The organism is Planomonospora parontospora, assembly GCA_014647935.1.
GTDB lineage: Bacteria > Actinomycetota > Actinomycetes > Streptosporangiales > Streptosporangiaceae > Planomonospora > Planomonospora parontospora.
Genome location: BMQD01000029.1, coordinates 1 through 53151, shown reverse-complemented (window position 1 = coordinate 53151; position 53151 = coordinate 1). Strand labels below are relative to the sequence as shown.

The window sequence follows — 53151 nt, the reverse complement described above, 5'->3', positions numbered from 1 at the left end:
CCCGTAGGCCTCCGCCGGCCGGGTGCGCCGTCGCCGGTGTCCGGGCCGCCGGTGACGATCACTTCGCCGGTGGCATGGTCGGCGGCCGCGGTGTAGCCGACGCCGGTCAAGATGGCCATCAGCGCCAGGTTCACCGCGGCGCGCACCTGGTGGTGGGCGGCCCGGTTCTTGACGATCACCTCGGCGGCGGTGGTCCAGCAGACCACCACGCCCCGGTCCGCCTCGTGGCGGACGGTCAAGCCGCCCTCGATGTCCGAGGCGGGGGCGTCGACGAATCCGGCCCGGCGCAGCTCGGCGCGCACCCGCGCAACGAGTGCGCGGCCGGCAGGGGTCTCGGCAGACTTCTCGGCAAGGTCAGGGTCATGCATGGGGGCGTTCCTTGTCCTCGCACTGACGAGCGGAACCTCGCGCCCGGTCCTGCCGGTGGGCAGTTCGCGCAGTGTATCGAACGCCTGTCCGACGCCCGTCGCCCGATCATGGGCGCACCATCCGGCTCAGCGGGCCCTCGGGAGGCCCTGGTGCGCCGCAAGGGGGGAAACACTCCGCCGCCCGGCACGCGCGGGATGGGCCGTACGGAGCCCGCCCGGCCGGCGGCCGGTGCGGCGGGCCGTTCGGGGGCAGGAACCGTAGCCAGGGGGATCGGAAAGGGGTGAGGGGACATGCCGGTCACGCTGGTCGTCGAAGACGATGCCGATCACCGGAATCTGCTGGTCCTGCTGCTGGAGCGGGCCGGCTGCCGGGTGCACGCCGTGGCCGACGGCGCCGATGCCCTGCCGCTCGCCCAGCGGGTGCGCCCGGACCTGGTGGTGCTGGACTGGCGGCTGCCCAACCTGCCCGGCCCCGAGGTCTGCCGGCGGCTGCGCGCCACCCCAAAGACGGCGGAGGTGGCGGTGCTGATGGTGACCGCCTGGGGAGGCGACAGCGTCGAGAACGCCCGCCAGGAGGCCTGCCGGGCGGGGGCCGACGACTTCATCCTCAAGCCGATCCACCCGCAGGAGTTCCTCGCCCGGGTCCTGACCCTGCTGAAGCGCTTCCCGCCCGCCCGGGACCGACCCTGATCCACCTCCCAGGAAGAGGGATCTTCTCGCGAAGCGAGCCACCCGAAACCGGGTATAACCGACAGGACCGGCGGACGGCTGTCGCCACCACGCACCCGGCACACTTCCGGGGCCGCCCGCCGGCAACCCGACCACGGCCAGGGGATAGAGCCGGGAAGACAAGGGCGCGACGCGATGCCACCCCGGCCTGCGAGCCCCAGGATCATGGATGACAAGACGATGAGCAAGACACCCACCCCGGACGCCTGCCTGCATCCGGGCAGAGGAGAACAGGAGCGCATCCTGGGCTCCGGGACGGAGGACTACTACTGCCGCGGTTGCCGGGAGGCGATGCCGATCATCCCGAAACCCGAGCGGTGCACACTGTGCGGCTCGACGACAGGCCACATCAGGCCAGAACCGGAGCACGGAATGTCCTGGCACTGCCCGGACTGCGACAGAAACTGGGGGTGGGTGAAGTAGCCCCCACAAGGTTCGGCTCCGCGCGCGGCCCGTCCCTGACCGTCTCGTTGGTCCAGCACAGCCGCGTGATGGTCGTCCACCTGGCCGGGGACCTGGAAGCGAGCACCGTGCCGCTCCTGCGCCAGAGCGTGCAGCCGCTGTGGGGGCGGGCCGATCTGGCCGCGGTGGTGCTGGACGCGACCGGTCTGGGCTTTTGCGATTCGACGGGGATCAGCGCCCTCATCGCCTCCCTGCGCACCTGCCAGGCCGCAGGCAAGCGGTTCCTGCTCAGCGGCGTGCACGGCACCCTGGCACGGTTCCTGGCCACCACCGGCCTGCACCGGGCGTTCGAGATCTGCGACAGCGCCGATGCGGCGGTGCGGGCCGCCTCCCCGGGCGCCGGCAGGGCGTAGGCCGGCCGCCGCCCACCGGCCAGGGGTTCCGCCGCTGGCCGGCCGGTGTGGTGCGGGCGCAGGCGGGTACGCGTGCTGGAGTGAGACAGGTGCGACGCGAAAGCTGGTCGCTTCGGTGCCGGGCCCGCAGGCGCCGCCTTCGGGCGGTACCCGCTGACGTCCTGCGGGCCCGCTCCCGGCCGTCGGGGCGGCGGCCGTGACCGAACCCGCAGCCGGTGCCGGTGCCGCCCGGCAGATCGGCGAGGTCGTCATCGGGCCGGAAGGCGTGCTGACCCAGGAGCTCGGCACCGTGACCGGCTCGATGCACCTGGCCACCCAGTTGGCCGCAGGCCGGCTGCGGGCGTTCGTGCAGCGCGCCGGCGACGAGCGCTGGCACGAGGTGGCCGGCAGCCCGCTGCCGGTCCCCGAGCCGGTCGAGCAGTCCGAGCAGGCCCTGCTGCACCTGCACCTGGCCGTCCACGAGGCGGTCATCCGCCACGCCAGGCTCGGGGGCCTGCCCGACGGACTGGTCCCCGAGATGCTCGACGAGGTCGGGCTGGGCTGAGCCAACGATCGGCGCGCAGCCATCACGGCCTCGGGAAACGCCGCCCTCGCCCGGCACCGCCGGACTACCCGACGGGTTCCGGGAACTTCCAGTCCCGCTACCTGGCGGCGTTTGAACCTGCAGCCCGTTGACCCCCAGTCAGGTGCGCTACCAAACCGCCGGTTGCTCTGATCAAGGAAAACGCCGGACAGCGAACATGGGTCAACCCTCGCGGGGAAGGCTGCGGCTGGGAGCGGGATGGTTCCTTGCGCGGCCGGGGCTGTTTCGGGCAGCCCCGGCCGCACTACCGCCCGGTCTTCTCAACTCGGGGCGATCCATACGTTTGCCCAGCTCACCGCAGGCCATACGGCTTGTCACCGGGAAGGGAACTTCCCGACGATCAGCCTCGCTCCTGCGGTCTCCGCCTGAGTGCGGCGGCGTGGTTATGACGGCGGGATCCGACCCCGGCCCGTTCCCGGACCGGCCTGCGCCAGAGCACGTCGGCAAGCGAGCATGGGCGCCATGACCTCCGAGGATGACCCGCCGCCGGCGTGGCTGCACGAGTGCGTCATGGCCTCCATCCGCCGCAAGCTTCAGCAGCGGCGCCGGGAGATCGCCGAGCTGGAGCGGATGTGGGAAGCCGACTCCGGCGAGTAGCCGAGGCCCGGGCCCGGGCCTCGGCTACTGCGGGCCGATCGTCCCCGCGGCACGGCAGGCGGATCACGCGCCGGGCTGCGGGGCGGGGGTGGGCCGGGTGCGGTAGTGGCGGTCCAGGGCGGCCAGGGCGTCGGCCTGGCGCGCGTGCGAGCCGCCGACGGCGTCCACCTCGACCCGCTCGTGGTCGAGGGTGCGGGCGGTCCAGCGGGTGCCGTCGGTCTCGGCGTAGCCGATCGGCACCTCGCTGCCGGGCGGCAGGAGGTAGCGGCGCCCGTCGCCGGACCGCCGCGCCACCCGGTAGCCGTCGGCCAGCCGGCGCGGGGCCGGACGCACCCGCTCCCAGTCCCGGACGGCCGGACCGGCCCCAGAGGCGGGTGCAGGCGCGGTGGTGAGGCCGTCGCCGACGGGCCGGGCAGCGACCTCCTGGCGCTGGACGACGACAAGCGGGTCGTCACCCTCGAACGCCCGATACAGCGTGGAGCGCCCGACGCCGAGGGCCTTGGCGATCGCGGGGATGGTCTGGCCGCGGGCTCGGCGGGCGCGGGCGGCGGCGAGCGTGTCGGCGTCGATCGCCGGGGGCCGGCCGCCCTTGCGGCCTTGGGCGGCGGCGGCCGCCAGGCCGTCCATGGTGCGCTCGCGGATCAGGTCGCGTTCCATCTCCGCGGCCATCGCCGCGACCAGGAACAGCATCTTGTCCGCGATCGACTGGCCGCCGGGGCGGTGCAGCCCGGCGCAGACGCCGGACAGGATGTGCAGGTTGATGCCTCGCGGCGCGAGCTCGTCTTCGAGGAAGACGAGCAGTTCCTTCACCGAGCGGGCGATGCGGTCGGGCTTGTAGATGACCAGGGTGTCGCCGGGCTGCATCCGGGCGATGGTGGCGGCCAGCTTGGGGCGCTCGCGGCGGGTGGAGACGGTCTCCTCAACGACCTCGCGGCAGTGCGCGGCCGCCAGGGCGTCCATCTGGAGCTGGTGGTCCTGGGCGCGGGTGGAGACGCGAGCGTAGCCGATGCGGATCGCGTTGGCCGGGCCGGCCGGGGTGGTCGACGGCGGCTCGGCGGGCGCCGGGGCGGAGGCGGCGGGGAGAGTCATGCCTCCATCGTCCCGGAAACGATCCCGGAAGGCTATTTCATCGGGCGAGGTTCCGGGATGAGTTTCGGGACGATCGGACGGGATCGCTCCTGCGGAAACACCACCCTGCGAATGATCTTCGCTGGCCGTCCCGGAAACGATGGAATGCTCTGTGATCTTGTTTTCGCCTCGTAGGCGAGACACGCCCGAACGGCCGAGATACGGGTCTTCCTGCTACCGCACCCTGTTTTCCTGAAGGCCGATTGAACGGGTAAGGCGTGACATCGGTCCTGTGATCGACGTCATTGCGCCCGCAGGTGGTGGACGAGCACGATGACGTGATGACGACGGCAGAGCGGTACCGGGCGTTCGCGGTGCGCGAGGCGCGAGGACAGTCCCCCGCATACGAGGCGCTGGCCTTGACGGTCAGCGCCGATCAGCGACTGCTGGGGTTGCTGGACGAGCTGCCGAAGGAGAAACGGCAGCCGAACCTGCTGTTCGCGGCGGCTCAATACCTGGCCGCGCCGGTGACCGCGCCGGACGAGTTCCGGGCGTGGATGGTACGGCATTGGCCGAAGTTGTCCGCCACGATGCTGCGGCGCCGGACGCAGACCAACGAACCGGCCCGCTGCGCCGCCATGCTGCCGGTGCTGGCGCGGCTGCCGCAGCCTCTCGCTCTGCTGGAAGTCGGCGCCTCCGCCGGGTTGTGCCTGTATCCGGATGCCTACCGGTACCGCTACGGCGACGGCGCCGCGGTGCTGGGCCCTGCGGACAGCGAGGTACGGCTGACCTGTGCGGTCAGCGGTGACGTGCCGCTGCCGGAGTCGACGCCCGCCGTGGTGTGGCGCGCCGGTCTGGATCTCGACCCGCTCGACGTCGCCGATGACGACGATGTGCGCTGGCTGGACGCACTGATCTGGCCGGAGCAGCAGCAGCGGCGTGACCGGCTGCATGCCGCGGTTCGCGTCGCCCGCGCCGACCCGCCCCACCTCGTCAGGGGCGATCTGCTCACCGATCTGCCGGCCCTGGCCGCGCGAGCTCCGGCCGACGCCACGCTGGTCGTCTTCCACAGCGCTGTGCTGGCCTACGTTCCGCCGGACACCCGGACCGCTTTCGTCGAGCTCGTCCGCACCCTGCCGGGGCACTGGATCTCCAACGAAGGGACGGGCGTCCTGCCCGGCCTGATGCCGGCCGCCGTGGTCGACGCCGATGGCCCGGCGATGTTCGTGCTCGCCCTCGACGGCCGGCCCGTCGCACTCACCGGACCCCACGGCCAGGAGATCCGGTGGCTCATCCCGCACACGGTGTCCGTTTGAGGAACGTCCGTTATCCACATGATGGGATCCTTCGTCGTTGCCGAGCGGGTCCAGGAAGACCTTCACGGAGGACGGGACAGCGTGACCGCCCGCGCCGATCCCGGGACAGGACTGGCTCTTGCACCGCGAAGGTCGACGGGAAGACCGCTGCTTTCGCAGGCGGGAGCCGGATGTCGTTCACGGACCGCGAAAGCCGGCGGCCGGCACGCGTTTCCCGCACTGATCCGCAGGATGAGGGCACCGCTATGCCGAGGCGGTGCGCAGCATCGCGGCGACGGCCGCCGCGTGATCACGGTCGGCCATGACCTGGCCCTCGTGGACCAGCGCGAAGTGGGTGCTGTAGGCGGCCCTCCTGGCATCGGGAGACAAGGCATGGCGTACGGATATCGCCGCCTGCCAGCGAGGCCGGACCGCCTCCCGCTCTTCTTCGTCCGGGCGGCGGTGCCACGTGCAACTCGGACAGGCCGACATGCCGGTCGCGGTATCGACGGAGAAGATGGTGCGCTGACCGTCCGGGGAGCGGGGCGGATCCACCGACGGGTTCGCCGTCCATTCGCCGGTGGCGCTGTCGATCGGATGACCGGTCAACTCCGATTCATAGCCGCGGATGAGCTCGGTGAGCGGGGAGTCATGCCCGACCGGGGGCGTCTCACCCCGCTCGGCGGAGGCGAGTGCCTCGGCGAGCACCGGGTGGTCGGCCACACCGGCACGCTCGCACTGGCGACGGGCTTCGGCGATCGCGGCCCGCCGCTGCAGGTCGGGGGAGGCGCCGTCGATGGCCTCGGCGAGCCTGCGGTCGAAGGCCCGCAGGGCGTGCCTGGCGAGCGGGTCGCCTTCCGGGGCGTCAGCGGGAACCGGGTCGGTGATGACCCCGCCCAGCAGCGGCCCGTCCAGCAGCGCGGGAGTGAACAGCACCCCGGAGATACGGCTGGCCAGCGCGAGGGCCGCGGGAACGGAACCAGGCAGGTACTGGAACTCCTCGTCCGGCTCGGGCTCCAGGCCCAGCTCGCGCATGTCCTCATTGAGCGCGTCGGGGTGGCTGCCCCAGCGCTCCTGGGGCGTCTGCGGACGGAAGGCCGTCCGGATCCTGCCGTCCGCAGCGTGGCGGAAGGCGTGGGAGGCCGCGTAGTCGTGGCGCATGACGGCCCAGCACTCCCGAAACTACGGCGAGCCGCCAAGTAGGAAGCCAGACCAGGTCAAAGGCTTGATTCTGAGCGCTTCTCCGACCCTCGGGACACCGCTCCCCACAGCTCGAGCCCTCCGAGAATCCGGCAACGTGGGGATGAGACGCCTGCCCCGGAACTGCGGGGTCTACCGTGCGGTCCGGCGAAACTTCGGGAGAACTGGGCCATCAGTCACTGAGCATGACCCCAGTGATCAGTACTCTGACCAGGCATTACCAGAATCTGAGCAGCATCCGGTAAGATCAATAGTGCGCATCGCATGGCATGCCTACTCGTAGGCGATTCGGACTCTGCGCGAGCTGACATGAGGCTCCGCGACTTGGACGCGATGAGCGTTTTCCACGTTCATGGAGACCAAGTCGTGTCTGTTGCCACCCTGGGAGCCCTCGTCGCTCTCCTCGTTCTCTTCCCCCTTCCTGTCGCCACCCTGGTGGCTGTCTTCTCGCGCCGTAAGCACCGCCAGGCCATGAAGGTCCTGCATCTGCTTGTCTTCGCCTTCATCGAGATCATCCGCCGCAAGAAGATGTAGGCCCCATGACTCCCGTGGGGAGGTAAGCCGCTTCGAGTCCCGAACCACGGGTCATCGAGATCTGATCGGCTGATGGCCGCGAGCGCTGGCGGCGCGGGCAGGGACCGGCCGCCAGGGCCGCACGCCCAGCCCTGGCGGCCGCCACCACTACGGCGGCGCCTCGGGCGCGGCCGCTTGATCCCTTGGGCATAATTCGGCAGTTGATGGCAGACCCGCTGGGTACCGTCGCTGTTATGACGACCCCACCTCCCAGAACCGGCAGGCTGACCTACGACAACGACGTCATGGCGTGTCCCTTGTGCGGTGACCCTGATGGCACCCATGTCGATCACGTCTACGTCGCGGCGCGCCAAGAGGACCAGGAGTTCACGTACCTCAGCATCAACGCCACCACCGGCGAGATGGACAAGGTGCTCGACCGCAAAGAGATCCCGCCGGTCGGCAAGCTGGGTGAAGCTCGGCGCCACCGGATCGCGCTGATGGGGTGGTGCGAGATGTGCGGTGAGGAGTTCTCCATCATCTTCACCCAGCAAAAGGGCCAGACCCTGGTAGAGACCGTTCCCGTGAACGAGGGGCCGATCTACCGGACGGGTCGCCGCTGACGAGAGACACGAGAGCTGTGTGCTCGCCGCAGCTGTGGTTCTTTCGGCAACCGGTCCACGGCCGCCGTGACGGTCGCCTTAAGACGCAGCATCCGGGGGCCGGTGGCACGGTGACCACCGGCCCCTCCAGGCCCTAGAGCCCAGGTCAGATGGCCGATGGGTCTCTAGGGTGCCCTCTAGACCTAGAGGGGCCGGCCTCTAGACCTAGAGGAGCCGGATGCTGACTAGACGATGATCGAGTTGGCGAGGGGCAGCGCCCCGCCGAAAGCAGCCCCGGCCCGCCGAGAGCCCTCCGACCGGTCCTGCCCCGATCCGGGACAGCCCTCCCCGGGGAACGAGGCTCGTGAGGGGCATCGAGCTCGTTCTGTTGTTCTTCACGGGCTGGAGAGTTTTCGATCTTCCTGCGGTGCCTTCCGCCCGGCGGCCCCGATTCCGCGTCGGCGTGCGGCCTCACGCGGTCAGAACGGTGGCGGCTCCTCGAAGGCCGGCGGACCGGAGGCGATCGAGAACAGGTAGTAGGCGAGTACCTCCCCGACGGTGACCGCGGCGCCGTGGGGATCACCCGCCGGATTCGGGTAGGCGTGCGCGGCGGCGCAGGCGACCAGCAGCGCGGCCCGCCCGTCCCCGGTCGCCTCCTGCACGGCCCGGCCGACGCGCTGCATCCCGTCCACGGCCAGGCGCAGGGAGTCCGGCGTGCCCGCCTGGCCGGGCAGAGCGGCCAGCAGGTCCGCGTAGCCGTCCTGGAACGCGGTCAGCACCGCGTCGGCGTCGACCTCGTCGGCCCGGGCATCCAGCGCGCGCAGGAGGTCGATGAGCATCGAGTCGCCGTCGGTCTCGTCCGGGCCGCTGTCATCCTCAGCGGGGCCGCTTGTCTCACGCGGCGGCGGCAGCATCGCCTCGATGTCGGATCGGCTGGTCCGGAGGGGTTCGGCGCCCAGCAGCCCGAGGAAGACCAGGCGTGTCAGCGCCGACAGCGGCAACCGGCTGTCTTCGTTCCATTCGCTCAGGCGCCAGTTCGGGTCGGCGCTCGCGCGCCGGCATTTCTCCTCGAACTGGTTGACCCCGTGGGTGGTCATGTTGCCCTTGGGGGCGCGGGGGTGCTTTTGCGCGCCGACGGCGGCGTCGCGCGCCGCCTGCCACGCCAGGAAGTATGTCTGGCCCAGGCAGCGGTGCCGGGCCACCTGCATGGCCGCCTCGACCAGGCGCGGCCGGTGGTTGTCGAGCACCGGCGGCAGGTTGTGCTCGGCGATGAGGAAGTCGAAGTAGCGGATCGTCTCCTCGCCGATCAGCCGCTCGGCCAGGGACAGCAGGTCGGCCTGCCGGGCCTGCGTCATGACGGCCGGGTCCAGCCGCGCGAGCAGGTGCGTGTCCAGCTGCTGGGGGGCCGTGCCGATGCTGGATCCGTAGGGGACGTACCAGTTCACCCGCGGCAGGTAGAAGCTGTTGACGACCGGCGGTGTCCAGGTGTCCATCACGGCCTCCCAGGACGAGCGGTCGGTCGCCGATTCCACCGCCTCGTCGAGCGTCGGCGTCACGAAGGCGTCCAGGTCGCTGTCGGGATGCACATTGAAGAGCCGGGCCTGGTACCACCCGCGCGCCAGCGCGAGCGTCCAGTCCGGTGACGGGCTCAGCGGCCGGGGCCACTGGTCCAGCGCCGGGATCGGTGCCGTTGCCAGCGCATAGCGCAGGCACGCGAGCGCCGCGGCCTCCACTTCGACCGAGGCCTGCCGCTCGCTCAGGGTGGAGGCCGGATGCAGCACCAGCGGGTGCGCCTCCTGGGCGGCGACCTGGCAGGCGGCCCGCCATACGGCCCGGGCTCGGGACTGCCCGGCGTGCTGGGCGGCCTGCTGCCGGGTCGCTGCCCGCCGCGCCTGAGCCGCCGGATCGATCTGCCGGGCCATGGCGATCTGCAGGTCCTCGTCACAGGCCACGCAGCGTCCGGCGGGGGCGATCCCCCGGCACAGTTCCTCCAGCGCGGTCCTCGAGCGCGGCTGCCAGGGCGTCAGCCCGCAGTCGGCGCACGCCTGCCCGGCGACCTCCACGACCACGCCGGCGGCGGCGGTGATGTGCGGCTGGGAGATCGCCGGGTCGATCCGCCGGGCCCCCTGCTTCCAGGCGATCCGGCCGTCGTCGTTGACGCCGAGCAGGTCCCAGTACCGCTCGCCGAACGCCACCAGCTCCGGCTGCGCGCCGGGGCGCGGGGTGACGGTCATTTCGTGGGGCAGCGGCCGCAGCTCCGGCGCTGGCGGATCGGTCGGGGGAGTATCCGTAGCCATGCCGCATAGTCTGATCCACGCCGCAAACCGTCCGCGACCGGATCACTCCGTTTCGTGATCAGTCCGTAGATAAGCGCCCCGGGTCACCTGCCGCCGTGATCGCGGCCGATGCGGTCGTCTCGAGCGGGTGATCGGCCGCGGCAGGTCTAGGAGCCGGAAATCGGCGACGGCGTGGTGTCCAACATCGTATGGGAGTTCGATCGACACCGTGTTCGATTATTGATCTTGTCTCTGCTCCATGCTCGGCAAGGCCGGGGAACGAGATGTCCATGAAGGCGACTACGCGGACAGAGCGATTCCGGCGGGTGATCGAGAAAGAAGCGAACCTCGTCATCCTGCTCGTCGACTACGCCTTCCAGCCGACATTTCCGGCCTCCTGGCCGGCTGGTCATCCCGCGCCCTACACGACGATTCACCCCCACGGGTGGCCTTAACGGTCCGCCGTTCCACGGTGGCCGCACATCCTCAGAGCAGACCGCAACGACATCCGGGAGAAGCCGCCACCCGCGAACTTCCATGACGAGGTTCACCACCTCGCAGACACCAAGCCACGTATTTTCGCAGGCCGTTCATGTCCTGCGTCGGAGAGTTCCATCTGCCATCCATCCGCCGGAGTGATCCACGAGCGGTAGACCAGGTCCTGTCGATAGCCCCAGCGTGAACCGCATCAAGGAGAGCCTGGGCAGGGTGATGCCGTACACCCGCCGGGCACAAGACGGCGGACCTTCTGGCGGGCGGAGTTCCGTGTCTTCTCCTTGGCACCGCACTTCCTCACACCGGAGATTCCGCTTCTGTGCAGCTCAGGAGGCTGGAGCGAGGCAGCACGGGAAATGTGAACCGCGCGAAGAACTGAACAGAAATCGCTCATATCGGTGCAAATACGTCGGGCGGCGAGAGTTCTCGCGAGGCGTGGATTCGCGGGGTGCCCTATACGATGCTCTTACACCTCGAAGGCCCGATCTCGGTGGCACGAGATCGAGCCTGCGTTTCGAGGTCGCACCGGGCCGAAGGCCAGACGCTAAATGGATGTGACGCACCCGCAGCCTACCCAGTGTCAATCACCTTCCGCAATTTTCTGCAGGCCCGGTGGTTCCTCCGCATCGACGACCAAGGAGGCCACATGGCTGAATCCGCACGAATCGAACTGAGCATGCCCGAGAGCTGGGGCAGGCACGTCCGCACCATCATCATCGCGATCGTGATCGTGGTGGCCCTCGCGTACGGGGTTGACCTGGGCGCCTTCCCCTACTTCCCGCGGATGTGAACCGTCCTTAGCGGTTCCGTCCAGACCTGACTGACGGCACGCCTCCGGGCCGGCTGTCAGACCACATCCTGATGCCCCGCCCTCGGCGCGAGCCGTGCGGCGGGGCATCACCTCGTCTGCTCCCGACTGATCACGGCCATGCCATTTACTTTGTAAAGAAGATTTCCTGCTGATCATGTGCTCGTGATCCATCGGGAGCGGCGGGCCTGCTTGGCGGCGTGCTTGGCCAGGGCGGTCTCTCCGGCCCCGGTGGCGGCCAGCGCGACCCGTACGGCGGCCAGGCCCACCGGCGCGTCTGCGGGGTGCTCAGGGCCCTCTGTGGCGTCTGTGACTCCGGTGGTGTCGGCGGTCGCTAGGGCGGGTGCGGCGGGCAGGGCGCGCTCGCGGGCCCGGAGGTAGGCGGCGCGGAAGGCGGCCTGCTCGGCGCGCTGCGCGGCCGCCAGGCGCGCGGAGCGCTGCGAGGGCAGCTCGGCGACCAGGGCGCGCTCGTCGGTCAGCCACTTGCCGATCCGGTGGCGGATCCAGCCGCGCAGCGAGTGCACGGTGCTGCCGGTGCCGGCCACGGTCAGGACGGCGAACCAGCGGCTGCCGTCGGGCAGGTGGTTGAGCACGTGCTGGACGTCGCGGACGGTGGCTCCGGCCGTCCACAGCGGCCGCAGCAGCGAGCGCAGGTCCCGCGCCGACAGCCGGGACATCAGGGCGTCGTCGCGGCGCAGCCGCTCGCACGCTCGGAGCATCTCGCCCTTGGTGCCCGGCGTGACGGTGGCCGGCCACGGCTCCTGCGGTCCCGTGGAATCGGACATAACCGGCGAATTCCGCGCGCGTGTGTGGGGGATAGTTCCTCCCCCAAGGTCAACCCCAACGGCGGGCGTGCAAGATATTTCCACAGGGGGGCTGACCTGCGGTGATGCGGAGGCCTCGGCGAGGGCTGGGACGGCGGGCGCGGGAGGCTCATCGGGGGCGGGAGGGGCGGCCGGCGGGCGGGGGCGCTCGCGCACCGTCTCCACCGGCCAGGGGAGCTCGTCGTCGACCACGACCGCGTCGGCCGGGATCGCGTCGTCCAGGGCCTCGGGGTCCTCCGACAGGATCTCCCGCGGGATCGTCAGGATGTACTCGGCGGCCCGGTTGCCCAGGCCGTCGTCGATCCGGCCGTACAGGGTGCCGGTCCGGTGGCGGGGAGTGGAGCCGGACTCCAGGGTGACCAGCAGCCCGACGTCGTGCATCCACTCCAGCGCATACGCCAGGGTGCGGCGGGCGATCCCGGCCTCGGTGCCCATCACCGCCCAGGTGGCGCCCTTCTTCGGCATGGTGACCATGTCGCGGTTGGAGCGCGAGGCCAGCTGCCAGCCGACCCGGCCGGTGTTGCGCCGCCAGTCGGCACGCCGGTCGGCCGCGTCGATCAGGTAGGCCAGCGCGTCCAGCCACAGGCTCAGGCTGGGCGCGACGATCAGGTGCTCGGGCACGATGAGCGTGCCCAGATCACGCAGGTCAGCGCGTCGGGACGCCGCCGGCGGACGTGCCGGGGCGGCGGGTGCGGGGGAGCCGGTCAGCGGGGCGTTCGACGCGCCGATACGCGGGCATGCGGAGCTGACCGACTGGGTGGGTGCTATTGTCAGCTCCAGTCGTACACATACGAAGAAGCACGAACGGCACTCAGCTTTTCCGGGCCGCCAAACCAAGAAGAAGCTGAACGTCGATCGCGTGCGTTGCTGGTGAGGCGCCCCGCTCTGCGGGGCGTTTCCTTTTGTCCTGGGTCTCTCCTGCGCTGGTCAGTGATCGAGCGGCTAACGGCAAAGCATCCCAGAGATCGGCTCGCTCCGCGTGCATCCACGCCGGACTCTGCGTCACCCGTTGAGAAACCAGCGGCTCGACCGTCCGCTGACTCTGGTCTTGACGGTAGCAGCCATCCGTGCCATTTGCGGTGCGACACGATCACGTATGAATCGTCATTTTCTCCGTCGTACCCGGACGTGACCGGCGTAGGGGAGGAGAACTCACCCTCCCGTCGTGATCTCCCTGATTTGACAAACGACCTTGACTCGGCGGAGAAAACCCGGGAGCTGTCGAAGCCCCGTGCAGCACCGGGGGTCGTCGCGGTGCCCGGCGTGCGGGCGGGCGGAGCAGGGCGGTGCGAGGAGATCGCGGGCAGGGTCAACGTAGATCCTTGCTGGTCGCAGCGGTGGGGGAGTGGGACGCGGACGGGCGAAGCCGTACCGGCCCGCGTGCTGGGGCGGTACGGCCACGGCCGCCGACGGCCAGGGGAAAGACGGTCTTGACCGCAAGCACGTCCTGACAGCCGCGGCAGGCCCCCGCCTGTTTCTTGACAGGCGGGGGCGGAACCGGTGAACACGAGGTGGAGCATCAGGAGGCCAGCCCCCACCCGCCGCTGCAGGGCCGGCAGGCTCCCCACCGGCGCGGCAGGCAGTACGGCTGCTCGACGCCGCACTCCGGGCAGATCCGGCGGGCCCGCAGCGCCTTGGCGAGCGCGGCCAGTTGCTTGGGTGACGGGGTCCGGCGCGGCAGCGCCTTGGCGATCTCGTACAGGTAGGCGACCCGCACGCCGGGCCCGGTGGGGGTGCGCAGCGAGCGCCACATGATCTGCGCGACCGGGGCCTGGCCACCGGGCCGCAGCCCCAGGGCACGCAACTGCCGGACGGTGGCCAAACCCTCGGGGGCGAGCTTCCACGGGTAGGTCGGCAGGCCCCACTTGCGGCCGGTGGGGTCCAGGTAGACGCGTCGGCGGCTCACGCGGCCTCACCCGGGACCGCAGAACCGGTCACGCCCAGGTGGGCGGCGAGCGTGGCCAGCACCTGACAGGGGGCGCCGATGGTGCACTCGGCTCGGTAGGCGCCTTCGCGTGCCGCGGCCCATTGGCCGGCCTGCAGGCTGCACGCCGGGCACGCCGCGGTGGTGACGCAGGCCCCGGCCGGGTGATCGCACTCGCCCGCCGTGCAGGGCCAGTCGCGCAGCAGGACGGGGGCGTGCGCGCTGGCGTGGGCCAGCAGCTCGACGGCGGCCTCGTCGGCCTGGCCGTCCTCGCCGACCGGAGGGGTGGTGGCCAGGATCGCCTCGCACAGGCGGCGCACCAGCAGCGCGTCCCCGCCCAACCGCTCCAGCGCCACGCGGTCCTGCCCGCTCGGGGTGAGCAGGTCGAGCTCGGCGGCGACGGCGGCCGGGCCGGTCTCCAGGGCGACCGTCCAGGCGCAGGTGGGGCAGACCTCGGCCCAGGGCGGCAGGTCCGCGCGGACAAAGGTGCTGGGGCGGGGGCTGATGCGGATGCTGCGCAGGCACAGCGCGCCGGTGTGCTCCCGGCCCTCGGCCAGGGCGCGGGCGACGTAGTCGCGGGGCAGGGCGTGGACGCCGGTGGCCAGGTCGTGGCCGGCCAGGAACGCCGCCTCCGGCAGCTCAGGCAGATCGGCCGGGGCGGTGGTGGCGGTGGGGGTGCTCATCGGGCGATCGCCTCCTGGGCGCTGATACCGAGCATGTCGATCAGCTCGGCGGTCTCGTCGGGGGTGGAGCCGTAGCGGGTGCACAGGCGCCGGACGGCGGCGGCCTCGGTCTCGGTGACCGGGTGGATGGTGAAGGTCCAGCCGCGGTCGCCGATGGTGTCGGCGCTCAGGCCGCTGGCGTTGCCGCTGCGGCGTGCGGCCGGGCCGGTGGCCGTACGGGTGCGGGGCTTGCGAGGTGCGCTGGGGGCGCTGCGGCGGCGTCTGCGGGCCGGTGCGGGCCGCACCGGCAGCGGGGCTTCCCCGACTTCCTCCCTGCTTGCGTGCGTGCCTGCCGGTTCGCCAGCGTTTCCGCTGGCCGTAATGCTGGCTTTATCGCTGTCATTGACGCCTGCTGGCTCGCCAGCGTTTCCGGCAGCATTTCCGACGACGTTTCCGACAGCGCTTCCGCTGGCGTTGCCGCCTGCCGCCTTGACCCTCTGGGTGGGCTGCGGCCCCGCCGACTCGACGGACGCGACGTCGGCCTCGGCCTGGCGGCAGGCCTCGGCCACCACGGCGGCCAGCTGCTCGCGCAGCCGGTGCAGCGCCGTGGTGATCCGCCGGGCGCCGGTGCGGACACCGGGGACCGGGCAGGTGCGCGCCAGCTCCAGGACCTCCTCAGCGGTGGCGGTGGCCAGGCGGGCGTGCAGAGCGGCGATCGCCGCGGCGTCGTCCCCGACGGCCGGGGTGAGCGGGGCGCTCATGCTCCCGCCCCCAGCGGCAGCGCGGCGGCCAGGACGGCCAGAGCAGCCAGCAGCAGGTCCACCGCGATGCGCAGGCGGGCGTACTTGGTGCGGGCCAGGCCGGACAGGCGGATGACCTCGGTGGCCAGCCGGTCGACCGGGTCGGCCGTCAGCGCGGCCACCAGCTGGTCGGTGCCGGTGGCGGCGTGCCGGACGAACCCGGTCCCGTCGGCCGCCCGGCGGGGCAGAGCGGGCCGGATGACGAGCAGCAGCGTGACGATCGCGGCCGCGAGCAGAGCGGCGCCGACCACCACGGCGGCCAGAGCGGCCGCGGGCGGGGTCTTGACGGTGACGGCGGCCGACAGGATCGCGAACATCGTCCCGGCCATGCTCATCAGGGCGGTGGCCTTGACGTCGACGCGGCCCAGCTCGACCCGGGCGGCGTCGGCCTCGCGCTGCAGCGCGGCGGTGGCCGGATGGCCGTCAGCGGGGACAGGGGCACAGGTGGGGATCATGGGGATCGCTCTTTCTCCTCGGCGCGGCAGGCGGAGGTCCTGCCGCGCGAGCGGAAGGTCAGGTGCGGGCGGCGCAGTCACAGCCGGGCTGGTTGCACCGGCCGCGGGCGTTCGCCCAGATCGGGTCGTAGGGGGCCCAGCCGCTGCGGGCGGCGCCGCCGGTGTGGACGGCGTTTTGGTGGCCGCAGCGGCGGCAGGGCCGCTCCAGTTCGCTCAGGGGCGTGGCCATGGGCTCACCCGGGCGGGAGATCGGGGTGGTGCACCGTGCCGGTGATGGCTTCCATGGCGGTGCCGAGGTCGGCCAGCGTGAGCACGTCTAGTACGTCGGTCGCCGGTTGCTCCTGGCGGCCTCGGCGCGCAGGCCGCGCGGCGGCGGCGATCAGGGTGAGCAGGCCCATGACGTGGTCGCGGACGGCGGCGGGGCCGTCGGGGACCTCCAGCAGTGCGTCGAAGGCCGCCCGGTCGTCGTCCAGGCGGGCCTGGATAAGGTCGGCGGCCCACTCGGCGATCTCGGAGGTGACGGGCAGGCCGGGGGCGGCGGGGCCGTTCGGCAGCAGCACCTCGACGGGGTGCAGGCCGGACGGGGTGTGCTCGCACAGCGCGAGGGTCCAGTGCAGCATCGCGATGACCAGCCCGGCGCGGCCGTGGTGGACGCCGATGGCCTTGGCCGCGCGCTCGGTGCGGTGGTCGCCGGCGAGGGCCAGGGCCAAGGCGCGGCGGATGCGCCGGTGCAGAGCCCGCTCCTGGTGAAGGACCTCGGGAGTAGGCGCGGGGGCGGGGTGGTGGTTCATGCGTCCCTCCGCAGGGCCTGCAGCACGAGCCGCCAGCCCGTCGCATGGTCGCCGACGGCCAGGGCGCGGCGCCGGTCGGCGGCGCTGGGATGGCTGCTGATCAGGCGGCCGATCAGGCTGCGCTGCCGGGGCGTTTCGGCAGGGATGGCGGCCAGGGCGGCGTCCATGATGTGGTGGCCGGGCAGCCCGGCCTCGCCCAGCAGGAGCACGGCGTGGGCGTCGGCGGCGTACTCGCGCGCCCGGTCGGCGGCCGCGTCGACGAGCTCGGCGGCGCTCATGACCGCCAGGGCGACGAGGACCAGCGGCCAGGTGCGGGAGCCGAAGGAGATCAGCGCCAGGCAGGCGGCGACGCGGCCGGCCCACCGCCACCAGCCCGTGGAGCTGGTCAGGTGGCCGAGGGCGTGGTGGGCGATCTCGTGGGCCAGCGTGCCGACCAGCGGCAGGCGGCGCTGCTCGTTCAGCCAGTCGGCGCCGAGGTTGAGCCTCACCGTCTTCGTGCAGGGGTCGTGGTCGATGGCGGCGTTGCCCTCGAGGCCGGGGTCGGTGACGACCAGGACGCCGGGCACGTAGGTGCCGGAGGTGAGGGCCTCGACCAGCACGGCCAGGCCCGCGGGCGCGTCGGCACCGCCCTCACCGAGGACCGCCTGGGCGGGCCAGGCCGATCCGCCGGTGGGCGGGACGAGCGTCCGCGCGGTCGCCGGGTCCAGGGTGAGGGCGCAGATGACGTGGGCCGGGCCTGCGGCGGGGGCGGCGTAGCTGGTCAGCACCCGGGCCGGGTCGAAGGTGGTGAAGGTGCGGATGTTCACCGCGTCCCTCCCGCCTGCTGGGCCGGCTGCTGCAGGCTGCGGGCGACGGTCAGCAGGGCGTAGCCGATACCGCACAAGGCGGTGACGGCCGGATCGCCGGCACCGTGCTGCAGGGCCGCGTCCAGGGCGGCTTCGGCGCGCTCGCCCACCGGGGTGGCGGGGGCGGTGGTCAGGTCGGTCATGATGGGTGGTGCCTCTCTGAAAGTGGGGTGAGCGGGCGCGCCCGGCGTGGATGTTCTTGGTCGGATGACCACGCTGGTGCGCGCCCGTCCCGGGGTCAGCGGCTGCTCGCGGCCTTGGTGACGGTGATCTCGATGACGGTGTCGGGGGACATGACACGCAGTTCGGCCAGCACCTTGGCGAGGGCGTTGGACTTGCCGGAGCCGGTCAGGCCGCTGATGCGTATCTCGGCGGCCGGGGCGGTCGGGGTGTTGGGGTTCTCGGTGCTCATGGGTGGCGCCTTCCTGGTCGGATGAGCGCGTTGGCGCGCTCGTCGCGGGGTTCAGCAGCGGTTCGGGGTCTTCTTGTCGCGGCCGCCGTCCTCGTCGTCGCCGTCGCGATAGGAGCCATCGGTGATCGGCTCCGGCGGGGTGTCCGGGGAGACGACCACGGCCGCGGCGCAGGCCTTCGGCTGGGCCGGGCAGGCCGACGCCAGGCAGAACGCAGCAGCCAGGGCCAGCACGAGTGCAGCGGGCCGGGGCAGGCGTGAGGTGCCGTTCTTGAGGTTCATCAGCGGTGCCTTTCTTGATGGGGTGTGCGCGATCGCCAGGAAGGCGGTCAGCGGGACCAGCGGACCGACGGCCGGTTCAGGGCCCGGTGGAGGTAGTGGCACCGGTCGCGCCGAGCACGACGCCCAGAGCGGTCGTGACGGCGGCCGGGACGGCGCAGGCGGCGGCGAGGAACAGTGCGGCCAGGGACCAGCCACAGGCGGCTCGCCAGCGGGCCAGCGTCCGGCTGCGGCGCTCGGTCTCCTGCTGCTGCGTGCGCTGCTGGGCGCGGGAGCGGGTGTGGTCGCGGGCGGTGGCGGAGTGGATCGACAGCGGCAGCGGCCCGTCCGGCACGACCAGCAGATGCCCGCGGTCGGCCGGGCGGGAGGGGGTGGCCTTGGAGCGTGCGCGCAGGGCATCGGCGTTGGTCACCCGCAGCGCGTCGCGGTTCGCGTCGTAGGCCAGGATCCCGGCCTCGGCGCGCTCCCGCAGGCTCCGGTACAGCCAGGCGCGGGAGCGGCCGGCGGCCGCGGTCACGGCGCCCAGGCGGTGGATGGCGATGGGCTGGCCGTCGGCGTAGTCGAGCAGGGCGCGGTCCAGGGCGGCGGCGGCCTGGTCGGCGGGCATCGGGGTCCAGTCGGCGGGCTCAGGGGCGGTCATGGCGGTTCCTTTTCGGATCGGTGGGTGAATGAAAGGTCGGGGCCGATCAGTGGCTGGTGGCGGCGTCACGCAGGTCGTCCAGGAGCTCGTCCAGCTCGGCGGGGGTGATGTGGACCTCGCGGGCCTTGGAGCCGTCGGCGGGGCCGACGACCTCGTAGCGCTCCAGCGCCTCCATCAGGTGGCCCGCCTTCGCGAAGGGGATGCGCAGCTTGCGCTGCAGCATCGAGATCGAGCCGAACTGGGTGGTGACGACGAGTTCGGCGGCCCGCAGCAGCAGCTCCAGGTCCTCACCCACCCCGGCGCCGTCGACGGCGGTGGTGTCCTTCGGGCCCGCGGCCGCCGGGCCGGCCAGGTCGATGGGCCGGTCCTCGGCGCAGGCGTGGCGGCGGCAGTAGGCGACGACCTTGGCGGTCTCCTTTTCGGAGACGAACGCGTTCTGCAGCCGGATCGGGTTGCTCGCGCCCATCGGCAGGAACAGCGCGTCGCCCTGGCCGACGAGCTTCTCGGCGCCGGGCCGGTCCAGGATGACCCGGGAGTCGGCCAGTGAAGAGGTGGCGAACGCCAGCCGGGACGGCATGTTCGCCTTGATCAGCCCGGTGACCACGTCCACGGAAGGCCGCTGGGTGGCCACGACCAGGTGGATGCCGGCGGCGCGGGCCAGCTGGGTGATGCGCACGATCGCGTCCTCGACATCCTTGGCGGCGACCATCATCAGGTCGGCGAGCTCGTCGACGACGACCAGCAGATACGGCAGCGGCCGCAGCTCCTTGCCGCCGGGCCGGGCGGGGATGCGCCCGGCGCGCACGGCGGCGTTGAAGTCGTCGACGTGGCGGAAGCCGTGCTCGGCCAGCAGGTCGTAGCGGCGGTCCATCTCCCCCACCACCCAGACCAGGGCGTCGGCGGCCTTCTTGGGGCTGGTGACGATCGGGGTCAGCAGGTGCGGGACGCCTTCGTAGACGGCCAGCTCGACCCGCTTGGGGTCGATCAGGATCATCCGCACCTCGTCCGGGAGGGCGCGCACCAGGACGGAGGTGATCAGGCCGTTGACGCACACCGACTTGCCCGCGCCGGTCGCCCCGGCGATGAGCAGGTGCGGCATCTTGGCCAGGTTGGCGACGATCGCGCGGCCCTCGACGTCCTTGCCCAGGCCCACGACCAGGGGGTGGGCATCGGCGGTGGCGACCGGCGAGCGCAGCACGTCGCCGAGGGTGACCAGGTCGCGGTCGGTGTTGGGGATCTCCACGCCGATCGCGGACTTGCCCGGGACGGTGGCCAGCATCCGCACCTGGTCCGACTGCACGGCCAGGGCGAAGTTCTTGGCCAGGCCGGTGACCTTCTCCACCTTGACCGCCGGGCCGAGCTCGATCTCATAGCGCGTGATGACCGGGCCGCGGGTGAACCCCTTCACCTCGGCGTTGACCTTGAACTCCTCCAACACCGTGTTCAGCGCGGCCGCGATGACCGTGTTCGCCTTGGTGGAGGGGCGGGGGGCGGTGCCGGTGCGCAGCAGGGCCAGCACCCCACCATCGGCCTGCTCCGGCGCGTCCGCTTCGGTGGCCACAGGAGCGGCGTCTGCGGGGGTGCCGATGAGCGGGTTGTCGTACGGGCCGCGCTCGCCGACGAGGTCGGGGTCGACCACCTGCGGGCGGCGCGGCCGCCAGGTCCGGCCGGTGGCGGGCGACTCGGCGGCCGGGGTGGCGGGCTCCTCCGTCTCCTCGTGCTCCTGGGGCTGTTCGTCCGCACCGGCAGGGACGTCGTCAACGTCGTCACGGTTGGCGTAGCGGGGGTTGGTGCTGGCCTTCGGGCGGCGCGGAGCGCGGCCGCGGACCCGGTCGACCAGACCCGCGAGCCGCTTGGGAGCCTGGCGGATGGGCGTCTGGGTGGCCACCAGCAGCCCGTAGACCGCCAGGACCACCAGCAGCCCGGCGACCAGGGCGGCGGGCAGGAGCGCCGCGAGCGGCGCGGTGACGGCGTAGCCGAGCATGCCGCCCGCCCGGATGATCGCGGCGAAGAAGCCCGCGCTCATGCTGGCCGGGGCAGCGGAGGCCAGGTGGACCAGTCCGGCGGCCGCGGTGGTGACGGCCAGCGAGCCGAGGATCAGGCGGATCAGCGCGATCTCGCTGTCGCGGGCGCGCAGCAGCCGCCAGGCCAGGGCGGCCAGCGCGATGGAGGCGGCGCCGATCAGGGAGCCGACCAGGGCGCGGGCGGCGGTCTCCACGACGTCCCAGACCAGACCGCCGACGAGGTTCCAGGCGGTCAGCGCGAGCACCACCGCGGCGACGGCCGACAGCAGGCCCAGGCCGTCGCGGCGCTGGGCGGCCTCCAGGTCGGCCGGGCCGGTGCCCAGGGCGCGCACGCCGCGGCCCAGGGCGCGGGCGCTGGCCTTCCAGGCGACCGCGATGCCGAAGCCGGTGATGCCGAGCAGCACTCCGGCGCCGGCCGACGAACGACGGCGCGACGGGGGCCGGGTGACGCGGGGGAGGGGGCGGCGGGAGGTCCGCCGGGTCCGGGTGGCCATGGTCGTCTCCTTGAAGTCCGGGGGTGTGCGGTGATGTGCGGTCACGCTCTGGTGATGTGCGGGGGATGTGCGGTCACTTTTCGTGGTGTGCGGGGGGCGTGCGGCCCTTGTGCTGAGCTTGTGGATCTTGTGCGGGGGGTGTGCGATCCGCTGTGCGGTTACTCTGCGTTGATGTGCGGGGGTGTGCGGAGGGCTGTGCGGGCCGGTGTGCGGTGCATGTGCGGGGCCCCGCACACCGGGATTTCCCTATAGAGAGAGCGCGCCGCCGCACACCGCACACCGCGGCCCGGGGATCGTCACTGTCGGTGAGGCGGGCCGGGCGCCCTCGCGCACCCGCAGGGGCGCACGAGGGGCGGGGCCGTCACCGGCGGGCGGTCTCCATGGGAGAGGCGATCAGGTCCCAGCCATCGGCGTCCGGGCGGGCCACGATGCAGCCCATCTCGGTCCACCGGTCACGCTGGCGGTACAGGAACCGGCGCGAGCGCTGCACGTTGGTCAGCAGTTCGACCAGGTCAGCGGTCTGCACGGTGCGCCGTCCCTCCCGGTACCAGTCGTCCAGGGCGCGGTCCCAGATGGCCTGGGCCTCCTCGGCGGTGGGCCGGGGCAGCTCGGCGTCGCGCTCCTCCTGGTCGCCGTCGGTGTCGGCGTCGATGATGACGCCGCTGATGACCTGGTCGGGGTCGACGTCGGCGAAGTCGGACGCCTGGGCGTCCTCGCCCAGGTGGTAGCGGCGGGAGGCGGCCAGCGCCTCGTGCATCGCGGCGCGCTCTTCGGCGGACTCGGTCTCGGCCATCTCGATCATCTCCTGCTCGTCGTCGCTGATCTGGGGGGCGGGGGTGCGGGCCGGGGCCGGGCGCATCGCCGGGACCGGCCCGGCGGCCGGGTAGGGGGTGCGGGGCTGCTCGGCCGGGGCGGTCCCGGCCGGGCTCGTGACGGCCTGGAGGGCGCCGCGGCCTCCCGCCGAGCGGGTGTAGACGGTGCGCCGCTGGTAGAGCTCGCCGAACAGCTGCGCGGTGACGGGGTCCATCGGGTCGCGGTAGGCGGCGCCGGCCTGCACGGCCTCGATCAGCTGCTCATCGGCCGGGTCGTAGATGCGCAGCATCGAGCTCCACCGCGCCGCGGGGATGCCCATGCCGGTCGCGTAGCAGTAGCCGGGCCTGCTCGCGCCCCACAGCTGCAGGTTCTTGCCGATCGCCGCCAGCGCCTCCTTGGGCAGGATCTGCTCGGCGTCGTCGTACTCGGTGACGCCGAACATGATCGCGGCGCCGTGGTTGCTGCGGGTGTCGGTGGAGGCCTGGCGGTGGTTCCACCGCTGCGTCGAGCTGACGAACAGGATCCCGGCGGAGCGGGCGTCGGCGACCAGGTCGGCGTACAGGGAGGAGAACTTGCGGAACTCCTTGGACTCCTCCACCCACACCACCAGCAGGTTCAGCGACGAGGCCAGCGACCAGCGCATCAGCTCCTCGCCCGCGAGGTGGTCGGTGCGGCCCTTGATCACCTTCTTGAAGCGGTACAGGAACTGGCGGGCCTCTGCCTCGTCGGTGATGACCCAGGTCATGCCGTGCGCGAACGGGCCGAACGTCTGCAGGCCCTTGCTGATGTCGAGGCCGATGACGTTCAACCGGCGCTTGACCAGCAGCGAGCTCAGCAGGATGCGGGCGCCGGTGGACTTACCCGATCCGGTGGTGCCGCCGATCTTGATGTGCTGGATGTCGTGGGCGCGCCGGTCGGCGCGCACGTCGCCGACCAGCTGCACCGTGCACGGGCCGGTCTGGTACTCCCCGATCGGGAACGCGTCCGTCGGCAGCGAGCCGACCAGGCCGTCAATGCCGGTCACGCCGGGCCAGGGCACGCCACCCTTGAGGTTGTCGCGGGTGGCGATCTCCACCGTGCCCAGCCCGTCGACGTCCGGATCCCCGGCCAGGCTGACCCCGCCCGGCACCGCGCGCGCGTCGGCCGACAGGGCGGGCAGCAGCTCGCGAGCGCCGGCCAGGGTGCCGCCGGGCAGCGTCTCCACCTTGGCGCGGACCACACCGCGCTCATCCGCCTTGGCGTCGCGGAACTGCACCTTGGCCTGCCGGATCGCCTCCGCCAGCGGGTTACCGGCGCCGTCGCTGGTGGGGGTGGCCCCTGCGTACTTGGTGCCGCGCCAGACCACCCACAGCACCCACACGACCAGCGCGCAGATGGTGTAGGCGGGCCAGATCACGCCCAGGCCGACGATCAGGCCGAGCACGAGGTTGCCGGTGGCCAGCGCCCCGGTCACCACCATGAGGACGCGCAGCAGCAGGCGGGGCCCGGCCGACATCCAGCAGAAGAACGTGATCAGGCCGCCGACCAGGAGGAACAGCAGCGTCATCAGCGGCGTCCACACCGGATCCCCGCCCCACTTGGCGTGCGCCAGCGCGATGAGCACGGCGAAGACGGCGGCGGCGATGCCGGGGGTGGCCAGCGGCAGGCCGTGCACCAGCAGCCAGCCCCCGCTCATCCGGGTGCCGGCGTCGAGGGTGTCGACCGGCACGACCTGGCCCGAGATCGGCGGAATCTTCTTGGGGTTGCGACGTGCCATCACGCACCGTCCTTCGTCTCGTAGCGGCCCTTGCGCTTGGCGTCGTCGCCGCCGGCCTTGCGGGCCTGCTGCTCGGCCAGCAGGTACTCCTGGTGCACCGCCGACATCCGCACGACGGCCTTGGCGGCCTCCAGGAACGCCTCGGCGGCCTGGTTGCCGTGGGCGAAGGCCCGGGAGGCGAACCAGATCCGGCTCAGCCACTTCACGCGGCGCCCGTCCGGGCCGGTGCGGCTGCGCATCCAGGCGGCGATGTGGGCGGCGTCATCGCTGAGGACCAGCGAGATCGCGCACAGCATCGCCCGGGTGTTCTCCTGGTAGTCCCGGTAGCTCTGGTGGGACTGGGTGACGTCGGAGTCGGTGAAGGAGGTCGCCGCCTCCACCAGATCGATCTGCTTGCTCATCGCTGTCCTCGCATCACAGGTGTTCCTGTTTCTCGGATGTCGGTGCTGGTCAGGAGGTCAGCCCTTGGGCGGGGCCGCGCGCTCCTGGGCCTCGTAGTCGGCGTGCAGGGCGGCCATCTTCTGCAGCGCCGAGACCGCCTCCAGCAGGGCGTCGGCGGCGTTGCGGCTGTGGCCGCGGGTGCGGCGGGCCAGCGCCGCGCGCACCCACACCGGGATGCGGCCCTTCTTCAGCCGGCGGTTGCGCAGCCACGTGGCCGCGAGTTCGCCGTCCTGGTTGAGCATCAGCGCCAGGGTCCGCGCCAGGGTCTGGACGTTCTCCAGATAGGTGTCCAGAGCGGCGTGACCGGCGACGACCTCGGCGGTGTCGAACGCGAGCATCTGCGCCTCCAGGCTCTCCACGCGGGTCATGTCAGGGCTCCTCCTCGGTGATCACGGTGTGCAGCAGGTAGAGGGCGGTGTCGTAGGTGCTGGTGCGGGCGATCCAGGCGCCGTCACCGCAGGCCTCGGCGGTGGTGGTCGCCTCGACGGCCCGCAGCCAGGACCGGCGCACCGCGCGGGCCCGGGAGCGCAGGGAGGTCTGCTCGGCCAGGACGAAGGCGGCCACCACCGCGGCGGCGGCCAGCAGCGCCACCGCCACGGTGTGGGCGAACCGTTCGGGCCAGCCGGGCGCGAACGCCCCGCTCAGCCAGGTCACGAGAGCGGTCATCAGCCGGCCGCCTCGAACGCCGGGGCCGACCAGGTCAGGGTGGCGGCCACGACGCTGCCGTCGGGCGTCTGGTTCCACGACAGGCCCGGGTCTCCCTCGCGGCCGCCGACGAGCGCCCGCACGATGCCCAGCCCCAGACCGCCCTCGTCGGCCGGGCGCTCCAGGCCCGCGTCCCGGCCCTCGGGGGGACAGCCGGGCTCGGCGGCGGGCTCCTGGTCGCGCTGTGCGGGGACGTGCGGGTCGTGTGCGGAGGCGTGTGCGGTCACGCTCTGTCGATGTGCGGCCATGTGCGGGCCGCGTGCGGGCACGGAGGGTGACTGTGCGCCCTGGTCGGTGACCTCCAGGCGCACGCAGACCTGACCGCACACCTGGAGCCGGACGGTGAACTGCCCGCCGCAGCCGGACGCGGAATGCATGAGCGCGTTGGTGGCCAGCTCCGAGGCGCACAGCACCGCGTCGGAGGCCCGGGGGCAGCCGGTCAGCACCCCGGCGACGAACCGCCGGACCTGCTCGATCGTCTCCGGACGGCCCGGGAACGTCCGCTCGAACACCGGGCCCGCAGCGGCGGGGCCGGTGGGGGTGCCGGCCAGCAGGTGCGACGGCCGCGCCCCGGCCACCGGCAGCTGCCCGGTCTCGGCCAGCAGGTAGCGGACGTGGGCGACGGGGTCGGGTTCACCGAGCCGCTCGGCAGCCACCGCGGCGCGGGCGGCCGCCAGCAGCTGGCCGTAGCGGGTGCGCAGCAGCACGAGCTCCTCGTGCTCGCTGGCCGTACGGGCGGCCGCGGGGGCGGGGGTCGTGGTGGGGGTCAGGGTGTTCATGCCGCACTCTCCGTCTGCTTCAGCTCGTCACGCAGGATCCGGGCCGTCCGCGGCGCGCACGACAGGGTGCGGCGGATCTCTTCGGCGGTGGCCTCGCGGGGATCGATGTCGCCCGCCTCGATCGCCGCCCGCAGGGCGGCGCGGTGCTCCTCGATCGATCGGCGCGGCGCAGGCTCCGCCTCGGTCGACTCGATCGGGTCCGCCGGTCCGGCGGGATCGATCGGCGACCGGCCCGATCGACGCTCGATCGACGGGCCCGCCGGGGCCGGGGTCGACTCGATCGAGCGGACGACCGCGATCGGCTGCGTCTCGATCGAGGGTGCTCGATCGATCGGCGCGGTGGCGGGCTCTGCCGGACGATCGGCCTCGATCGAGGCGGCGGGCTGCGGCGGGGACTCGATCGCCGGGGAACCGATCGAGGGAAACGCGATCGATCGGGCCACATCCTGGCGCCGCTCGGTGAACGCCTTCAGGCGGGCCATGGCTTCTTCGGCCTCGGCCGACTGGTGCGGGCCCGGCTCGCCGGGGCGGACGATCGAGCCGTCGACGATGAGCAGCCGTCCGTCCTTGGCGGCCTGCCGATCGGCCGCACGCTGGTAGCGGACGATCGATCGGGCCAGCGTGCGGTCGCGGCGCGAGGCCTGCGGGCCGACGCCGTAGCGGTCGATCCACGCGGCCGTCCAGGCCTCCTCGATCGAGCACTGCTCGCCCCGCGAGGCGCGGATCGACGCGGCCGCCCACGACAGGCGCGGGTAGCGCAGCCGCCGCCAGGCCGCCCGCCGGATCTCCGCAGCCGTTCGCTTGGAGGCGCTCTGCTGGGTCAGCGACGCGGTCAGCTCCCACAGCGCGATGCCCAGCAGGGAGGCCAGCGCGAGGATCACCCCGACCTGCAGGCCATCGGTCTTGTTGGCCGTGACGCCGTGCCACAGGTTCATCCCGGCCGCGATGGCGGCCATGGCCCAGGTCGCCACCCGGTAGCGGCCGATCGGCAGCCGGGCCGTGATCGCGCGGTGGACCAGGAACGCCAGATACCAGACCCCGCCCTCCAACGCGATCGGCAGAGCCGGGGCCATGAACCCCAGGTGCATGACGTGGGTGGCGAACTCCAACTGGCCACGCCAGGCGATCGCGATCGGAGCGCCCATCGCGATGGCTCCCACGATCACCGGAGCCCGGGTGAGCGCGGCGGCGGCCAGAGCACCGGCACCGCGACGCAGGCGCGCCCGGCGGGCGGCCTTGGCCTGCTCGCGCTCCTGGCGGCGCAACCGCCGGCGGGCGGCCGCGCTCGCCGCGCGCATCTCACGCTCGCGCCGCTCGGCCTCGGCCGCCGCGGCGGCGCGGGCGGTGCGGGCTTCTTCCAGCCGCAGCATCGTCTCGGCGCGGGTCGCCTCGGCGGCCGCGCGGGCCTGCTCGGCCTGGGCGTCGGCGACCAGGCGCTGAGCACGGGGGTCGTAGTAGGTCGTCACGGCGTCACCTCCGAGAAGATCGCGGCGATCGCGCCGTCGACGTCGAGCAGGTCGCGCTCGCGGCCCATGGAGACGAGCTGCAGCGTGTCGTCGACGACGGCCTGCAGCCGGGCCCGGTCGGCGTGGAAGTCCAGCCAGGCGCCGCCCGCGCACACGCGCAGCAGCACCCGGTCCGGGCTCGGACCCCGGCCCACCTGGATCAGGCGGTTGCCGACCAGCACCGGACCGTCGGCGTCGATCTCGGGGTCGGCGTCGGCGTCGCTGGCCAGCAGGCCGTCGATCAGCACCTCGCGGGCGCAGACGACGGTGGCCACCGCGACCAGGTGAGGGGACAGGAAGGTCAGCCGCACCTCGTACGGGCGGTCGGGCCGGTAGGTGAGCACCACCATCTGGTGCGGGCCGGGTCCGGTGGCTGGCCACAGCATGAGGCCTTCGACGATCTCGCGGCCGCTGATGTCGGTGGGGATCATGCCGCGTCCCTCCGCATCTTGCGGACCAGCCCGACCAGGGCGCGGTCCCAGTCGCCATCGACCCAGTCGGTCTCGGAGCCGGCCGGGACGCGCCGGTAGGTCTGTGACAGGAAGCTGGTGAGCTCGTCGCGGCGGGCGTACAGGCGGCAGGCCGCCGGCGTGCCGGGGTGCAGGATGATCGCGAGGTAGTCGGTGGCCTCGGCCTCGGCGAAGCGGATGTCGCCCTCGCCGACCACGCCCCGGCGGGCCGGGCACAGCGCCTGCGCCAGCAGGGAACGGGCGAAGGTCCACACGTTGTCGCGACTCCCCGGCGGGGGCGGGAAGTCGATGTGGACGGCGTAGGGGTCGGTCAGCTCGTAGACCGCCAGCGCCTTGAACACGCGGTTGGGCTGGTCGGCGATGCAGACCTGCAGCGTGGTGCGGATACGGGAGGTGCTCATCGGCCGGCCCTCCCGTTCAGCCGGGCCAGCAGCCGCGACATCCACGCGTCAGTGGTGTGCCCGGGGCAGGTCTCCACACAGATGCCGCCCCGCCACACGCACCGGCAGTCCTCACCCGGGTCCGGAACGGGCGCCGGTACCGGTACCGGAGCGGGAGCCGGAGGCATGGGCAGCGCCCGGCAGTGCTCGGCGTGCTCCTGAGCCCAGCCCCGCGCGTCCTTCTCGGCGTCCAAGCGCGCCGTCGTCGCGTCCCGGAACTCCACCCAGGTGCGGGAGTCCTGCCCCCAGCGGTAGGTGGCCCATTCGTAGTCCCTGGTGGTGGTGCAGCCGGTGCAGGCGGCGACGGCCCGCTGGTACCGGCCGGACGCGACGGGTGCGGTGATGTCGACCGTGGCGCCCGCCACGGTCAGGTACCGGGCGATGACCTCTTCGGGCCAGGCCTGGGCGGGGGAAGCGATGCTCATCAGGCCACCGCCTCGGCACCGCTCGCGGCGGCCGGGCGGGCGGCCTGGCGGGCACGGCGACGGCGGTTGTAGACCATGGCGCATCGCTGCCACGGGGCCTTGCCGCCGCGGATGCCGTGGAACCAGGTGCGCGGCAGGTCGTACTCCTCGCGCAGCGCCAGCTCCAGGCACTGGGCGCGTACGGGGCAGTCGGCGCACAGCTCGCGGGCGACGTCCTCGTAGGCGGCCCGACGGGTCGCGAGGGACTCGGGGGAGAGCCCACCAGTCGGATTCGGCTCGTGCGGGAACCAGGCGTCGGGGTCGGGAGCGTCGACGCACGTTCCGTGGGCGGTGACCAGCGACGACAGGTCAGTAGTGGTCGGAGGGTTCGATTCCGGGCAAGGGAATGAGAGCATGGAAAGCATTCCGGGGTGTCCTTTCCGAGGTGACCCGGTGGTGGGGCCTCGTCCGGGTGGAGTCCGGAACGAGGCCCCTTGCATTGGGGTGGCGGCCCCAGTGGTGGAGTCACCGAGGCAGCACGGCATTTGCCCTGCAAGAGAGCAATGTCGATCTTTTTAGAGGGGGGTAAAGCTCCTCTCTTTGGAGAGTAGGCCCCGCCGTTCGGCGATGCAATAGGGGGGGCTAAAATTCCTGCCGTAGACGCCTTGAGGAGTGATGACGTGGACCAAAGAGCTCTGCAGGACCTGGCGGCGATAAGCGACCCCATCGAGCGCGTACGGGCGGTGGGACGCCTCATGACCGAGCAGCAAGGCATGGTGACCGAGCTGGCCACGATCAGGCGTCATGCCATCGCCCAGGCCCGCGAAAACGGCATGACCTTGGATGAGATCGGCAAGAAGCTTGGCGTCACGCCAGGCCGCGTCTCGCAACTCGGCAAGGGCTCCTCGGCTAAGGCGCCAGCCGCACCGGCCACCAGCGCCCCGCGTGTTCTGGTGCAGCGCCCGCTGCCGACCGATCCGGCCGTGCGCGGATCCAAGTCCCTATATCTGATTGAAGCCGAGCGCCAAGGGCTCAAGGCCGACCGCCGCATGCTCTACATCGGCCCGGAACCGGCGAGCGAGCATGTGGCAGCTTGCCTGAGGGTGAACCCTGGCGATGAGGTGATCGCGCGGCGCAAGATGATGCTCGCCAACGACGTGCCGGTGCGCATCGCCACCAGTTACTTCCGCGCCGACCTGTTCCAGGACACCCGGATCAGTCAGCCGGAGTTCGTTCTGCCGACCCTCCAGGCCGCGCTGGAAGCTCTCGGTTACCGCTTCGGCCACGCCGAAGAGGTATTGACTGCTCGGCGTCCCACCTCGTTTGAGGCTGAGACGCTCGAACTCGAGCCCGGTGAGTGGGTGGTCCAAGTCCTACGGGCCAGCTACAGCACCGAGGACACCCCCATTCACACACTGGAGACGATCTGCGCGGCGACCCGGCACACGTTCCCGATCGGCCAAGTGGCAGGCACCGACGAGTTCTAGCCGAAGAACGCCTCCTTCTCGATCAGCGTCAGCCCTCGGCCAGTCATGGCCGGGGGCTGACCTGTTGACGTTGAAGTTCCCTGTGGAGTTATCAAGATCCGGGAAGCATGAAATCATGAGCGTACTAGTACATGAAACTAGATTGCGTACTAGTACCTGTCTAGGCTTCCGCCCCATCCGGTCCTAGACCTTGAGAAAGGGGCCGGTAATCTGTCCCTTAGGCGTACTAGTACGCCTTCTATCCACGGGAAGAGAGTGATCATGCCACCGGTGCTGGAACGGCCTGAACCGCCGTACCTGCAGATCGCCCACCAGATCCGACAGCAGATCTTGTCGGGTGTGCTCCGCGACGGTGACCAGATACCACCGGCCCGAAAGATCGCCCAAGAGTGGGGAGTCGCGATCGCGACCGCCACCAAGGTCCTGGCTACCCTGCGCTCTGAGGGCCTGACCCGGGCCGTGCCCGGCAAGGGCACGGTGGTGGCCAGTGCGGCGACGGTGGACTACGGCGCGCCGGACCGCCTGGTCGCCATCCGGCGCACCGGGCGCATCTATCCGCCCAACGAGCGCGCGGAGATCCGGACGGTTGACCTAGTCGCCGCTCCGGATCAGGTGGCGGACGCTCTGAGCATCGACCACGGTGCTCCGGTCATCCGCCGCTACCGGGTGACGTTGCGCGATGAAGTGCCAGCCTCGGCGTCGACGTCGTGGTTCGATGGCGCCTTGGCCGCCTCGGCCCCGCAGCTGCTGGTGGCCGACCGGATCCGCCAGGGCACCTCGCGCTACATCGAGGAGATGACCGGGCGCGCTGCTGTGCGGCTGGTGGAGCGGGTCTCCGCCCGGGCCGCCTCCGAGCAGGCTGCCACCGACCTGCAGGTCACCATCGGCTCGCCGGTGCTGAGCAAGCGCAGCTGGTGGTACGACCCCGAGGGCGCGGTGCTGGAGTACGGCGAGTCGATCTCCCTTCCCGACCGCGAAGCATCCTACGAATACGAGATAAGGCCAGCTCCGTGAAACTCCTGCATTCAGGCAAGGTCCGCGACGTCTACGCCGACGGCGAGGACCTGATCCTAGTCGCCTCCGACCGGGTCAGCGTCTACGACGTGATCCTGCCCACCCCGATCCCAGACAAGGGCAAGGTGCTCACCCAGCTGTCGCTGTGGTGGTTCGACCAGCTCGCCGACGTCTTCCCCAACCACGTCATCTCCGCGACCGACGTGCCCGCCGAGTTCGTCGGCCGCGCGGTGCGCTGCCGACGGCTGGAGATGCTGCCGGTGGAGTGGATTGCCCGCGGCTACCTGGCCGGCCTGGGCCTGCAGGAGTACCGCCAGCACGGCAGCGTCTCGGGCGTGGCGCTGCCCGAGGGCCTGGTGGAGGGCTCCCGGCTGCCGGAACCGATCTTCACCCCAACCACCAAGGCCACCGCTGGCCACGATGAGTTCATCACCTACGGCGACGTGGTCAAGGAAATCGGCGCTGACACCGCCGCCCGGCTACGTGAAGCCACGCTGGAGATCTACCGGCGCGGCGCGGAGATCGCCCGCGAACGGGGCATCATCATCGCCGACACGAAGATCGAGTTCGGCCGGGCCGCCGACGGCACGCTTGTGCTCGCCGACGAGATCCTCACCAGCGACTCCTCCCGCTTCTGGCCAGCCGACGACTGGGAGCCCGGCCGCCCGCAGCACGCCTTCGACAAGCAGTTCGTCCGCGACTGGTCGTCCACCGTCACCGACTGGGACCGCACGCCTCCCGGACCCGCCATCCCGGACGAGATCGTGCAGGCCACTCAGGCCCGCTACATCGAGGTCTACGAGCGCATCACCGGCCAGACCTGGAAGGGATGACCATGACCCAGTACTACGACCCCCAGCGGCTCGTCCGCGAGGTCCAGTCTCTGCTGCGCACCTACGGCCTGACTGCCGAGCCGGTCACAGGCGAGCCCGGTCTCGCGGAGGCAGGCGCCGGGATGCTGCTGCGCGGCCTGGGGATCACCCCCGCCCTCGATGGCGTCGACGCCCTGGCCCGGGCGATGGACAAGCCCTGGGCAGAGGCAGACGCACGATAGCCCAGAAGCGAAGGAGCCCCCGGCCAAGGCTGGCCGGGGGCTCCCTTACGTTTCGGGCTTCTACAGCACCTTCTGCTCTACCTCATCAAGCAGCGCGCGTAGCTCGGAGACGACCCGTTTCACCTCTTCTGGGTCTTCAGCGGCCGCCCGGCTGATGAGGTCGCGCTTTACGACGCGCTTCAGGATGGTGCGGAGCCGTCCGACTTCCGCGGTGAAGGTCGGGGCGCTGCCTCCGGCGGCCTCCGCTACGTCCTGCCCGTCGACATTCCGGGTCAGGTAGGCGCGGATCTGCTGCACGGCCTCCTCAGGGTCGAACCGATCAGGAGGAAGGACTCCGACCACCCCCTTGAGGACGGCGGCGGTGACCCTCACTCCGTCCGTCTCGGCCACGGTTCGGTAGACGGTTACCGCCGCCTCCCTGCCGTGATGCTCCGCGAGGGGGATCAGCTCCCTCACCTGACTCTCGTTGATGATCTTGTCCCCAATTGGGGACAAGACCTCGGCGAGCGGCCAGGCCTGGATCAGCCTGTAGGCCTGCGAGGTCTTCATCTGCCAGCGATCCTCGACGTACGCCTCGAATGTCGGGTGGCTCTCGCGATAGAGCCTGGCGTCTCTGATCACTTGCAGGGCCTTGCCCGCTTGCGCGAATGCAACGCGGAGAACATCGACAGCAGCCTCACAGGCGACGAGGTCAGCGCGCTCACGTTCCGTGAGCGCGGCTTCGTCCCCTCCCGTGTACGGGTCCGGGATGGTGATGGCCGAGGGCGAAGGCTCCACCGGAGCAGCCGGAGAACTCTCGGCCGGCCCCGTGTCGGCGCTCTGATCCACGACACGCTGCTGGGCGAGAAAGTCGGCCATGCTGCGTCGTGACTTGTTAGCCATCAGGCACCACCCAGATCACGGCGCCCGAGGTCGAGCAGCAGTTCAGTGTGGAGGCCAGCGATGTCCTCACGGAGCCGAGGGGCGTAACGCTCGTTCCAGCGGGTGATCGGCACGCCGGCCTTGAGGCTGTTGGGCCAGGCCCGGTACAGCCGGATGGCGGAGCGGAAGTGACGGACCCCGGCGCTCTCCAGCGTCTGCCAAGCGTCCAGAATGTATTCCGCGCCCAGTCGGGGGTCCGCCTTGGTGACCACCACGGCGTACGGCACCCCGCTGGCTTTGACCCGTTCGACAGTGCGGATGGTCGGCATGATCGATTCGGGCTCGTGGTCGTAGGGGATGATCACGTACGTGCTGCGCGCGAGGACTTCGGCCAGCACGTCGTGGCCTTCGAGGGAGCCTGGGCAGTCCACGATGATCGTGTCGAAGTCACGGAGCTTCCGGATGTGGGTGAGCTGTACGGGGTCGAGCTCATGGAGGACCTCGTACCCGGGGGCTTCCATGACCCGGGTGAGGTCATAGGAGTTCGCCTGGGGGTCGACGTCCACGACCAGGGCGCGACCGTGGGCGGCAACGGTGTGCGCTGCGAGGGACAGCGTGAGCATGGTCTTGCCCACGCCGCCCTTCTGGTTGGCGATAGTGATCACGTAACTGTCTGTTTGCCGGGCGGTATCCGGCTGTGCGCCGCTCGAAGCGGTGGCAGTAGTCATGGACGCCACAGTTCCACAAGATCGGCCCGGCTGCTTTCGGTACCGCTTGACGATGCTGTAGGGCCTGTGGCGAGTAGCTGGTGGACATGATCAGAACACGACGATCAGCGAGGTCACCCGGCGGACGCAGTCGGCGGTTGGCCGACAGGAGAACCCGCAGTGACGGCGACGCTGAGGCACCCGGCCGCCAACGCCCGCTCTTCGTCCGCAGGATAAAACCACAAGATCAACGCCGAGAGCCTTCCTTGCATCACGTAGGGTTCCGATCATGAGCGGGACCACGCAGGTGGTGGCCCGGGTCGCCGAAGGCACCCGGAAGCGCCTGCGCACGCTCCTGGATGCCGAGAAGAACCGCCACGGCGACCTGCTCACCGGGATGGACCCGCCGCCGGACGCGGACGCCTTCCAGCGGGCCGAGGTCCGCACCTGGGCCCGGCAGCGCCTGGAACGCCTGCGGGCGGTCGGCGACCTGCTGGACACGGTCGACGCCGCGCTCGCCCACGGGATCCGGGTGGAGCTCGCCGAGCGCGGCTGGGACCGGGACTGGCCGCCGGTGCCGGCCAGCGCGCCGAGCTCGGGACGCTGGCCCGGTTCGCGGCAGGCCGGGTGGCCCGAGAAGATCGCGGCGCGCATCCCCGCCGAGCTGGCGGCGCGGGTGCAGGCGGGCTGCTGGCACACCTCCGCCGAGCCGATCGCCGCGCTGCGCGCCTGGCGGGCCGCGCATCCGGGGCCGCTGAGCGATTCGGAGCTGCTGGCCCACTACGAGCGCCTGGCGGCAGAGATCACCCCGCCGGGAGTGATCTGGAGGGCCGGGCTCGAGAACGTCCTGCCCCCATCGTGATCAGGCTTCCCCCAGGTCCGGCCTGACGGCCGGATCCACCCCTCTTTTCTAGCCAGCTAGCTTAAATAATCCGAGGTGGAAGCGCCACCGGGGGCGGTGACCGTGCTCATCGGAAGCGAGCCGTTCTCAATCGCTCCGAGCCGCGGTACGGGTTCCCCAGCCACCGAGTCACCTGTTGCGCGCGGGAAGGCCCCGTGGCCGGGCGGCGGGGTTGTGACCTGCGGCAGGGGGGAGGAGAAGAGTGCTGGTGATGTCGAGGGGATGAGCGTCATGGACGCGCAGTCAGAGCGGGATCAAGACCCGCCGCCGGATCCTTCGGGACCGCGGGCAGCGGCGGAACCACCGGGCGCCGGCGCCATCGCCGACATGTCGCCGGAGCGGCAGCAGACGTTCCTGTCCACCCTGCTCGACAGCCTGGCATCAGGGGTGGTGGCCTGCGACGCCGACGGCTACGTGGTCGTGTTCAACCAGCCGATGCGCCAGTCCCGCCCGCACATCCCCGGCCTGCACGTCCGGGACATCGCCGCCGCCTTCCACCTGTACGCCGCCGACGGGCGCACCCCGCTGCAGCCGCAGCAGGTGCCGCTGGCGCGGGCGCTGGCCGGGGAACACATCGACGCCGAGCAGCTGATCGTGCACCCGCCCGGCCGGCGCCCACGCCGCTTCGCCGTCACCGGCCGACCGATCACCACCCCCGACGGGCAACGGCTGGGCGCGCTGGTGGTCCTGGACGACATCACCGAGGCGCACCGGGCCAGTGTGCTGACCGCCGCCCAGCACGCGGTGGCCCGGGCGCTGGCCGACGCGGTCTCCGCCGAGCAGGCCGCCGTCGCCGTGGTCGCCGCCGTCACCGAAGCGCTGGGCTGGAGCTGCGGCGAGTACTGGCAGGTCACCCCCGACCAGGCGGCGATCACCCGGATCGGCTCCTGGACGGCACCGGGCAGGGACCTGTCGGACTTCCTGGCCAGCCGCCCGCCGACGATGCGCCCCGGCCAAGGCGTCGCCGGCATGGCCTGGTCCGCCGGCCACGAGCTGTGGATCTGCGACCTGCAGGACGACCCACGCGACATCGTCAGCAAACAGCAGGCGCTGCAGACCGGCCTGCGGACCGCCATCGGCCTGCCCGTGCGCAGCGGCCGCCAGGTACTGGGCGCGCTGGTGTTCTTCACCGACACCGTCCAGAAGATCGACGATGAACTGGCTCGCCTGCTGGACGGCGTCTGCGCCCACGTCGGCCGGTACATGGAACGGCGCCGCGCCGAGGAGCTCGCCGTGGCGCTGGCCACCAGCCGCCGCCAGTTCGAGCAGGTCATCACCCAGATCAACGACAACGTGTGGACCGCGGAGGTCACCGGCGACGGCTCGATGCGCTCGGTGTACCAGAGCCAGAACGCCGCCCCCGTGCTCGGCCGCCCCCTGCCGCAGGACGCCGACCTGGCCGAGGTACTGGCCCGCCGCATCCACCCCGACGACCAGCAGGCCTACGCCACCTTCACTGCGGCCCTGAGCCGCGGCGAGCGGACCGAGATCGAATGCCGCATCATCGGCCTGGACGACATCGTCCGGTGGGTCTGGATCCGCGCCACCCCCCGCCGCCACGGCGACCGGCTGTTCATCGACGGCATCTCCACCGACGTGACCGAACGCCACCGGATGGCCGAGCAGCGTGAACGCCTGCTGGAGCAGGAAAGACAGCAGGTGGGGCGGCTACGCGAGATGGACCGGATGAAGGACGAGCTGATGGCGCTGGTCACCCACGAGCTGCGCAACCCGATCGCCGCCATCCGCGGCTATGCCGAACTCCTGGCCGACGACGCGGGCCTCAGCTCGACGCAGCAGACGTTCCTCGACGTCATCGACCGCAAAAGCACCCAGCTGCAGCGCCTGGTCGACGACCTTTTGGACCTGGCCCGCCTGGACACCGGGCAACTGACCCTCGACATCCGGCCCCTGGATCTGGCCCACCTGACCCGCCAGGCCCTGCAAGACCACCGGCCCGCCGCCCAGGCCAAGCAGCTCACCGTCACCGCCGAGCTGCCGGCGCGGCTGCCGATGCGCGCCGACGCGCTCAGGTTGCGCCAGGTGCTGGACAACCTGCTGTCCAACGCGATCAAGTACACCCCTTCCGGCGGCGCCATCACCGTCACCGCGGGGCTCGCCGCCCGCAGGGATGACGACAGCGACGGCCAGGACGAAGGCGAGGATGAAGGGGAGACGGCCGTGGTCATCATCGCCGACACCGGCATCGGCATCCCCGCCGAGCAGTACGAGCACCTGTTCTCCCGGTTCTTCCGTGCCTCCACCGCCAAAGACGCCGGGATCAAAGGCACCGGCCTCGGACTGGCCATCACCCGCGCAATCGTCACCGCGCACGGCGGCACCATCACCGCCGCCCCCCGCGACGGCGGCGGCACCGTCTTCACCGTCGCCCTGCCCGCGGCGTGGTGAGCAGGTGGGGCCTCCTGCTGCCGGTCTGCGGGGGGCAGGCCCTATTAGGGCTTGGTTAGGTCGGGGCCCGCTCCCGGTTCTCGCTGGTCACCGATCTTCGACAGGTAGGGCACCGGCCGGCCCACTCCACCAACATCACCTGCAGCTCCGCAGTGATCCGGTAGGTGGTCAGCCCGGTGTTCCTGCTTTTGGGGCCAGCCGTTCGGTGGTGACGAAGGCATGCGCGATCGAGACCAGGACGACATGGTGGTGCCAGCCGGGCCAGGTCCGCCCCTCGAAATGGGCCAGGCCCAGGGCCTGCTTGAGCTCGCGATAATCATGCTCGACCCGCCAGCGCCCCTTCGCCGCACGCACCAGCGCCCGCAACGCTGCGGTCTTGGCTCGCACCGCGTGGCAGGCAGCCGATCGCCAGCACACTACTGTGGCCGGAGAGCAGGTCACCGCGCGTTTGGTGGCTGCGTTGGCAGAGGAGGTCCTGGCGCTCAGCGCAAAGATCGATGAGGTCAGCCAGCTCATCGAGACGCGCTTTCAGGACCATGAGCTGGCGGATGTGATCGGTAGTCTGCCCGGCATGGGTCCGCTGACGGGCGCTGAGTTCCTGGCCGCCACCGGCGGGGACATGAGCGTTTTCGGTTCGGCCGACCGGCTGGCCGGCTTTGCTGGTCTGGCCCCGGTGCCACGCGACTCCGGGCGCGTCAGCGGCAATCTGCACCGGCCGCAGCGCTACCATCGCCGACTGCAACGGGCCTTCTACCTGGCGGCGTTCTCCAGTCTGCGCGTCTCGGCGGAATCCCGGCGGTTCTATGACCGCAAGCGAGCCGAGGGCAAAACCCACTCTCAAGCGTTGCTGGCCCTGGCGCGCCGACGCGTCAACGTCTTGTGGGCGCTCATTCGCGACCGACGGCACTACCGGCCTCCATCAAGCACCTCGACTGCTGCTTGACAAACCTGATTGGGAAGTGAGAGTGGTACCGGTTTCGGTGTCCTATCACTGCTTTGAGTGGTAGCACTTGTGGTGAAAGGATGCCGACATGACGTTGATCCGAAAGGGCGATGCCGCGTAAGCGTCCGAGGATCCTGCGCGCAGAGCGGTGGATCCCTCCCAAACACGTGCCTGTCCGACGTATCCGCGGTATGTCCGCCCGAACCCGAGCGGCTGTTCGACGCGTCGAGACCGAGCATATGTGGCCCAACGCTGTAGCTGAGGCACTGAGTCAGCTCGTATGGGTCTTCAAGCAGCCTGGCCGCTACCTGGATGCGTCCGAGGTCTGGGAACCCGGCCTTGAGATCGAGGATGCCCGAGATCGCTTGGAAGAGGTCATGCGGCGCCTACCTGAAGGTGCCCGAGCAGATCTCGGCCGGTTGCTGGAACGACTCGATCGTGAGCTTGAGCGACGCACTCTGCCGGACCCGGTATTGATGCGTGAATTGGCGAGCGATCACTGGTGGTGGTGGCGCATTCGGGAACGTTGACAAGCGCCGGAACCGATTCTCGGTGAAGGGTCTCTTGCGACGGTGTGGCGCTGGGGTCGGTGGGTGCGTTGGGTACGGCGGGTGGATGTACGCCGCCGGCCGGGACCGGCCCCCAGGCCGCACGCCCGGACGGCGGGCGGCAAAGGGCCGAGTACGGCGGCGCGGCGCGCCGCCGCTTGATCTCCTATAGGAGCAATTCGGCACCTGGCGAGGAAAGCATGGTCTCGGCCGAGGGTGGATGCTCCTGACCAGGGCGAAGGGGCGCATAACCTTCTCGCATGAGCACGGATGCGGCCTCCACCGGAAGGCATCGGCGCTACGACCGCGCCTGGTGGGCGACGCTCGCCACCGCCATCGTGGTCAACACGCTCGTGAGCGATGCCTTCAGCCCATGGGTCCGCGTGCCGGTGGGGATCGCCTTCCTCGTGGCGCTGGTCTGGCTGTTGCGTGCGTCCCTGCGGGAGCGCGAGCGCGCGCGGAAGTCTTTCGGCGACGGCTCTGCGGCCGTCGCAGACGGCCCTCGATAGGAGGAGAGAACGTTCTCGTCCGATCACGGGCCGGTCGGTCGTTCCTCTGCCCTTGGTGCCCTCCTCGGCCTCTGGGCCGTCATCCGGTGGACCGGTGCCGACGCAGGAGGCACCGGGTCCGTCGATCGCTCCCGGCCTCGGTCGGTGGCCGGCCACCTGCAGGCGATCGCCAGGGCCGCACCGGCCCACCGCTTCCGGGTCCGGTTACCGGCCGCGTCCGCCCCGGCCCCGGTCCGGCGTGGGCGGGGTGCGAGACGAGCTGCGGGTGGGCGCGGGACTGCTGAGCGCGGCCGCCGGCTGAGCGGCGGCGCGCTGGGTCTTCTCCGCCTTGGCGACGTCGCCGGGCAGCGTCTCGCGCAGGGCGAGTTCGGCGCGCACGGCCTGCAGCCGGCGGCGGGCCTCGGCCAGGGTGGTCGCCGGTCGGGGCTCTCCCGGGCGCCCGAAGCTCAGGGCGGCGATCTCGGCGCGGGTACGCGGGTTCTGCAGGAGGGCGCGGTGGGCGGCGGTGGCGACGTCGTCGGCCACCGCCTTCGCCAGGCTGGCCGTCCAGTCGGAGCTCAGCCGGCGCAGGGCGTCGGTGGCCGCGCCTTGCCTCCAGGGTGTCGGTGTCGGTGCCGCGCCGTACAGCCCGGAGGCGGTGGCCACGAGGGTGCCGACGTCAGCGTGCGCGTGATCCCGCACGATGCGGGCCTGGCGGCGTTCCTGACGGGCCAGGGCCAGGTCCTCGAGGACCTCGTTCTTGGAGATGCCCTTCAACCACAGTCCGGCCCCCCTCTTCTCCGACAGGGCCTTCAGGCGGCGGACCTCGGCGTCCAGGTCGGCGACGCGCTCATCAGCCAGCTTGGCGGCTCGCCGGGCGGCGGGCAGGGCCTGTTCGGCGGCCGCGGCCTTCTCCAGCTCCTTGCGACGGGCCTGCAGGGCGGCCGCATCCGGACCGCGTCCATTACGGGCAGCCTCGGTCAGTTCCTCAGTGCGCAGTTCGGTGCGGACCAGCCGGTCGACGTCGGCCTCGATGCGCGTGACCAGATCGCGCAGGCGCGAGGTCGGCACCTGGCCGTGCGGGCGCACCTCCCACGGGGCCAGCCCGGCCACCTGCCCGGCCAGCACCGTGGTGCGCTGGGTCAGGACGCGCGCCTGGTGCGGCTGCTGGCGCTCGGTGTGCAGCTGCGTGATGGCCTTGGCCAGCAGCACGGTGCCGACGACGACCACCATGGCGTCGGCCGACAGGTCCGGCGATTGGGCGGCCTGGCGGATGAGGCGCACCGCTGCGGAGAAGTCGCGGCGCATCCACCGCTCCGGCAGGCTCGGGGGCCCATCCACGCGGCGCGGGTCCTGGGCGGATCGGGCCAGCGCATCGGCCAGGCCGGCCAGCGCGCCGGGCCGCGTCTCGGCCAGGGCCAGGGCGGAGGTCACCGCGGCAGTGCCCCGGCAGGCGATCGTCCAGCGCGGATCGTCGGCGGGCAGGTCGTGCAGCTGCTTGCGGATGTCGTCGATGAGGGCGGCCGCGTGCTTCCAGGCGTCCGCATCGGCGACCGGGGCCTCACTGCGGCCCGGCGCGGTCACCGGTACGGCCTCACTTGCCCATTCGGCCCGGGCCTCGTCTGCTTCCCCGCCGCTCCAGCCTGCACGCAACTTGGGCAAGGTGAGGTCGGCGGCGAGTTTTCCGCCGCCGAACCAGACCGGCTTCGGCTGGATCGTCTTGCCCTTGGCGTTGGTGTAGGCGGGCAGCGCGGGCAGCGCCACGGCGTAGCCGACCACCTCGCCCGTGCCGTCGGCGGCGTAGCGGGGGTGTACCCGCACCGCCATGGCCTTCAGGCGGCGGACGAACTCCGCTTCGCTCCCGGCGGCCGCCGCCGCGGCGCGGACGTTGCGGGCCAAGGTGATCCGGTCAGGCTCGATGCGGCCCGGCCGTTGACCGGCGGTGCGCGAGGGCGGGCCGGTGCCGGCCCCGCGCTTGGTGCGCTCGATCTCGGCGCGACTCAGGCCCGGCAGGCCGCGTCCGGCCCGGCCCTCCACGACGAACAGGCCGAACTCGCGCTCGGCCTCGGCGCACACCCGCGACATGGTCCGCCGGTCGCGGCCCGGGTCGGCCAGCCGGCCGTCGGTTCGCACGAGGTTGACCAGGAGGTGGATGTGGTCGTTGCCGCCCGCGGACGGGCCGTGGTGGACCGCGATCCACCGGCACGGCGCCTGCGGGCCGTCCTCGCCGAACCCGAGCCGCTCGACCGCGGTGCGCGCCACGATCGCCCACTGCTCATCGCTCAGCGTCTCCGGCTTCAGCTCGCCGCCCGGCGTCTCCTTCTTCGGCAGGGCGATCGCGCAATGCCACACCCACCCGCCGACCGGCTCGATGCACATCAACCGCCGGTGGTTGTCCAGCACGCGGGCCAGCTCGTTGACCCGCTCCCGGTCCGCCGGCGCGTCCGGGTTCAATCGGGTGCCGTCGGCGACCTCCAGGCGCGCATCAGCGGCGATCACCCGCTGATCGCGGTGCTCGTCGAAGCGGCCGGGGCCGAACAGGTAACGCACCAGCCCGGCGACGTCGCGGCCCCGCGCACCGATCTTGTTGATCACCGTGCGGTCCTGCCCTCGGGGTCCAGGAAGTCCAGCACCCGATCCACCCGATCCAGGCTCCGCGCCATCCGGTCCCTCATCGCCAGCACCGCGTCCTGGCCCTGGACCACGCCCGCCTTCGCCCCGGCCGCGATCTGGTCGAGGCCGACGCCGTCGCGGTGCATCTGCCGCCACACCGCGTCCAGCTCGGTGGCCAGGCGCAGCATGTCGGCCACCGACATGCGGCCGCGGCCCCGCAGGCCCGCCCGGGTGTGCTCGACCATCAGGTACGGCACGGTCACCCCGGCCGCCTTCGCCGCCGCGGTGAACTCCTCCTGCTCGGCGTCGGTGAGCCGGACGTTGTGCCGGTTCGGGCGCCCGCCGGCGACGCGGCTGCGCCGCTGCATCGGCGTGGCCCGCCTCGTGCGGCCCTCACCTTCGCCCACCGGTGCCTCCTTCGTCCTCAACGGATCATCCGTCGACAGTAGACGGATGATCAACCGGAACGGAAGGGACGGGGTCCATTAAGGCGCCTTAACCTCATCTTGCTCAGTCAAAGTAGGCGCCTCACGGTGAAACCCCACCCCAACCGCGGTGTGCGCTGAACGCGGCCAGGTCTGGCCCGACACCTTCACCGTCGGCACGCTGGGGCTGAGTCCGGGGTCTCCTTCATGGCTCCCACGTTGCCACCCCCCGTTCCGCGCTCCACCCGGATCGGAACAGCGAGTGGCGGTAAGCCACGCCCTGACGCCTCGCTAACGCCACTGGTCGTTCCGTTGCTGCATCGACCTCCGCGGCTGCGGCGCCCCACCGCCGCGCTGGTCGCATCGGCATTCCCACTGACAACAACCGGGCGCTCAACATCCACGGCTCGCTCGCGGGCGACGAAACCCGCGTGGGCGTCGGTAGGCTGAGCGGCTCAAGTGCCAGCCTGCGAAGGATCGGTCGTGGAAGCCTCTACCGGAGATCTCGCCACCTGGGTCGGAGTCGTCGTCGCTTTCGTGTTCTCCCTCTTGGCCTTCGTGGTGTCCCTGGTCTCGCTCAAGTACCAGCGGGCCTCCGCCAAGGCGACGCAGCGAGCCGTTGCGGAAGCCCAGCGGTCCGCGGATGCCGCCGAAGAGTCGGCAGCGGGCAGTACCCGCTCTGCAGATGCAGCCGAGCGCTCGGCGCTCGCGGCCGAGCAGGTCGCCGAGATCGAGGCCATGCGGGACATGCAGCCGACGATCGCCTGGGAGGTGACGCGCGAGTCGCAGTTCGCCGCCTATCTCCGCAACGCCGGCACCGAGACCGTCACCGGCGTGACGGTCGATGCGACTGTGCCCGGCGTCGACCAGGCCCCGGACGGGGTGACGCTGGAGCCGGGCGCTTCGGCCAAAGTGATGATCAGCTCGTCGTTGGTGCACGACACTCCGCGGGAGATCAGGGTGACCTGGGACGGCGCTCCCTCCCCGGTCGCTGTCCCTGTCCCCCCGTGGTGACCGTCGGCGCCGCGGCGGCCGGTCAGGCCGGGGACATGACCTCGTACAGGTTGCGGGCGGCGTCGACGAAGAACAGCCCGCGCGCGCACAGCGGGTGGTCGATGCGGCCGTTGTCGGGCTCGGTGGGACGGCTGCCGTAGGGCACGCCGGCCTGCTGCAGGCGGGTCAGGATCTGATCGAAGGTGGCCGGGTCCACGTCGAAGGCCAGGTGCATGCCGACGGGGTCGGCCACGGTCATGAAGTCCAACGTCAGCTGCTCGTTGATCCGTACGGGAGCGAAGTGGCCGTTTCGGCCGACGGGCGGCAGCTCCTCCAGGCCCATGATCGAGGCGAAGAAGCGGGCCGCCTGCCGGTGGTCGGCCGCGGGCACGATGGTGTGGTTCAGCGTGATGGTCATGCCGGGCTCCCCGGGGCGGCGAGGGCGCCGTGCAGGAGGATGTCGACGATGGCCTGCGGGGGGATCCCGGTCTCGCCGGAGGCGGGGCGGGAGGGGAACAGCATCCCCAAGAAGACCGAGGCGATCGTCTCCGGTTGCAGGCGCAGCACTGCGCGGTCGGGTTCGATCAGCGCGGTGAGGGCCTCGTGGGTCGCCTTCATCGAGGCCTGGCGGCCGCCCGGGGCGGGCCGGTCTCCGGAGGTGCGCTCGCGGTGGTGGCCGGAGGCGTGCAGGGCGCCGATCACGGTGCCCATGCGCTCCAGGTGGGCGTGCAGTGCCTCGGCCGCCTGGACCAGCCGGTCGGTGAGCGGGTCGTCGAGGGGGATCGAGGCCAGTTCGCGCAGTACGTGTTCGGGGTTCATCGCCTCGGCCAGGCAGGCCTGCAGCAGGTCGTCCTTGTCGGTGAAGACCCGGAAGATGGTGCCTTCGCCGATGCCGGCCGCGCGGGCGATGCGGCTGGTGGTGACCGCGGCGCCGTGCTCGGCGACCAGGGGCAGGGTCGCCGCCGTGATCATCGCTCGGCGGTCTTTGGTGCTCATCGCCGGCGCGCGTCGCCGGGTGGAGGTGTCTGTCATGCATCCCATCCTGCGGAGTGAGTACTCACTCCGTCAAGGGATTAATGGCGGGCCGGGCCGGACCGCCTGCTGCCGGGAGGGCCGTCACCGAGCGCCGGTGACCACGATCTCGCCGGCGTCGCCGTCGTAGGCGGCCGGGCAGCCGGCCTGGAGCAGCACATCGGTCACGGCCAGGTGCACCACCGTGCGCACCGAGGGGAAACGGCCGACCACACCGGTGTCGGGCGCATCGCCGGTTCCGGGCGAGCCCCAGGTGACCACCACGCCGCGATCGGCCTCGTAGCGCACCTGCACGTCCCCGGCCCGGGCCGCCTCCGGTGCGGTGGTGTAAAACCCTGCGTCGGCCAGCACGGCGCGCACCCGGGCGAGCAGGCGGGCGTGGTCGGCAGGGGCGGGGCGGTCGGGCGGGTCGGAGGGGACGTCGGGGGCAGGGACGTCCACGCTTCACCGGCCCGGCTGCGGGCCGGCCTGCACCGGTGCGGCCTGCCGGCGGCGCCGGTGCAGGTCGTCGGCGAACTCCTCAGCCCACTGCAACTGGGTGCGCAAGGCCGCACACCGCTCGCGGGCGGCGGCCTCGAAGGCCTCCAGCCGCTCCAGGCACGCCTGGTGCTCGGCCTTCGGCAGCGGCCCGGCCTGGGTGCGGCCCTCCAGCCGGTCGGTCACGGCCAGCAGCTCGCCCATCTGCTCCAGGGTGAAGCCGAGCGGCTTCATCCGGCGGATCACCATCAGCCGCGCCACGTCGGCGTCGGTGTAGAGGCGAAAGCCGCCCTGGCTGCGGGCCGAGGCCGGCACCAGGCCGACCTCTTCGTAGTGCCGGATGGTGCGCAGCGACAACCCGGTGCGCTCGGCGACCTGGCCGATGTGCAGGTGCGCGTGGCCGGTCTGTCCGGCGGCGGCCGCATCAGCAGGGTCGGCGGGGGCGGGCTCGGCTGCGGTGTCCATGGGCGGGTCGGCCTCACTGCTCGGGTGCACCCGGGGTGCGCTCGGGGTGCGGCCCGGTGCCCCACCCCCACGAATCCCTACTCTAACGTTAAGGTAGGGTTGCAGGCACCGGGGAGATCCCTGCTGGTCTGCCCGCCGGCCGCGCACGGATGCGGCCCTGCCCGAGCACGGTGCACCGGCGCGCCGTGCGGCGCCCTCGACGCAAAGGACACCGGCCCGCGCATGCCCGCCCCGCCCGCCGCCTCCTGCCCGCCGTGACGCCGCGGCCCCGCCCGCCCGCGCCCTTCCACTCCGCGGGCCACACGGCCGGGCCCTGATCGTTTCGACCGCCTCTCGATCCGTGCGCGGCGGTCGCCTGCCCTTTTCGTGTTCGTTGATCGGCCCCTCACCTGCCGGGCGGCCCTGCCGCCGCAGCGTGCTCTTCTCCTGCCTAAAAGGATGCCTGTTGCCCAGCTCATCACTGCTTTCCGCGCACCTGCGCCCGTCCCGGCCGGCCTGGCTGTCGCCGAAGGTCGCCCGCACCGAGATCCTCGCCGGCCTGGTGGTCGCACTCGCCCTCATCCCCGAGGCGATCTCGTTCTCCATCATCGCCGGGGTCGACCCCAGCGTCGGGCTGTTCGCCTCCTTCACCATGGCCGTGGTCATCGCGATCGTCGGCGGCCGCCCCGCGATGATCTCCGCCGCCACCGGCGCGATCGCCCTGGTCGTCGCCCCGCTGGCCCGCGAGCACGGCCTGGACCACCTCATCGCCGCGGTCATCCTCGGCGGCCTCATCCAGATCGTGCTCGGCGCCCTGGGAGTGGCGAAGCTGATGCGGTTCGTACCGCGCAGCGTGATGGTCGGCTTCGTCAACGCCCTGGCGATCCTGATCTTCATGGCGCAGGTGCCCGAACTCACCGGCGTGCCCTGGATGGTCTACCCGCTGGTGATCGGCGGCCTGGCCCTCATGGTGTTCTTCCCCCGCGTCACCACGGTGGTGCCCGCCCCGCTGGTCTCCATCGCGATCCTGACCGCCATCACCCTCGGCGCGGGACTTGCCGTGCCGACCGTCGGCGACAAGGGCGCCCTGCCCTCGGCCCTGCCGGTCTTCGGCCTGCCGGACGTGCCGTTCACGATGGACACCCTCACTCTGCTCGCGCCGTACGCGTTCGCTCTGGCCCTGGTCGGGCTGATGGAGTCGCTGATGACCGCCAAGCTGGTGGACGACATCACCGACACCCGCTCCAACAAGACGCGTGAGTCCATCGGCCAGGGCGTCGCCAACATCGTCACCGGCTTGTTCGGCGGCATGGGCGGCTGCGCCATGATCGGCCAGACGATGATCAACGTGAAGACCAGCGGGGCCCGCACCCGGCTGTCGACCTTCACCGCCGGCGTCTTCCTCATGATCCTGTGCATCGCCTTCGGCCCCTGGGTCTCGCAGATCCCGATGGCCGCCCTGGTCGCCGTCATGATCCTGGTCTCCTTCGCCACCTTCGACTGGCATTCCATCGCCCCGGCCACCCTCAAGCGCATGCCCTGGGGCGAGACCATCGTCATGACCACCACCGTCGCCGTCGTGGTCGCCACCCACAACCTGGCCATCGGCGTCATCGCCGGTTCCCTCACCGCCATGGTCATCTTCGCCCGGCGCGTCGCCCACCTGGCCAACGTCACCGCCGTCGTCGACCCCGACGGCATCCAGGTCGTCTACGCCGTCACCGGCGAGCTGTTCTTCGCCTCCTCAGGCGACCTGGTCTACCGGTTCGACTACACCGGCGACCCCGACCAGGTCGTCATCGACCTGTCCGGCGCCCACATCTGGGACGCCTCCTCGGTGGCGGCGCTGGACGCCGTGGAGACCAAATACGCCGCCCGCGGCAAGACCGTCACCGTCATCGGCCTCAACGAGCCCAGTGCCCGCCTGCACGGCGCCCTCGCCGGCCAGCTGTCCGGCGGCCACTGACCCGCCACCGTCGCATACAGCGCCGCCAGCCGTCGGCCGGTTCCCGCCCGCGCAGACACGGCGGGCGGGAACCGGCCGGACCCGCCGGGACGTTGTCGCAACCGGGCCGGCCAGCGGCGTTCGCATACAGACAGCAGAGGGATCACACCGATGAGAGCGCTGCCCGCCCGTATCGCCGCCGAGCTGGACCGCACCGCCGACATCACCGGCTGGTCCTACCGGCTGCTTTCGGCCGGTCACGTCCGCAGCGCGCAGGCGGTCGTCTCCGCCGCGCGGGGCGGCATCGGTGATGCTGGGGAGGTGCGCCTGCTGCTGGTCGTGGGAGCCGACCATCTGGATCCGGTGACCGACGCCGACCTCATCGCTCAGCTCGCCGCCGCCCCGCCGGGCACCTGCCTGGTCTGCGAGATCGCCTGCCGGATACGCTCCCGCACTTGGCGCCGATGCCTGGACTGGTGGAGGAACCGCTGAGCAGACGCCTCGTCAGGCCGGTGTGGCCGGTCGTGCGTCGTGGTACAATGCCCTGCTCCGCTCACCTCGGCCAGCCGCCTCCTATCGGCCTGACTTCTCAGATCACTGACAACAACCGGGCGCTCAACAGCTACCTCATCGGTCCCGGCTCGATCGTCGACGACAAGCCGTACGTCGTGGAGCGAGACGCGCCGATCGCGATGTTGCCCGCGTGGCTGACCGGCCTGCTGCGGTCAGCATCGCGCGGGAGCAGGGTCTGGCGCATACACGCGTAGGGCGGGCCGAAAAGGCCGAATACCCGCCTCCCGGCCACCCGCCGGGGGAGCGGTAGCGGTCAGCGTCGGCGCCGGGAGACCGCGCGATGCAGCGGGTGCAGGCCTCCCGGGTGAGCCTCTCCGAGCGCGGTCACGACGTCGGCCAGGGCGTCGTAGAGCTTGGCGTGCTGCCAGTGCTTGCGGCCCAGCTCGCCGGTGCGCAGCTGCTCGCGGAGTTCGGCCAGGACGTCGATCCACTGGCGGGCGGCCGTCGGCACGATCGGGTCGGGCTTGGTTCGCCGGACGACGATGGTGTTCTCGGTGACGATTTCGCGGATCGTCTCGCGCACCGGCTCGGTGCGCAGCGCGCCGGCGGCGATGTCGCGCTGCAGGCGGGCCTCGGCGCTACGTACTTCCCATGCCCGGTTACGGCACGACTTGGAGCAGTAGGAGGCGGGCCGGCCGCGTCCGGAGTAGGCGACGTACTGCCCGCACCAGGCGCAGGTGCGCCCTCCCAGCCGGTACTCGGCGCGGACGTGGAGGAAGGGGTCGTCGTCGTGCTCAGACGGCATCGCGGCCTCTTTCCGTCCCGGACGTATCGGCGCGAAAGTGACGATACCTTAGCACTCTTGATCATTTTACTTGTCTATATAGTACATATATGTACTATATGACTTTATTGTCGTATATGCATCGGCATTCTCTATATTCTCCATTTTTCCTTTATGTGCTATTTGTAGTATTCGTATCATTTTGTCTTATTTGTCTGATTTCTCTGTTCTGGCTTCTCTCTTCGGGTTCTCCGGTCCGTCGGCTCCCGTGCCCGCGCGAGCGGCTCGCGAAGTTCGCGCGAGGCCCCGGGCCGGGGGCCGGTCAGCCGTCAGCGTGCCCGGCGGTCAAGGCCGCCGACCGAGCGCAGCGAGGGAGCGGGCTTGAGGGGCGGGACCGCCGACGGCTACGATCCGGCCCGCCCGGGGCACAGGCCGGTGCAGACGCAAGGGGCCAGCAGCGGTCCATCGTCTACCGTCGAGTCATGACGTACTCGGTTCCGCAGACCTCGCCGACTCACGAACCGCGTGTCTACGCCGCGTGGTCCACCGCGCCGGATGTCTACTGGTACGCGGTGTGTCCCCATCCGGACTGCGACTGGTCACTGACCGCCCCGCAGTCCCATGACAAGGCGTTCATGCGATTGGCCGAGCACCACGAGGAAGATCCCGACGACATCCTCACTGTCGATGACGCCGACATGATGCCCGTGTGTCCGCGGTGCGGGTCGACACCCGTTGGTGATTGGGCGCCGTACTGCTCGGCGCTGTGCAGCCTGCCGCCCTACTCGGACAAGAGCCCGTCCGCGTGACAGACCCGCCGGCCCCGTCAGGACGTCTCGGCAGGCGTGGCCGGAAGCGGAAGCAGATCTGGATGCGTCGGTGGATCGGATCTAGCGTGCGCGTATGACCCTTCCCGCCCCCTCGGCCAAGGCCCAGGCGCTCGTGCGTGACATCCGCCAGTTGTTCGCCCGGGTCGGGATACCGGAAAAGGGCAACGGGCCCGCCGGCGGCTACCACGTCTGGGCAGAGGGTCAGCGCGCCTCGCTGATGTGGTGGGCGGAGGCGAAGTTCGACGAGCAGTCCGGAGAGCGGGGCGTGGATCACCCCGACCATCCCGTGGTGCGGGTCGAGCGGGCCACCACGCTGGCCATGGAGCGGGCGATGGCGGACGTGCTGTACGCCGCCGGTTTCACCGTGGTGCTCGTTCCGGGCGTGCCGAGCCGCGATCCGGAGAAGGAGCGCGACCCCAAACTCCGGGTGATCGCCGCCCCGGAGTTCAAAGCCTGGACCAGCGACTGACCGGTGCCCCTGCAGAGAGGAAGCACGATGCACAGCAGCATGATCCCCCCGGGGATGCATGAGGACTCGGCACTGTCGGCGCTGGCGGACGACAACACCGAGAAGGCGAAGGTGCTCGCGATCCTCGCCCTGGCCGCTGCGGTCGAACGACTCGCCGGCGCCCAGCAGATCATCGCCGAACGCGAGTAGGCCGTCGCGGAGCCCTATCTGCACTCGAGGCGGCCCGCGGCGTCGTGCAACCGTCAAGCGGCGACCCGAGACCGCCTTCGCGCACGCGCGAGGACGGTGCAGGAAGCGCGAGGATCCTCAGCCGAAGAGGCCGGCCGGTCACTGCGTTGCGGCGTCCGGCAACCGGTCCAGGCCCTGGCCGATCTGTGGGTCCTGCTCATGCTGTGCGGCAAAGGCCCACAACGCGCCGTAGTGCTCCTGGGGCGCCTCGATGATGAAGTCACCCAAGCCGCACGCGGCGAACCAGTAGCCCTCCTCAGGATCGCAGTCGGGCTCTTCGCAGATGCCGACCTCGGCATCCGGACAGGCGAACTCCCACATGACGGTCACGAGGTGCTCGTCAGCGGAGCAGATGTCGCCGGGGGGATCGGAAGGGGTGCGGGGCATGGCTTTACCGTAGGTCGCGCGGAGGCCGTTGTCCTTGCGTTCGGCTGCACGGGCGGCGTGCCCCTGGCCGGGGACGGCCGCCTCGCACGCGCAGACATAAGGGTGGGCCAGAAAGGCCGAAAACTCCGGCGGCCGCCGACGCCGCGCCCCTACCGTGATCGGCCATGGACCTTCCCCTGACGCCCGATGAGTTCACCGACGAGCCTGCTTCCGCCGAACAGCTCGGTGCGGCTCTGGCCGCCCTGGGCCTGTACGGCGGCAGCAACACCGCCGCCGAGCACGAGGCCGAAGCGAACCGGCTCGGCGGCATGGTGCCCTATCGGATGCGCCTGGCCAACGCGCTGCTGGGCGCGGTGCAGGTGGAAGCGATGCTCGTCGAGATCGGCGCGGCCGACCTCGAGGAGCTGGCGGCCGCGCACCGCCAGCAACTGGCCACCGCGGGCGTCGACGGCGATCCCGAGCGTCTGGCCGCCTTCCTGCGCTGGCAGACCCTGCGGGTGGCTGGCCCCCTACGCCAGTTCGCCCAGGATCCCTCCACCGGGCCGATCCCGCTCGCCGCGGCGCACACCGCCGAGGGCCTGCAGCGCCTGCTGGGCGTCATCGGCGCCGGGCAGGTCCCCAGCGCCGAGGCGGTCACCGAGCACATCGCCGAGCTCGAGAAGGCTCGCGCCTGCCTGGTCGACGCGATCGGCAACGTCGACATCCTGCTGCAGATGCTGAACGGGTTGTCGGCGATGTTCGGCGAGGACTGACTCCCTCCGCGCTGCCTTCCTGCCCGCCGGGTTCGGCTACCAGGCGGGAAGCTGCTCCGCCTTTTCCTCCGGTTCGGGACCGGGGCCGTCGAACAACCGCAGCTGCTGGTCGACGACCGGCTCGCGCCGGGTGAGCTTCAGGCACCGCCGGCAGGTGACCTCACCCCGGTCGGGATGGGCCGCGCCGGGGTCCCAGCCGCTGACGCCGACCATGCAGGCCGGGCCCGGCATGAGCTCCCCGGCCAGCCACCGGGTCATCGCCACCTGGTGCACGATGCCCGAGGAGCGCACCCGCAGATGCGCGCCGTCGGCGTAGGCCGCCCGGGCGGCGGCGGCGATGACGGCCAGGGCCTCGCGCACGTCGGTCATCGGGCCTGCCTCCACCCCGCACCCTAACCCGCGAGCGCAACCCCGGCGTCCAGGACGGCGGGGAGCCCGCGCGGTGGACAGGGTCAGTCGAGCGGGGTCGACGGCGACCGGTGCTGTCGATCCGGTAGTAGTCCAGGTCTCAGTAGTCGAGGGCCCGGTCGACCAGGGCGGCGACCTCGGCGGCCGAGGCTCGGAAGTAGCGGGCGGAGGTCTCGATGGAGGCGTGGCCGAGCAGGGCCTGGATCTGGGCGGGGTCGGCGCCGCCTTCGCGCAGGCGGGTGGCGTAGGTGTGGCGCAGCCGGTGCGGGCGCAAGGACGGCAGGCCGGCGTCTTTTCCGACGGCGCGCACCACGTCGGTGACGCCGTCGATGCTGAGGCGGCCGCGCTGGCCGGACCACAGGCCGTCGCCGATACGGTCGGCCAGGGCGGACCGGGCGGTCAGGAGATCGGTGCGCTCGTGCAGCCAGGCGTTCAGGCGGGTGCGGGCCGGGGCGGGCAGCGGTACGGTGCGGACCTGGTCGCCTTTGCCGTGCAGGCGCACCGTGCCGGTGCGGGCGGTCAGCGGCACGTCGGCGACGGTGAGGCGCTGGCATTCCTCGGCGCGGGCGCCGGTGCCCAGCAGCAGCGCGATGAGGGCGGCGTCCCGGCTTCCGCGGCGGTCGGCGGCGCGGCGGACGGCGTTCTCGGCCGCGCGGGTCAGCGCGTCGGGGGCGCCGGGCCGGGGCACCCGGGCGTTCTTGACGTGGATGCGGATGCGCACCGCCTGGGCGTAGAGCAGCTCCACGGCGGCCAGGGCCTGGTTGACGGTGGCCGGGGCGGCCCCGACCGCGAGCAGGTGCCGGCGCCAGGCGGCGACGGCGGCCTCGGCGCCGACGGTGTCGGCGAACGCGTCGGGGTGCTCGGCGGCGTGGGCGTCGAGCCAGGCGCGGTAGGCGCGCGCCTGGCGGCGGTAGGCGACCACCGTGTTGGCGGCCAGGGCGCACCGGGCCAGGTGCGTCTCGAACGCGGCGATCGCCGTCGCGGCCGCGGCGGCGGGGCCGGCGGCGGGCCGGATCGGCACCACCGCGGCGCCCGGGGTCGCGCCCGGGGCAGCACCCGAGGTGGCGGCGGTGTTCTTCGCGGAAGCGCCCACGAGCGGCCCTATCCTTCTTATCCGGGGAGTTTTCCCGGCGCTGCCCGCTGGGCCGCACCGATCTTATCCGGGGAGATCATAGCAATACTCCCCGGATAATGCTGATTATTCGGGGAGTGGCGCCCTATGGGCTGAGGCGGCCTTCGCGGTGGTGAGCTTCATCGACGGACCGGCTGGGCCGACTCGGCCGATGCCTCCCGTGGGCTCTTCTCGCCTGGTCGGCCGAGTGGCAACAAGCGGCAGGTGAACGCCTCCCCGATGGGGAGCCTGGCAGCCAAGGGAAGGGATCGGCGCTGCCGGGAGGCGGGGGCGGCCCCTGCGCGCCGGCCGCCCGGCCGGACGCGGAGCATACGGACGACATCAACCCTCCACGGCCCGGTGCAGGGCCGCGTCGAGGTCGGGGCAGACGGTGAACGCCTTGTCCAGGCCCGTGATGGCCAGCAGCCGGACCACCGCGGCGGGCACCGCGCTGAGCAGCAGCCGGACACCGGCGGCCTGGGCGCGGTTCAGCACCGCGATCAGCTCGCCCAGCCCGGA

Annotated in this window: 66 protein-coding genes (1 of these 66 only partly in view); 25 read left to right on the top strand and 41 right to left on the bottom strand. The window is 71.6% G+C overall.

Going from position 1 to position 53151, the window contains the following annotated elements:
* Positions 1–368 carry the 5' portion of a hypothetical protein gene (locus IEZ07_RS30675; protein ID WP_191897992.1) on the bottom strand. 19 nt of this gene lie to the left of the window's left edge, so the window shows 368 of its 387 coding nt (coding positions 1–368); its start codon is at positions 366–368; the stop codon falls past the left edge of the window.
* A gap of 291 nt (positions 369–659) precedes the next feature.
* Between IEZ07_RS30675 and IEZ07_RS30670 the strand changes: the two genes are divergently transcribed.
* From IEZ07_RS30670 to IEZ07_RS36065, 5 genes are all read left to right on the top strand, one after another.
* Positions 660–1058 carry a response regulator transcription factor gene (locus IEZ07_RS30670; protein ID WP_191897991.1) on the top strand — a complete coding sequence of 133 codons (399 nt, stop codon included), beginning with the start codon at positions 660–662 and terminating at the stop codon, positions 1056–1058.
* A gap of 219 nt (positions 1059–1277) precedes the next feature.
* Positions 1278–1520 (top strand): hypothetical protein, encoded by a 243-nt coding sequence (locus IEZ07_RS30665; protein WP_191897990.1) that lies wholly within the window; start codon positions 1278–1280, stop codon positions 1518–1520.
* On the top strand, positions 1508–1912 hold the full coding sequence (locus IEZ07_RS30660; RefSeq protein WP_191897989.1) for an anti-sigma factor antagonist: 405 nt from the start codon (positions 1508–1510) through the stop codon (positions 1910–1912). Before IEZ07_RS30665 ends, IEZ07_RS30660 begins: the two co-directional genes overlap by 13 nt.
* 196 nt (positions 1913–2108) lie before the next feature.
* Positions 2109–2456, top strand: a complete 348-nt coding sequence (locus tag IEZ07_RS30655; RefSeq protein ID WP_191897988.1) for a hypothetical protein — start codon at positions 2109–2111, stop codon at positions 2454–2456.
* Between the two features lie 501 nt (positions 2457–2957).
* On the top strand, positions 2958–3092 hold the full coding sequence (locus tag IEZ07_RS36065; protein WP_275413880.1) for a hypothetical protein: 135 nt from the start codon (positions 2958–2960) through the stop codon (positions 3090–3092).
* 63 nt (positions 3093–3155) lie between these two features.
* Here IEZ07_RS36065 and IEZ07_RS30650 read toward each other — a convergent pair whose 3' ends face one another.
* Positions 3156–4181, bottom strand: coding sequence for a recombinase family protein (locus IEZ07_RS30650; protein WP_191897987.1), 1026 nt, complete (start codon positions 4179–4181; stop codon positions 3156–3158).
* Between the two features lie 320 nt (positions 4182–4501).
* Here IEZ07_RS30650 and IEZ07_RS30645 point away from each other — a divergent pair, with 320 nt between their 5' ends.
* The gene (locus tag IEZ07_RS30645; RefSeq protein WP_191897986.1) at positions 4502–5476 is read left to right on the top strand and encodes a DUF2332 domain-containing protein; all 975 of its coding nucleotides are present in this window, start codon (positions 4502–4504) and stop codon (positions 5474–5476) included.
* A gap of 243 nt (positions 5477–5719) precedes the next feature.
* Here IEZ07_RS30645 and IEZ07_RS30640 read toward each other — a convergent pair whose 3' ends face one another.
* Positions 5720–6616: a DUF6461 domain-containing protein gene (locus IEZ07_RS30640; RefSeq protein ID WP_191897985.1), complete on the bottom strand. Its 897-nt coding sequence runs from the start codon at positions 6614–6616 to the stop codon at positions 5720–5722.
* Positions 6617–7021: 405 nt separating this feature from the next.
* On the opposite strand from IEZ07_RS30640, the gene IEZ07_RS30635 reads away from it, so the two are divergent.
* Together IEZ07_RS30635 and IEZ07_RS30630 are read left to right on the top strand one after the other, a co-directional pair.
* The gene (locus IEZ07_RS30635; RefSeq protein WP_191897984.1) at positions 7022–7189 is read left to right on the top strand and encodes a hypothetical protein; all 168 of its coding nucleotides are present in this window, start codon (positions 7022–7024) and stop codon (positions 7187–7189) included.
* 233 nt (positions 7190–7422) lie between these two features.
* Positions 7423–7791: a hypothetical protein gene (locus tag IEZ07_RS30630; RefSeq protein WP_191897983.1), complete on the top strand. Its 369-nt coding sequence runs from the start codon at positions 7423–7425 to the stop codon at positions 7789–7791.
* A gap of 458 nt (positions 7792–8249) precedes the next feature.
* On the opposite strand, the gene IEZ07_RS30625 is transcribed toward IEZ07_RS30630, so the two are convergent.
* On the bottom strand, positions 8250–10067 hold the full coding sequence (locus IEZ07_RS30625) for a hypothetical protein (protein WP_191897982.1): 1818 nt from the start codon (positions 10065–10067) through the stop codon (positions 8250–8252).
* A gap of 1120 nt (positions 10068–11187) precedes the next feature.
* Between IEZ07_RS30625 and IEZ07_RS30620 the strand changes: the two genes are divergently transcribed.
* Complete coding sequence (locus tag IEZ07_RS30620) at positions 11188–11331, top strand: hypothetical protein (RefSeq protein ID WP_191897981.1); 144 nt, start codon at positions 11188–11190, stop codon at positions 11329–11331.
* A 173-nt stretch (positions 11332–11504) separates the two neighbouring features.
* On the opposite strand, the gene IEZ07_RS30615 is transcribed toward IEZ07_RS30620, so the two are convergent.
* The 23 genes from IEZ07_RS30615 to IEZ07_RS30510 form a co-directional block, all read right to left on the bottom strand.
* Positions 11505–12794, bottom strand: coding sequence for a hypothetical protein (locus IEZ07_RS30615; protein WP_191897980.1), 1290 nt, complete (start codon positions 12792–12794; stop codon positions 11505–11507).
* Between the two features lie 898 nt (positions 12795–13692).
* A complete protein-coding gene (locus IEZ07_RS30610; RefSeq protein ID WP_191897979.1) occupies positions 13693–14079 on the bottom strand; it encodes an RRQRL motif-containing zinc-binding protein in 387 nt (128 codons plus the stop codon).
* Positions 14076–14780, bottom strand: a complete 705-nt coding sequence (locus IEZ07_RS30605; protein ID WP_191897978.1) for a hypothetical protein — start codon at positions 14778–14780, stop codon at positions 14076–14078. The genes IEZ07_RS30610 and IEZ07_RS30605 overlap by 4 nt, the downstream gene beginning before the upstream one ends.
* Positions 14777–15520, bottom strand: a complete 744-nt coding sequence (locus IEZ07_RS30600; protein ID WP_239321146.1) for a hypothetical protein — start codon at positions 15518–15520, stop codon at positions 14777–14779. The genes IEZ07_RS30605 and IEZ07_RS30600 overlap by 4 nt, the downstream gene beginning before the upstream one ends.
* A complete protein-coding gene (locus IEZ07_RS30595) occupies positions 15517–16014 on the bottom strand; it encodes a Pycsar system effector family protein (RefSeq protein ID WP_191897977.1) in 498 nt (165 codons plus the stop codon). Before IEZ07_RS30595 ends, IEZ07_RS30600 begins: the two co-directional genes overlap by 4 nt.
* A gap of 58 nt (positions 16015–16072) precedes the next feature.
* Positions 16073–16243, bottom strand: a complete 171-nt coding sequence (locus IEZ07_RS30590) for a hypothetical protein (RefSeq protein WP_191897976.1) — start codon at positions 16241–16243, stop codon at positions 16073–16075.
* A gap of 4 nt (positions 16244–16247) precedes the next feature.
* Positions 16248–16805, bottom strand: a complete 558-nt coding sequence (locus IEZ07_RS30585; protein WP_191897975.1) for a hypothetical protein — start codon at positions 16803–16805, stop codon at positions 16248–16250.
* Positions 16802–17611, bottom strand: coding sequence for a M48 family metalloprotease (locus IEZ07_RS30580; protein ID WP_191897974.1), 810 nt, complete (start codon positions 17609–17611; stop codon positions 16802–16804). The genes IEZ07_RS30585 and IEZ07_RS30580 overlap by 4 nt, the downstream gene beginning before the upstream one ends.
* Positions 17608–17793, bottom strand: a complete 186-nt coding sequence (locus IEZ07_RS30575; protein ID WP_191897973.1) for a hypothetical protein — start codon at positions 17791–17793, stop codon at positions 17608–17610. Before IEZ07_RS30575 ends, IEZ07_RS30580 begins: the two co-directional genes overlap by 4 nt.
* 95 nt (positions 17794–17888) lie before the next feature.
* The gene (locus IEZ07_RS30570; protein WP_191897972.1) at positions 17889–18062 is read right to left on the bottom strand and encodes a hypothetical protein; all 174 of its coding nucleotides are present in this window, start codon (positions 18060–18062) and stop codon (positions 17889–17891) included.
* A gap of 51 nt (positions 18063–18113) precedes the next feature.
* A complete protein-coding gene (locus tag IEZ07_RS30565) occupies positions 18114–18341 on the bottom strand; it encodes a hypothetical protein (RefSeq protein ID WP_191897971.1) in 228 nt (75 codons plus the stop codon).
* A gap of 76 nt (positions 18342–18417) precedes the next feature.
* Positions 18418–18978, bottom strand: a complete 561-nt coding sequence (locus IEZ07_RS30560; RefSeq protein WP_191897970.1) for a hypothetical protein — start codon at positions 18976–18978, stop codon at positions 18418–18420.
* A gap of 46 nt (positions 18979–19024) precedes the next feature.
* The gene (locus IEZ07_RS30555) at positions 19025–21496 is read right to left on the bottom strand and encodes a DNA translocase FtsK (protein WP_191897969.1); all 2472 of its coding nucleotides are present in this window, start codon (positions 21494–21496) and stop codon (positions 19025–19027) included.
* Positions 21497–21857: 361 nt separating this feature from the next.
* The gene (locus IEZ07_RS30550; RefSeq protein ID WP_191897968.1) at positions 21858–24065 is read right to left on the bottom strand and encodes a hypothetical protein; all 2208 of its coding nucleotides are present in this window, start codon (positions 24063–24065) and stop codon (positions 21858–21860) included.
* Positions 24065–24466, bottom strand: a complete 402-nt coding sequence (locus IEZ07_RS30545; RefSeq protein WP_191897967.1) for a hypothetical protein — start codon at positions 24464–24466, stop codon at positions 24065–24067. The genes IEZ07_RS30550 and IEZ07_RS30545 overlap by 1 nt, the downstream gene beginning before the upstream one ends.
* Before the next feature lie 57 nt (positions 24467–24523).
* On the bottom strand, positions 24524–24874 hold the full coding sequence (locus IEZ07_RS30540; protein WP_191897966.1) for a hypothetical protein: 351 nt from the start codon (positions 24872–24874) through the stop codon (positions 24524–24526).
* A 1-nt stretch (position 24875) separates the two neighbouring features.
* Positions 24876–25172 carry a hypothetical protein gene (locus IEZ07_RS30535; protein ID WP_191897965.1) on the bottom strand — a complete coding sequence of 99 codons (297 nt, stop codon included), beginning with the start codon at positions 25170–25172 and terminating at the stop codon, positions 24876–24878.
* Positions 25172–25990 (bottom strand): ATP-binding protein, encoded by an 819-nt coding sequence (locus tag IEZ07_RS30530; protein ID WP_191897964.1) that lies wholly within the window; start codon positions 25988–25990, stop codon positions 25172–25174. Before IEZ07_RS30530 ends, IEZ07_RS30535 begins: the two co-directional genes overlap by 1 nt.
* A complete protein-coding gene (locus IEZ07_RS30525; protein WP_239321140.1) occupies positions 25987–27456 on the bottom strand; it encodes a DUF2637 domain-containing protein in 1470 nt (489 codons plus the stop codon). Before IEZ07_RS30525 ends, IEZ07_RS30530 begins: the two co-directional genes overlap by 4 nt.
* A complete protein-coding gene (locus IEZ07_RS36060; protein WP_239321137.1) occupies positions 27453–27926 on the bottom strand; it encodes an SsgA family sporulation/cell division regulator in 474 nt (157 codons plus the stop codon). Before IEZ07_RS36060 ends, IEZ07_RS30525 begins: the two co-directional genes overlap by 4 nt.
* Positions 27923–28366: an SsgA family sporulation/cell division regulator gene (locus IEZ07_RS30520; protein ID WP_191897962.1), complete on the bottom strand. Its 444-nt coding sequence runs from the start codon at positions 28364–28366 to the stop codon at positions 27923–27925. The genes IEZ07_RS36060 and IEZ07_RS30520 overlap by 4 nt, the downstream gene beginning before the upstream one ends.
* A complete protein-coding gene (locus tag IEZ07_RS30515; protein WP_191897961.1) occupies positions 28363–28830 on the bottom strand; it encodes a hypothetical protein in 468 nt (155 codons plus the stop codon). The genes IEZ07_RS30520 and IEZ07_RS30515 overlap by 4 nt, the downstream gene beginning before the upstream one ends.
* Positions 28830–29225: a WhiB family transcriptional regulator gene (locus IEZ07_RS30510; protein ID WP_191897960.1), complete on the bottom strand. Its 396-nt coding sequence runs from the start codon at positions 29223–29225 to the stop codon at positions 28830–28832. The genes IEZ07_RS30515 and IEZ07_RS30510 overlap by 1 nt, the downstream gene beginning before the upstream one ends.
* Before the next feature lie 339 nt (positions 29226–29564).
* Here IEZ07_RS30510 and IEZ07_RS30505 point away from each other — a divergent pair, with 339 nt between their 5' ends.
* From IEZ07_RS30505 to IEZ07_RS30490, 4 genes are all read left to right on the top strand, one after another.
* On the top strand, positions 29565–30296 hold the full coding sequence (locus IEZ07_RS30505) for a UTRA domain-containing protein (protein ID WP_239321134.1): 732 nt from the start codon (positions 29565–29567) through the stop codon (positions 30294–30296).
* A 261-nt stretch (positions 30297–30557) separates the two neighbouring features.
* Complete coding sequence (locus IEZ07_RS30500; protein WP_191897958.1) at positions 30558–31310, top strand: GntR family transcriptional regulator; 753 nt, start codon at positions 30558–30560, stop codon at positions 31308–31310.
* A complete protein-coding gene (locus tag IEZ07_RS30495) occupies positions 31307–32143 on the top strand; it encodes a phosphoribosylaminoimidazolesuccinocarboxamide synthase (protein WP_191897957.1) in 837 nt (278 codons plus the stop codon). Before IEZ07_RS30500 ends, IEZ07_RS30495 begins: the two co-directional genes overlap by 4 nt.
* A gap of 2 nt (positions 32144–32145) precedes the next feature.
* Positions 32146–32364 carry a hypothetical protein gene (locus IEZ07_RS30490; RefSeq protein WP_191897956.1) on the top strand — a complete coding sequence of 73 codons (219 nt, stop codon included), beginning with the start codon at positions 32146–32148 and terminating at the stop codon, positions 32362–32364.
* A gap of 60 nt (positions 32365–32424) precedes the next feature.
* Here IEZ07_RS30490 and IEZ07_RS36055 read toward each other — a convergent pair whose 3' ends face one another.
* Both IEZ07_RS36055 and IEZ07_RS30480 read right to left on the bottom strand, forming a co-directional pair.
* Positions 32425–33246, bottom strand: coding sequence for a hypothetical protein (locus tag IEZ07_RS36055; protein WP_239321131.1), 822 nt, complete (start codon positions 33244–33246; stop codon positions 32425–32427).
* Entirely contained in the window at positions 33246–33953 is a 708-nt protein-coding gene (locus IEZ07_RS30480) for a ParA family protein (protein WP_191897955.1), read from the bottom strand. The genes IEZ07_RS36055 and IEZ07_RS30480 overlap by 1 nt, the downstream gene beginning before the upstream one ends.
* 268 nt (positions 33954–34221) lie before the next feature.
* Here IEZ07_RS30480 and IEZ07_RS30475 point away from each other — a divergent pair, with 268 nt between their 5' ends.
* Together IEZ07_RS30475 and IEZ07_RS30470 are read left to right on the top strand one after the other, a co-directional pair.
* Positions 34222–34794: a hypothetical protein gene (locus IEZ07_RS30475; protein WP_191897954.1), complete on the top strand. Its 573-nt coding sequence runs from the start codon at positions 34222–34224 to the stop codon at positions 34792–34794.
* A gap of 366 nt (positions 34795–35160) precedes the next feature.
* The gene (locus tag IEZ07_RS30470; protein ID WP_191897953.1) at positions 35161–37242 is read left to right on the top strand and encodes an ATP-binding protein; all 2082 of its coding nucleotides are present in this window, start codon (positions 35161–35163) and stop codon (positions 37240–37242) included.
* A gap of 168 nt (positions 37243–37410) precedes the next feature.
* On the opposite strand, the gene IEZ07_RS36395 is transcribed toward IEZ07_RS30470, so the two are convergent.
* Positions 37411–37758 (bottom strand): transposase, encoded by a 348-nt coding sequence (locus IEZ07_RS36395; RefSeq protein ID WP_373868892.1) that lies wholly within the window; start codon positions 37756–37758, stop codon positions 37411–37413.
* Between IEZ07_RS36395 and IEZ07_RS30460 the strand changes: the two genes are divergently transcribed.
* Both IEZ07_RS30460 and IEZ07_RS30455 read left to right on the top strand, forming a co-directional pair.
* Complete coding sequence (locus tag IEZ07_RS30460) at positions 37664–38185, top strand: transposase (RefSeq protein WP_191897952.1); 522 nt, start codon at positions 37664–37666, stop codon at positions 38183–38185. The two genes, IEZ07_RS36395 and IEZ07_RS30460, sit on opposite strands and share 95 nt — an antisense overlap.
* Before the next feature lie 808 nt (positions 38186–38993).
* Complete coding sequence (locus IEZ07_RS30455) at positions 38994–39242, top strand: hypothetical protein (protein ID WP_191897951.1); 249 nt, start codon at positions 38994–38996, stop codon at positions 39240–39242.
* Positions 39243–39446: 204 nt separating this feature from the next.
* On the opposite strand, the gene IEZ07_RS30450 is transcribed toward IEZ07_RS30455, so the two are convergent.
* Both IEZ07_RS30450 and IEZ07_RS30445 read right to left on the bottom strand, forming a co-directional pair.
* Positions 39447–41816, bottom strand: coding sequence for a relaxase/mobilization nuclease domain-containing protein (locus IEZ07_RS30450; protein WP_191897950.1), 2370 nt, complete (start codon positions 41814–41816; stop codon positions 39447–39449).
* On the bottom strand, positions 41813–42241 hold the full coding sequence (locus IEZ07_RS30445) for a hypothetical protein (protein WP_191897949.1): 429 nt from the start codon (positions 42239–42241) through the stop codon (positions 41813–41815). The genes IEZ07_RS30450 and IEZ07_RS30445 overlap by 4 nt, the downstream gene beginning before the upstream one ends.
* Before the next feature lie 501 nt (positions 42242–42742).
* Between IEZ07_RS30445 and IEZ07_RS30440 the strand changes: the two genes are divergently transcribed.
* On the top strand, positions 42743–43273 hold the full coding sequence (locus IEZ07_RS30440; protein ID WP_191897948.1) for a hypothetical protein: 531 nt from the start codon (positions 42743–42745) through the stop codon (positions 43271–43273).
* 22 nt (positions 43274–43295) lie between these two features.
* On the opposite strand, the gene IEZ07_RS30435 is transcribed toward IEZ07_RS30440, so the two are convergent.
* From IEZ07_RS30435 to IEZ07_RS30420, 4 genes are all read right to left on the bottom strand, one after another.
* Entirely contained in the window at positions 43296–43670 is a 375-nt protein-coding gene (locus IEZ07_RS30435; RefSeq protein WP_191897947.1) for a VOC family protein, read from the bottom strand.
* Positions 43667–44284, bottom strand: coding sequence for a TetR/AcrR family transcriptional regulator (locus tag IEZ07_RS30430; protein ID WP_191897946.1), 618 nt, complete (start codon positions 44282–44284; stop codon positions 43667–43669). Before IEZ07_RS30430 ends, IEZ07_RS30435 begins: the two co-directional genes overlap by 4 nt.
* Positions 44285–44368: 84 nt before the next feature.
* The gene (locus IEZ07_RS30425; protein ID WP_191897945.1) at positions 44369–44725 is read right to left on the bottom strand and encodes a hypothetical protein; all 357 of its coding nucleotides are present in this window, start codon (positions 44723–44725) and stop codon (positions 44369–44371) included.
* 3 nt (positions 44726–44728) lie between these two features.
* Complete coding sequence (locus IEZ07_RS30420; protein ID WP_191897944.1) at positions 44729–45226, bottom strand: MerR family transcriptional regulator; 498 nt, start codon at positions 45224–45226, stop codon at positions 44729–44731.
* 460 nt (positions 45227–45686) lie between these two features.
* Between IEZ07_RS30420 and IEZ07_RS30415 the strand changes: the two genes are divergently transcribed.
* The 3 genes from IEZ07_RS30415 (at position 45687) to IEZ07_RS30405 (ending at position 47917) form a co-directional block, all read left to right on the top strand.
* Positions 45687–47171 carry a SulP family inorganic anion transporter gene (locus tag IEZ07_RS30415; protein ID WP_204054799.1) on the top strand — a complete coding sequence of 495 codons (1485 nt, stop codon included), beginning with the start codon at positions 45687–45689 and terminating at the stop codon, positions 47169–47171.
* A 150-nt stretch (positions 47172–47321) separates the two neighbouring features.
* Positions 47322–47642, top strand: a complete 321-nt coding sequence (locus IEZ07_RS30410) for a hypothetical protein (RefSeq protein ID WP_191897942.1) — start codon at positions 47322–47324, stop codon at positions 47640–47642.
* Positions 47643–47689: 47 nt separating this feature from the next.
* Positions 47690–47917: a bifunctional DNA primase/polymerase gene (locus IEZ07_RS30405; protein ID WP_191897941.1), complete on the top strand. Its 228-nt coding sequence runs from the start codon at positions 47690–47692 to the stop codon at positions 47915–47917.
* A gap of 59 nt (positions 47918–47976) precedes the next feature.
* Here IEZ07_RS30405 and IEZ07_RS30400 read toward each other — a convergent pair whose 3' ends face one another.
* Positions 47977–48468, bottom strand: a complete 492-nt coding sequence (locus IEZ07_RS30400) for a hypothetical protein (protein WP_191897940.1) — start codon at positions 48466–48468, stop codon at positions 47977–47979.
* 461 nt (positions 48469–48929) lie between these two features.
* On the opposite strand from IEZ07_RS30400, the gene IEZ07_RS30395 reads away from it, so the two are divergent.
* The 3 genes from IEZ07_RS30395 (at position 48930) to IEZ07_RS30385 (ending at position 49935) form a co-directional block, all read left to right on the top strand.
* Complete coding sequence (locus tag IEZ07_RS30395) at positions 48930–49256, top strand: hypothetical protein (RefSeq protein ID WP_191897939.1); 327 nt, start codon at positions 48930–48932, stop codon at positions 49254–49256.
* A gap of 94 nt (positions 49257–49350) precedes the next feature.
* Positions 49351–49746, top strand: a complete 396-nt coding sequence (locus IEZ07_RS30390) for a hypothetical protein (RefSeq protein ID WP_191897938.1) — start codon at positions 49351–49353, stop codon at positions 49744–49746.
* Between the two features lie 27 nt (positions 49747–49773).
* Positions 49774–49935: a hypothetical protein gene (locus IEZ07_RS30385; RefSeq protein WP_191897937.1), complete on the top strand. Its 162-nt coding sequence runs from the start codon at positions 49774–49776 to the stop codon at positions 49933–49935.
* Between the two features lie 138 nt (positions 49936–50073).
* On the opposite strand, the gene IEZ07_RS30380 is transcribed toward IEZ07_RS30385, so the two are convergent.
* Positions 50074–50361: a hypothetical protein gene (locus IEZ07_RS30380; protein ID WP_191897936.1), complete on the bottom strand. Its 288-nt coding sequence runs from the start codon at positions 50359–50361 to the stop codon at positions 50074–50076.
* 164 nt (positions 50362–50525) lie between these two features.
* Here IEZ07_RS30380 and IEZ07_RS30375 point away from each other — a divergent pair, with 164 nt between their 5' ends.
* A complete protein-coding gene (locus IEZ07_RS30375; RefSeq protein WP_191897935.1) occupies positions 50526–51113 on the top strand; it encodes a DUF6245 family protein in 588 nt (195 codons plus the stop codon).
* Positions 51114–51149: 36 nt separating this feature from the next.
* On the opposite strand, the gene IEZ07_RS30370 is transcribed toward IEZ07_RS30375, so the two are convergent.
* The 3 genes from IEZ07_RS30370 to IEZ07_RS36390 form a co-directional block, all read right to left on the bottom strand.
* Positions 51150–51482, bottom strand: coding sequence for a hypothetical protein (locus IEZ07_RS30370; protein WP_191897934.1), 333 nt, complete (start codon positions 51480–51482; stop codon positions 51150–51152).
* 139 nt (positions 51483–51621) lie between these two features.
* Positions 51622–52614 carry a tyrosine-type recombinase/integrase gene (locus tag IEZ07_RS30365; RefSeq protein ID WP_191897933.1) on the bottom strand — a complete coding sequence of 331 codons (993 nt, stop codon included), beginning with the start codon at positions 52612–52614 and terminating at the stop codon, positions 51622–51624.
* A 360-nt stretch (positions 52615–52974) separates the two neighbouring features.
* Positions 52975–53145, bottom strand: coding sequence for an STAS domain-containing protein (locus tag IEZ07_RS36390; protein WP_373868894.1), 171 nt, complete (start codon positions 53143–53145; stop codon positions 52975–52977).
* Between the last annotated feature and the right edge of the window lie 6 nt (positions 53146–53151).

Bases quoted from the DNA above. Each gene is read 5' to 3' on its own strand.
- IEZ07_RS30670 (WP_191897991.1), top strand. From the start codon at position 660: ATGCCGGTCACGCTGGTCGTCGAAGACGATGCCGATCACCGGAATCTG.
- IEZ07_RS30665 (WP_191897990.1), top strand. From the start codon at position 1,278: ATGAGCAAGACACCCACCCCGGACGCCTGCCTGCATCCGGGCAGAGGA.
- IEZ07_RS36065 (WP_275413880.1), top strand. From the start codon at position 2,958: ATGACCTCCGAGGATGACCCGCCGCCGGCGTGGCTGCACGAGTGCGTC.
- IEZ07_RS30650 (WP_191897987.1), bottom strand. From the start codon at position 4,181: ATGACTCTCCCCGCCGCCTCCGCCCCGGCGCCCGCCGAGCCGCCGTCG.
- IEZ07_RS30645 (WP_191897986.1), top strand. From the start codon at position 4,502: ATGACGACGGCAGAGCGGTACCGGGCGTTCGCGGTGCGCGAGGCGCGA.
- IEZ07_RS30640 (WP_191897985.1), bottom strand. From the start codon at position 6,616: ATGCGCCACGACTACGCGGCCTCCCACGCCTTCCGCCACGCTGCGGAC.
- IEZ07_RS30630 (WP_191897983.1), top strand. From the start codon at position 7,423: ATGACGACCCCACCTCCCAGAACCGGCAGGCTGACCTACGACAACGAC.
- IEZ07_RS30625 (WP_191897982.1), bottom strand. From the start codon at position 10,067: ATGGCTACGGATACTCCCCCGACCGATCCGCCAGCGCCGGAGCTGCGG.
- IEZ07_RS30620 (WP_191897981.1), top strand. From the start codon at position 11,188: ATGGCTGAATCCGCACGAATCGAACTGAGCATGCCCGAGAGCTGGGGC.
- IEZ07_RS30605 (WP_191897978.1), bottom strand. From the start codon at position 14,780: ATGAGCACCCCCACCGCCACCACCGCCCCGGCCGATCTGCCTGAGCTG.
- IEZ07_RS30600 (WP_239321146.1), bottom strand. From the start codon at position 15,520: ATGAGCGCCCCGCTCACCCCGGCCGTCGGGGACGACGCCGCGGCGATC.
- IEZ07_RS30595 (WP_191897977.1), bottom strand. From the start codon at position 16,014: ATGATCCCCACCTGTGCCCCTGTCCCCGCTGACGGCCATCCGGCCACC.
- IEZ07_RS30590 (WP_191897976.1), bottom strand. From the start codon at position 16,243: ATGGCCACGCCCCTGAGCGAACTGGAGCGGCCCTGCCGCCGCTGCGGC.
- IEZ07_RS30585 (WP_191897975.1), bottom strand. From the start codon at position 16,805: ATGAACCACCACCCCGCCCCCGCGCCTACTCCCGAGGTCCTTCACCAG.
- IEZ07_RS30575 (WP_191897973.1), bottom strand. From the start codon at position 17,793: ATGACCGACCTGACCACCGCCCCCGCCACCCCGGTGGGCGAGCGCGCC.
- IEZ07_RS30570 (WP_191897972.1), bottom strand. From the start codon at position 18,062: ATGAGCACCGAGAACCCCAACACCCCGACCGCCCCGGCCGCCGAGATA.
- IEZ07_RS30565 (WP_191897971.1), bottom strand. From the start codon at position 18,341: ATGAACCTCAAGAACGGCACCTCACGCCTGCCCCGGCCCGCTGCACTC.
- IEZ07_RS30560 (WP_191897970.1), bottom strand. From the start codon at position 18,978: ATGACCGCCCCTGAGCCCGCCGACTGGACCCCGATGCCCGCCGACCAG.
- IEZ07_RS30555 (WP_191897969.1), bottom strand. From the start codon at position 21,496: ATGGCCACCCGGACCCGGCGGACCTCCCGCCGCCCCCTCCCCCGCGTC.
- IEZ07_RS30550 (WP_191897968.1), bottom strand. From the start codon at position 24,065: ATGGCACGTCGCAACCCCAAGAAGATTCCGCCGATCTCGGGCCAGGTC.
- IEZ07_RS30545 (WP_191897967.1), bottom strand. From the start codon at position 24,466: ATGAGCAAGCAGATCGATCTGGTGGAGGCGGCGACCTCCTTCACCGAC.
- IEZ07_RS30540 (WP_191897966.1), bottom strand. From the start codon at position 24,874: ATGACCCGCGTGGAGAGCCTGGAGGCGCAGATGCTCGCGTTCGACACC.
- IEZ07_RS30535 (WP_191897965.1), bottom strand. From the start codon at position 25,172: ATGACCGCTCTCGTGACCTGGCTGAGCGGGGCGTTCGCGCCCGGCTGG.
- IEZ07_RS30530 (WP_191897964.1), bottom strand. From the start codon at position 25,990: ATGAACACCCTGACCCCCACCACGACCCCCGCCCCCGCGGCCGCCCGT.
- IEZ07_RS36060 (WP_239321137.1), bottom strand. From the start codon at position 27,926: ATGATCCCCACCGACATCAGCGGCCGCGAGATCGTCGAAGGCCTCATG.
- IEZ07_RS30520 (WP_191897962.1), bottom strand. From the start codon at position 28,366: ATGAGCACCTCCCGTATCCGCACCACGCTGCAGGTCTGCATCGCCGAC.
- IEZ07_RS30515 (WP_191897961.1), bottom strand. From the start codon at position 28,830: ATGAGCATCGCTTCCCCCGCCCAGGCCTGGCCCGAAGAGGTCATCGCC.
- IEZ07_RS30510 (WP_191897960.1), bottom strand. From the start codon at position 29,225: ATGCTCTCATTCCCTTGCCCGGAATCGAACCCTCCGACCACTACTGAC.
- IEZ07_RS30505 (WP_239321134.1), top strand. From the start codon at position 29,565: ATGACCGAGCAGCAAGGCATGGTGACCGAGCTGGCCACGATCAGGCGT.
- IEZ07_RS30500 (WP_191897958.1), top strand. From the start codon at position 30,558: ATGCCACCGGTGCTGGAACGGCCTGAACCGCCGTACCTGCAGATCGCC.
- IEZ07_RS30490 (WP_191897956.1), top strand. From the start codon at position 32,146: ATGACCCAGTACTACGACCCCCAGCGGCTCGTCCGCGAGGTCCAGTCT.
- IEZ07_RS36055 (WP_239321131.1), bottom strand. From the start codon at position 33,246: ATGGCTAACAAGTCACGACGCAGCATGGCCGACTTTCTCGCCCAGCAG.
- IEZ07_RS30480 (WP_191897955.1), bottom strand. From the start codon at position 33,953: ATGACTACTGCCACCGCTTCGAGCGGCGCACAGCCGGATACCGCCCGG.
- IEZ07_RS30475 (WP_191897954.1), top strand. From the start codon at position 34,222: ATGAGCGGGACCACGCAGGTGGTGGCCCGGGTCGCCGAAGGCACCCGG.
- IEZ07_RS30470 (WP_191897953.1), top strand. From the start codon at position 35,161: ATGTCGCCGGAGCGGCAGCAGACGTTCCTGTCCACCCTGCTCGACAGC.
- IEZ07_RS36395 (WP_373868892.1), bottom strand. From the start codon at position 37,758: ATGAGCTGGCTGACCTCATCGATCTTTGCGCTGAGCGCCAGGACCTCC.
- IEZ07_RS30455 (WP_191897951.1), top strand. From the start codon at position 38,994: ATGAGCACGGATGCGGCCTCCACCGGAAGGCATCGGCGCTACGACCGC.
- IEZ07_RS30435 (WP_191897947.1), bottom strand. From the start codon at position 43,670: ATGACCATCACGCTGAACCACACCATCGTGCCCGCGGCCGACCACCGG.
- IEZ07_RS30430 (WP_191897946.1), bottom strand. From the start codon at position 44,284: ATGACAGACACCTCCACCCGGCGACGCGCGCCGGCGATGAGCACCAAA.
- IEZ07_RS30420 (WP_191897944.1), bottom strand. From the start codon at position 45,226: ATGGACACCGCAGCCGAGCCCGCCCCCGCCGACCCTGCTGATGCGGCC.
- IEZ07_RS30410 (WP_191897942.1), top strand. From the start codon at position 47,322: ATGAGAGCGCTGCCCGCCCGTATCGCCGCCGAGCTGGACCGCACCGCC.
- IEZ07_RS30405 (WP_191897941.1), top strand. From the start codon at position 47,690: ATGCCCTGCTCCGCTCACCTCGGCCAGCCGCCTCCTATCGGCCTGACT.
- IEZ07_RS30400 (WP_191897940.1), bottom strand. From the start codon at position 48,468: ATGCCGTCTGAGCACGACGACGACCCCTTCCTCCACGTCCGCGCCGAG.
- IEZ07_RS30395 (WP_191897939.1), top strand. From the start codon at position 48,930: ATGACGTACTCGGTTCCGCAGACCTCGCCGACTCACGAACCGCGTGTC.
- IEZ07_RS30390 (WP_191897938.1), top strand. From the start codon at position 49,351: ATGACCCTTCCCGCCCCCTCGGCCAAGGCCCAGGCGCTCGTGCGTGAC.
- IEZ07_RS30385 (WP_191897937.1), top strand. From the start codon at position 49,774: ATGCACAGCAGCATGATCCCCCCGGGGATGCATGAGGACTCGGCACTG.
- IEZ07_RS30380 (WP_191897936.1), bottom strand. From the start codon at position 50,361: ATGCCCCGCACCCCTTCCGATCCCCCCGGCGACATCTGCTCCGCTGAC.
- IEZ07_RS30375 (WP_191897935.1), top strand. From the start codon at position 50,526: ATGGACCTTCCCCTGACGCCCGATGAGTTCACCGACGAGCCTGCTTCC.
- IEZ07_RS30370 (WP_191897934.1), bottom strand. From the start codon at position 51,482: ATGACCGACGTGCGCGAGGCCCTGGCCGTCATCGCCGCCGCCGCCCGG.